Consider the following 53,473-nt stretch of genomic DNA (forward strand, 5'->3'; position numbering starts at 1 on the left):
TTCGTCGCGGCGCGCGCCGCCGAAAGCCGCGTCATATTTGCCGGCGTCGAGCGCTTGGCGCAGCGCTTCCGTCTTCATCACGTCGGTATGATAGGCCGAGCCATGGCTGAACGGGCCGATTCCTTCGGAGGCGCCGCGCGGATTGGTGTGGACGACCATGTCGAGATCGAATTTTTGCGCCGTGGCGTCGCGGAAGGCGATCATCTCGGGAAACTTCCAGCCGGTGTCGATGTGCAACAGCGGAAAGGGCACGCGACCGGGATAGAAGGCCTTGCGGGCGAGATGCAGCAGGACGGATGAATCCTTGCCGATCGAATAGAGCATGACCGGCTTTTCAAATTCGCCGGCCACTTCGCGGAAAATATGGATGGCTTCGTTTTCCAGCGCCTTCAGATGCGGATCGAGCGGCTGGCGCGCCGGCGCATCCTTGGCGTGGGCGTCGAATTCGGAAATGTGCATTTGTCTACCTTTTCCCGGTATCGGGGTTGTTGTCGGCGGGCTTGTGGAGAGGGCTGAGACCACCCCTCATCCGGCTGCCGCCACCTTCTCCCCGCTTGCGGGGAGAAGGGCGAGGGAGCGAAGGCCTTGCCTCAAGCCCCTTCTCCCCGCCTGCGGGGAGAAGGTCCCGGCAGGGGGATGAGGGGCATGCCGCAACGCCCGATGATCAGAGTTCGCTCGAATTGAGCGAGGGGAGCGCGGCTTCCGGCACATGCAGGCCGCATTCGCGCTTTTCGTCGTTCTCCCACCACCAGCGGCCGGCGCGTTCGGATTCGCCCGGCTTGATGGCGCGGGTGCAGGGTTCGCAGCCGATCGAGGGATAGCCGCGAGAATGGAGAGGATTGATCGGCACGGCCTCGTCGGCCACGAGACAGTTGATGCGGTCGAGATCCCAGTCGGCCAGCGGGTTGACCTTGAGCAGGTTGCGCTCGGCGTCATATTCGACGAAGGGCGTGTCGGCGCGGTTGCCGGACTGGCCGCGACGCAGGCCGGTGACCCAGACCGACGCGCCCGTCAGCGCGCGGGCGAGCGGCTTGACCTTGCGGACGCCGCAGCAGGCGTGGCGGGCCTCGACGCTGTCGTAGAAGCCGTTCATGCCGTATTGGGAGACGAAGGCGTCGACATCTTCCTTGAGCGGGAAATAGCGGTTGATGGTCATGCCGTAGCGCGCTTCCGTCTCGGCGATCAGCGCCACCGTTTCCGGGAAGAGACGACCGGTCTCGAGCGTGGCGACATCGATGTCGAAGCGGTTCTGGCCGATGACATGGGTGATGACCTGATCCTCGATGCCGAGCGACGTCGTGAAGACGACCCGTCCGCCGAGGCTGGCGGCGAGCGCCAGACGCTCCGCCAGATCGAGGCCGGCCATTTTGTCGTTGAGCGACTGCGCTTCCTGGGAGAGATTCATGATGGTCATGTCTTTGGTCCTGAATTCCGATGCCGGGATAATCGCAGTTTGGGCCGCCAATAGACAGAAATGCGTTTCCCTCAGGTCCCGAGGCGGGAGCAAATATCTCTGCGATTCCGTGCTTTCGGCGAAAAAGCTGGCGGACGCGCGAGGCCTGCCCTTCTTCGTCTCGCGCTGCGCGACCGCGAGTCCAAACCGGCGCTCCGAGAGCGATCGGGCGGCAGATGCGGAGAATATTATTCCTCGTGCGCCGGCTTTTCCCGGCTCTGCGTTTCAGCAAACGCCGTTCTCACACGTATCCTGAAACAAAATTCCGTGCAAACCGCGTGAGATTTTGCTTTCTCCATGAAAGTGAATTGACATAATATACCAATTTAATAGGGTTTATGCATTCTGTCGATCAGGAGGACGAACGCATGATCACCGCACTCACCCGCCGCCATTTCGCATCCCGGGCCGTGGCGCTCGCCATGGGCCTCGCGCTCACTGCCGGCGGCGTCGCGCCCGCCTTGGCCGATACGCAACTGCTCAATGTCAGCTATGATCCAACCCGCGAATTCTACAAGGAATTCGACGAGGTCTTCGCCGCGCACTGGAAGAAGGAAACCGGCGAGGATGTGTCGGTCAAGCAGTCGCATGGCGGCTCCGGCAAGCAGGCCCGCGCGGTCATCGACGGTCTCGAAGCCGATGTGGTGACACTGGCGCTCGAAGGCGACATCGACGCGATCGCATCCAAGACCGGCAAGATCCCGGCCGACTGGAAGACGCGGCTGCCCAACGACTCCGCTCCCTATACTTCGACCATCGTCTTCCTTGTCCGCGAGGGCAATCCCAAAGGCATCAAGGACTGGGGCGATCTGGTGAAGGGCGACGTGCAGATCGTGACCCCGAACCCGAAGACCTCGGGCGGCGCGCGCTGGAACTATCTCGCCGCCTGGGCCTGGGCCAACAAGGAATTCGGCGGCGACGAAGCCAAGGTGAAGGCCTATATCGCAGACCTCTACAAGCGGGCCCCGGTGCTCGACACCGGCGCGCGCGGCGCGCTCACCTCGTTTGCCCAGCGCGGCATCGGCGACGTGCTGATCGCCTGGGAAAACGAAGCCTATCTCTCGCTCGACGAATTCAAGGGTGAAGGCTTCGAAATCGTGACGCCGAGCCTATCGATCCTCGCCCAGCCGCCGGTGGCGGTGGTCGACGGCAATGTCGACGCCAAGGGCCCCCGCAAGGCGGCCGAAGCCTATCTCGCCTATCTCTACACCCAGGAAGGCCAGACGCTCGCCGCCAAGCATCACTATCGTCCGTTCAAGCCCGAACTTGCGCCCGCCGATCTCGTGGCGAAGTTTCCCAAGCTGGAACTGGTGAAGATCGATGATCCGCTGTTCGGCGGCTGGAAGAAGGCGCAGCCGACCCATTTCGGCGACGGCGGCGTGTTCGACCAGATCTACAAGCCGGCAAACTGAGGTCTTTGATTACAGAGGGTGTTGTTACCCCCTCTGCCCTGCCGGGCATCTCCCCTCGAGGGGGAGATTGGATGGGGGCGACGCCTTCCCCCAATCTCGACGTCGATTGCTGGGCTAACGTCTGGCCGCCTGCCGATCTCCCCCCTTGAGGGGAGATGTCCGGCAGGACAGAGGGGGTGGCCACGGGCTGCAACCCTCTCTCTCATAACAAAAAACAATCTTCGGAGACGGGCAAAGCCTGCTCCTGCCTCACACAACGGGGAAGTCCATGTCCAACCAACCACTGACCGAGAGGATCGGTTTCAGGCGGCACAGCGTCATACCGGGCTTCGGGCTCAGTTTCGGCGTCACTGTCGCCTGGCTCGCGCTGATCATTCTCATTCCGCTCGCCGGTCTCGTGCTGCGCTCCGCCGCGATCGGCGTCGACGGCTATCTGGCGCTTCTCGCCGACGGCCGCACGCTGGCGGCGCTCAAGACCTCCTTCGGCTCGGCTTTCATCGCCGCGCTGATCAACGTGATCTTCGGCATTCCGATCGCCTGGGCCCTGGCGCGCTATCGCTTTCCGGGCAAGCGCGTGGTCGACGCCATCGTCGACCTGCCTTTTGCATTGCCGACGGCGGTGGCCGGCATTTCGCTGGCCGCGCTCTACGCCAAGAACGGCTGGATCGGGCAGTTCTTCGAACCCTTCGGCATCAAGATCGCCTTCGGCCCCGCCGGCATCGTGGTGGCGTTGATCTTCATCGGCCTGCCTTTCGTGGTGCGCACGCTGCAGCCCGTCATCGAAGAGATCGACCGTGAGGTCGAGGAAGCCGCCGCCACGCTCGGCGCCAGCCGCTTCCAGGCGATCCGCCTGGTGATCCTGCCGTCGCTGACGCCGGCGATCCTCACCGGTTTCGCGCTCGCCTTCGCGCGGGCGGCGGGCGAATATGGTTCGGTGATCTTCATCGCCGGCAATATTCCTTTCGTCTCGGAAATCGCGCCCTTGCTCATCACCATCAAGCTCGAGGAATTCGACTATGCCGGCGCGACAGCGATCGCGACCGTGATGCTGGCGGTGTCCTTCCTGATGCTGTTCGCCATCAACCTCTTGCAGGCCTGGACGCGGAGATACGCCAATGTCTGACGCTCTCCCCTCTTCCAAGACCCGCGCATGGCGCTCGCCGGCCAGCGAAAGCCTGGGCGCGAAGATCGGCGTCATGAGCATGGCCGCCGTCTATCTCGGCCTGATCATCGTGCTGCCGCTGGTCGCCGTGCTGACCGAAGCCTTCCGCAACGGCTTCGAGACTTATACGGACGCGCTCAGCGACCCCGACGCGATGGCCGCCATAAGGCTGACGTTGCTGGTCGCGGCGATCGCCGTGCCGCTCAACCTCGTCTTCGGCGTGGCCGCCTCCTGGGCGATCGCCAAGTTCGAATTCAAGGGCAAGGCTTTTCTCATCACGCTGATCGACCTGCCGTTTTCGGTGTCGCCGGTCATTTCGGGTCTGGTCTATGTGCTGCTGTTCGGCTCGAGCAGCGTGCTCGGCCCCTGGCTGAAGGAGAACGGCGTGGAAGTGCTGTTCGCCGTGCCCGGCATCGTGCTCGCCACCATCTTCGTGACCTTCCCCTTCGTCGCCCGCGAACTGATCCCGCTGATGCAGGAACAGGGCACGTCGGAAGAGGAAGCCGCCATCACGCTCGGCGCAAACGGCTGGCAGACCTTCTTCCGGGTCACGCTGCCCAATATCAAATGGGGCCTGCTCTATGGCGTGCTGCTCTGCAACGCCCGCGCCATGGGCGAATTCGGGGCTGTGTCGGTCGTCTCGGGTCATATCCGCGGCGTCACCACCACCATGCCGCTGCATGTCGAGATTCTCTATAACGAGTATAATCTCGCCGGCGCCTTCGCCGTGGCCTCGCTTCTCGCCCTTCTCGCCCTCTTCACCCTCGTCGTCCGCACCGTGCTCGAAATCTGGTTTTCGCACGGCATCGCCGGCGGCAACGGCTCGCATTAAGGTTCACCCCCATGGAAATCCGCATCAAGAACATCCGCAAGGAATTCGACCGTTTCCCGGCGCTGCACGACGTGTCGCTCGACATCCGCTCGGGCGAGCTGATCGCGCTGCTCGGCCCCTCGGGCTCCGGCAAGACCACTCTGCTCCGCCTGGTCGCGGGTCTCGAACAGGCCACCACCGGCCGCATCTTCTTCGGCCAGGAAGACGCCTCCTGGAAGCCGGTGCAGGAACGCAATGTCGGCTTCGTCTTCCAGCATTACGCCCTGTTCCGCCACATGACGATTCTCGACAACATCGCCTTCGGCCTGACCGTCCGGCCAAAGGCCACGCGCCCGCCCAAGCAGGAGATCCGTCGGCGCGCGCTCGAACTGATCGACATGGTGCAGCTGACCGGGCTCGAGAAGCGCTATCCCAACCAGCTGTCGGGCGGACAACGTCAGCGCGTGGCGCTGGCCCGCGCCATGGCCATCGAGCCGCGCGTGCTGCTGCTCGACGAGCCCTTCGGCGCCCTCGACGCCAAGGTGCGCAAGGAGCTGCGCAAATGGCTGCGCGACTTCCACGACCGCACCGGCCACACCACCATCTTCGTGACCCACGACCAGGAAGAAGCGCTGGAACTGGCCGACCGCGTGGTGGTGATGAGCCAGGGCGCGATCGAGCAGATCGGCTCCTCCGACGACGTCTATGACCGGCCGAACTCGCCCTTCGTGTTCTCCTTCATCGGCGACAGCGTGGAACTGCCGGTGACCGGCGCCAACGGCCGGACGCTCTACAACGGCGCGCCCGTGGGAATCGCCTCGACGACGGACGGCCCCGGCCGGCTGTTCTTCCGTCCCGCCGACGCCGAACTCGTCTCCGAAGGCGCGGGCGTGACCGGAACCGTGACCGGTCTCCGCCGCCTGGCCGGCACGCGCATCATCGAACTCAATGTCGGGACCAAGGCCGAGCCGCGGCTGATCGAGATCGAAGTTCCCCTGGAAGCGCAGGTCGCCAAGGGACAGGCAGTGACGTTCAGGCCGTCGCGGTGGAAGGTGTTTGCGGGGTGACGCCGAGGATTTAGAGCGTATCTCAGCTTTTCAGGCCATTTTTGCGCAGCGTGCAGAACCGTGAGGATCTGCACGCTGTTTTCTGTTTGGCGCTAGGCGAGAATGTAAGGATAAGGCAGAACAATGAATTTCGCGCGCGCCGGCAATCCGTCCGGGCCTGCCCATTCGGGGATTAAGTGCGAGCATCGCAGCGCAGTCCCTGATTCTCGCTGTGACAGCGGTCGCGACGACGGGGTTGCTACGCCCGATGGCAGAATCAATATGTGTCAGCTTTTGTAATGCGCGCCGGGTCCGGGAAAGGCGCGCAGCGGCCATTTCAGGCCCCGGTTCTCGCTGCGCGGAGGAAGAACTCCTCCATTTCTGCATCCGTGGCGAAGTGGCCGGCCTCCGCCTCCGCTAGCCCTGCCTCGGTCTCAGCCCGATGGCTCTCATCGAGATCCACATAATGTACAACGGCGATTTCCACGAACCGGGAGGGACTCACGACCGCAGGCCGGGCGGCCCGCTCCAGCTTGGCCGCCGCCTCATCGGATACATCGAGAATTAGGCGGGTCACGTTTGTCGCCCTGATCGTCAGCAATATTCGCCGGGACACGGCTCGCGTCAACTCGCTCGACCGTCCTGCAACGCCTACGTTCGCAGCCTCCCCGGGGTTGATCTTGCCGCGCTTTCGGCTTATAAGCGCGCGATCGATACTTGCTTGCGACCTTTGGCCGAGACGACGCGCTCTTTCAGATTTCCTGTCAATTTCGATAGCCCATGCGACTCGCCGTATGGGAGAACCTGCGATTTGAAAGGAAAATCGTCATGAACACTGGTATCGTGAAGTTCTTCAACACCACCAAGGGCTTCGGCTTCATTGCTCCGGAAGAAGGCGGCGCCGACGTGTTCGTGCACATCTCCGCCGTCGAGCGTTCGGGCCTTTCGGGTCTGGTCGAGGGTCAGAAGGTGATGTTCGACATCGTCCGCGACCGTCGCTCCGGCAAGAACGCCGCCGACAACCTGCGCGCGGCCTGATTCTATCCCATGGCCGCCGGCCGGCTCACGCCGGCAACGATGCGACCGCGGTTTTTCGAGAGGTCGGGAACCACTCCCGGCCTTTTTACTTTTCCATGGATATGCGTCCGAGAGACCGATCCACAACCGGCGGCCCTCCAGGGCGCCCGCCAGACTTCAAGGAGTTCGAATGCAAGTTCTCGTCCGTGACAACAATGTCGACCAGGCGCTGCGCGTCCTGAAGAAGAAGATGCAGCGCGAAGGCCTGTTCCGCGAAGCAAAGAAGCATACGGCTTACGAAAAGCCGTCCGAAAAGCGCGCGCGCGAAAAGGCCGAAGGCATCCGCCGCCAGCGCAAGCTGCAGCGCAAGAAGCTGCAGCGCGAAGGCCTGCTGCCCGCGCCGAAGCGCGCCGTGCGCCCGTCGCGTTGATCTGAACGCGCTTTCTTTCTTCCGACCTTCGCCGCCGCGCGATCTCTCGCGCGGCAGCCCTGCTCCCCAAGAGGAGACCGCGTATGACCGCGACCAAAGACGCCTTCTTCAATCCGGCCAAGATGACCAGCCAGGAGAAGATCGCCCAGACCAACCAGACCGCCCGTCGCATCATCGACGAAGAAACCACCGCCCGCGAGAAGAAAACCGAGCGCCTGCGCCAAGCGCGCATGGAGCAGCGGGACGCGGAAGCGGTCGTGACTCCGGTGAAGAAGAAGGCGAAGAAGTAGGCATTGGGCTGCGATTTGCTTGCTTGGCGACAGCGCACAGTCGAGACCTGCGCGCTATATCAAAAGCTATTCATGCTTGGCCAGGATTGTCCCATGGGTCGAAGATCGCAGCGCCGGTAAATTCCACGTCTTTTTTGTTGCGCGTGACAAGGCGCAAATCGTTGTTGATCGCAGCGGCGGCGAGAAGAGTGTCTATGACGGGCGGGGGATGAGACGTCTTGCGCTTGATATCTCCTGAAAGCCGTCCCCACAGCAAAACATCAGCATCGCCAACAGAGAGAAGCCGCGTCGCAAATCGTTCGGCCAATGCGTTGCGGGCTGCGGAATATCGAGAGCGGTCCGGGGCGTCCTCCGCCAGATTGTATATGCCCTTGTCATATTCAGCCAACGTCAACACGCTGATATAGAGGTTTTTTCATCTTGCGCCCGCGCCCAGGCTTTGACGCTTGGCGCGCCGTTTGGGTTCATCAGAGATGAGACGACATTGGTGTCGAGTAGCCATCCCTTCACAAAACCAGATCCCGTTCCTTTTGCGCTTCTCGCTCCATCTCGAGACGATAGAGCGGCAAGGTTTCCATGAAGTTCAGGAAATCTTGTCCAGGCTGATCGGCCAGGAGGCGCTGGTATTCCTGAAGGCTGATCATGACGACAGTGCGGTCAGCATCGCCAGTGAGGAATTGCGGCCCCTCGGTTTGAACCCTCGCCAGGATCTCCCCTAGACGCTCTCCCGCGCTCTCGACGGTCCAAGCTGTCTTTTCTCGCTCTTTTTTCCTTTGCTGCTTCATTGGGCTCTCCCTACGAGACGCTGGATCATATCATAGCTCGACGCCCGTATATAGGGTTCGCGCGGCAGTCGTCCCAACAACCCGTATCAGAACGCGCGGGAGCCCCTCGCCCCGGCGCGTCACTCTCACTCTGCCCGCTCATTTCCCACCACAGCACCCGCTCTCCGGCTTCGGCGCGCAGCAGCTTTCGCTGGAATTGTCCCGGCTGTGGTCGTTCTTTTCAGCCGGCAGGTCCATGGCGATGTTGGAGGCGAAGAAGCCGTTGGGTTTCAGGGTGAAGCCGGCATATTCGACCGGCATGATCGGAAAATCCTCGGGCTTGCAGACATGGGTGTGGCCGAAGGAATGCCAGAGCACGATGTCGGCATTGTCGATGTCGCGATTCTGCTCGACATATTTCGGCAGGCCGTCGCCGCCGGCATGGACATTGGGGTAATCGCCGCTGGCGTATTTCTCCTTGGGATCATAGGCGGTGACCCAAATATGCTTCTTGGCGAAGCCGCCGCGCCGGGCGACGGTGGAGCCCGGCTGCGCCAGCATGACCGGCGACGGCATCACCACCAGCTTGTAGCCCGGCGCCTTGCCGACGGAATTCTTCACATTCGGGTTCTGGACCTTCCAGTAGCGGCCGGTCTCGCCATTGGCGTTCTGCGGGCTGTCGAGCTCGCGCTTCAGCGTGCGGCTCGTCGTGTCGAAGACATTGCCGTAAGGGTTATCCTCGCCCCAGGGACGCGGCAGGAATTCATGTTCGGTGACGGTGTTGCCGGAGCCGTCGATGTCCATATGCAGGCGGGCGTTGAAGAAATGCTGATGGGTCGGGCCGCCGAGATTGTCGTCGACCATGCCGCCCCAGCGATAGGTCTCGCCATCGGCGACCGCGGTGGTCTGGATGATGCCGGTGAGCTTGGCTTCCAGCTGGATCGTGCCGTCCTGATAGAGATACCAGTAGAAGCCGTAGTCGTAATTGCCGACGGTGGCGAAGAAGGAGATGACGAGGCGACGCGAGCGCCGGACTTCGAAAATGCCGTTGCGGAATTCGTAATGCTTCCAGAGGATGCCGAAATCCTCCTCATGCATGCAGATGGCGTTCTTCATCACGAAGGGCTGGCCGAGATCGTCGGCGGCGGGCACGTCGAAATAATGGATCTGGCCGAGACAGTCGCAGCCGAGCTCCAGGCAGTTGGCCAGACGCCCCAACCCGTATTCGCCGGCGTCGAAGGCGCTCTTCCAGAAATGGTTGGAGGAGGGATCGGCATAGGGCACGACCATTTCGGTGACGGAGGCGCGGAACATCACCTTGCGTTCCTTGCCGTTTTCAGACGCCGCCAGTTCATGCAGCACCAAGCCTTCGCGCGGGGTGAAGCCGACGCGGAACGTCCAGCCTTGCCAGCTGACCTTCCAGCCGTCGACGGTAAAGCTCGGCCCTTCCGGCTGGACGATGTGCAGCGGCTTGAGATCGGGACGCGTGACGGGAAAGGTCTCGCGGCCGTAATTGCGCTTCTTCCTGGGGACCGGCACGACCGTCTCGTCGTCGACCAGATCGAGCACCGTGTTGTTGATCAGATCGACCACCGCGACGACGCCGTCGATCGGATGGGCGTAGCCATTGTCGCGGATATCCTCGCGCCAATAGGACACGGCGCGGACGATGCGGGCGCCCTTTTCGAAATCAAGACCGAAATAGCCCGACGAGAAGGGATCGACCTGGACGAGCGGGATATCCTCATCGGTCAGGCCGCGTTTCTTGACGGCGGCGACCCAGCGCGGATCGGCCTTCACCGTGGCCTCGATGGTTTCGAATTCGCACAGCATCACCGGCGGCTGGCCGTAAGGCGCGCTGTCGAGCGGCAGGCGGATATGGGAGGCGACGGTTTTTGCGGTGAGATCGACGATGCTCTCATGCGTTTCGCCAGTGGTGATATCCATCGACAGGATGAAAGCCAGGCGCGGCAGGGGCTCGCCGGCGCGATAGGCGGCGAGACCGGCTTTATCGGGTTCTTCCAGCCGAACGATCGGGAAACGGATGGTCTCGGCCAGCGCCTTCTCGTCCTTGAGGATGGCGACGGCCTCGGCGATTTCGTCGAGACTGAGCAGATCGAGCGGATGGGTGGTTTGGGCGGCGACAGCGTCCATGGCGGTGTTCCTTGGTGATCCGAAAGAGTGGTCCCGCAGGCTATGGCCGCCCACGGGACAGGGAGAAGGCTGAGCGTCAGCCGGGGCAGATCTGGTCGATCATCGCCTCGCCATGGATGCAGAGGATCGAGCAGACGGCATGAGCTTCGGCGGCGACGGCCAGCAGGAGGGCGAGGATGAGCCCGACGAGCAGCCGGTCGGCGATGGGCAGTTTTGCGAGCGCGGTCATTCGAAAGCCTTTCCGAGCGTGGCGTAGAGGTCGGGACGGCTGGATTTGATCCTGAGGGCGAAACCGGCGCCGGCAAGACCGACAAGGACGATGACATAGGGAAACGCCTTGACGATCAGGCTTTCGCTGCCGGACAGCAGCGACAGATTGGCGATGACCAGGCCGAGCGCGCCGAGAAGACCGACCAGCGCTGCGATGGGCGCGACGGTGGTTGTCCAGACGCTGTGGCGCGAGGGCGTCTTGCGGAAGAACATCACGATCGCCACGCAGACCAGCGCCTGCACCGCGAGAATGCCGATGACCGCCAGCGCCGACATCCAGGAAAACACCACCGCATAGGGATCGGCGCCGCCGAGCACGAACAGCGCGAGGATCAGCGCCGCCGTGGCCGATTGCAGCCAGCCGGCCACATGCGGCGAGCCATGCTTGGCATGCGCCTTGCCGAGCGCCTTATGCGCCAGGCCTTCGCGGCCCAGCGCGTAGAAATAGCGGTTCAGCGTGTTGTGGAAGGACAGCATGCAGGCGAACAGGCTGGTGATGAGCAGCACATTCATGACCTGGCTCGACCAGGCTCCGAGAATGGCGTCGGAGGCGGCGAAATAGAAGGTCTCGAGGCCGGCGCCGGCGACCGCCTGCACCTTGGTCGGGCCGTAGAACTGCACGATGGCCCAGGTGGAGAAGGCGTAGAACAGCGTGATCAGCAGCACGGCGACGTAAGTGGCGCGCGGAATGGTCTTTTCCGGGTTTTCCGCCTCCTCGCCGAAAATGGCGGTGGCTTCGAAGCCGATGAAGGAGCCGACCACGAAGACCAGGGCGACGCCGAGGCCGGGGGCGAAGACGGTGGCCGGCGCAAAGGAGGTCATGGTGAAGCCTTCCGGCCCGCCGCCGGTGAAGAGAATGCCGAGATCGAGCAGCAGCAGGATGACGATTTCGGCGACCATGCAGACGCCCAGAATGGCGCCGGAAAAGGCGATGTTGCGCTGGCCGCAGACATGCACGACGACCAACGCGGCGAAGGACCAGGCCCACCAGGGCAGATCGGCGCCGAGACCGGCCATGGCGCCGGCCATGAACACGCCGAACAGGCCATAGACCGCCACTTGCACCGCCGTATAGGTGACCAGCGCCATCAGCGCGCCGCCGACGCCGGCGGGCTTGCCGACGCCCTGGCTGATATAGGTGTAGAAGGCCCCGGCCCCGCCCACATGGCGGCTCATGGCGGTGAAGCCGACCGAGAAGACGAGATAGAGCAGGCCGGCGAGCACGAAGGCGCCGGGCACGCCTGCGCCATTGCCGAAGGCGAAGGCGGCGGGCGAGGCGCCGACCACGGCCGTGAGCGGCGCAGCGGCCGCGACGACGAAGAACACGATATGAGCGAGACCGACGGAATTCTTCGCCAACCGGTCTGGGATCACGGGCATGCTGGCTTCCAAAGTCATGACAACCCCTCTTTTGCTTGATTTATATCAAGAGGGTAGGCGCGGCGTTTTGGCGCGGAAATTGCAAGTTCCGCCAATGAATCGATAATTCGCGCCAGCACCCGCTGCGGAGAGCGTCAAAATGGCAGCTGCACCCGATTTCATCACCCGCATGCCCGCGATTGCTTCAATTCGCGCCTCGGTGCTGATGCCGCTGGTGCAGGAAATCGACAAAAGATCGGGAAAGACCGATCTTCTGCTCGCCTCGCACGGAATTTTGCGGGGTCAGCTGAGCGATCCCTATGCGGTGGCGCCGATGGCGCGCTATATCGCGCTGTTCGAAGAGGCCGCCTCGATCCTCAGTGATCCCCATCTCGGCGCGCGGCTGGGCGCGGCCTCCAAGCCCGCCGATATCGGCCCGATGGGCGTGCTGTTTTCACTCTCGCCGAGCATCAAGACAGGCTTTCGGCGCATGGCGAAATTCGTCAACGCCGTGCAGGGCGCGACGCAATCCGGCCTGTTCGAGGATGGCGAAACCTATGTCTGGAGCTATCGGCTGACCGAGCCCGCGATGTGGCCGCGCCGGCAGGACAGCGAATATTCGATCGCGGCGACGGTGGAGCTCGCCCGCTCCTCCTTCCATCGCGGCTGGAGTCCGCTGGAGGTGCATTTCGAACATTCCGCGCCGCGCGACGTCGCCCCTCTCGAACGTATCTTCCGGGCGCCCTTGCGTTTCGGCCAGACCAGCAACCGCATCCTGATGACGCGCGAGGCGGCCGACAAGATCCACCGCGCCGAAGACGCCGGCCTGACCGCCATGCTGGAGCGGCACATCGCCGATATCGTCGGCGACACCGATCATGAGCCCACCTTGACCGAAAAAGTGTCGGCGCTGATCGGCATCTATCTCGGACACAGGCCGCTCTCGGCCTCGGCGCTGGCGACGGAGCTCGGAATGTCGTCGCGCACCCTGCAACGGCGTCTGGCCGAACAGGGTCTTTCGCTGCGCGGAATGGTGCGGGAGCATCGCCGGCGGCTGATGGAGCAGAAACTCACGGAGCATATGCCGAAAGCGCGCATCGCCGAGGCGCTGGGCTATGCCGACGGCACGGTGTTCTGGCGGGCGGCGAAGACCTGGAAAGCAGGCGACGCCTGATCAGGCGGCGAGCGGCTGGCCGATCGGCGTCCTGCGGCTGACGAGGATGAAGCTCAGGCAGGCGAGAAACATGGCCAGCGCCACGGCCGTCGGCATCAACCCGCTCTCGGGCGGCGCCACCCAGGGCGTGAGCGCCGCCTGCAGATCGACGACGGCGCGGGCGAAGGACGCGGAGCCGGTGACCATCATCACATAGGCCGGCAGGCTGGCGGAGGTGGCGATGGTGAAGGAGAAGGAATAGGAGGCGACGAAGCCGGCGACATAGGCGACGAGCCTCAGCCCCGGCTCGGCGGCGCGGCGAAAGAGCTCGACCGGAAAACACAGAAAGCCCACGAGCGCCGCCAGATACAATGTCTCGATGGGCAGCGCGGCCAGAACCTTTTCGAGCGGAATGCGCGCGAACCAGAGATTGCCGACCGAGGCCAGAAACTCCGCGCTCGCCCCGAACCAGACGAACAACGCCAGCCCCCAGAGCGGGCTCATGCGCAGGTAATGGATGCGCAACACGCTGGCCGCCAGCAGAACGGCTGCGGCGGCGAAGAGCCCATAGGGCCTGACCACGGCATTGAGCCGCGCCTCGACATCGCCGCAGCCGCCCACTGCCGCCGCGCAGCCCGAAAGCCGGAAGAACAGCCAGGAGGCGTAATAGAGATAGAAGGAGAAAAACACCCAGGCCCCGACGGCGAGCGCCGCCCATCTGAGAAAACGTCCGGCAAACATCCTTCCGCGCGGCCTCCCTGCTCTTTCGCAGCGGACGACAAGGCGAGCTTCAGGCGCCCGGCCCCGGGGACGAACGGTTCCCCGGAGCCGGAACGATAAGCCCGGGCCTCATGCCCGCAAGCGCAACCCCATATTAGCAAAGCGAAAGCGCTCCGCTCGAAAGTGTGAGAATGGGGTGAAGAGGATGTGGCGGAAGGGGTGGGAGGTGTGTCAGTGTGGGACGGGTGAACGCAAGCGTTGCGGATCGCCGGCGCCGTGAGACATACATCTGCAACGACGGATGGGCACACGAGGCGAGCGACATTGTAGACAAAGAAAAAGCCGCGACGTTTTGGCCTGTGGTTTTCATGGGTCTCGGTCGCGATCACCTGGCTGTTTTTTGCGACGTCGGGATGGCGGGTGGAGAGGAACGCCTGTCCGTCGGGTGGAAGGGTTTGCTATTCGATCGTCACAGAAACCTTTCTCGGCATAGATTCGCCGGTCTATCCGTATGTTCTGCCGGGTCGCCGCTATTTTCCGCCGATCGTAATGCTGGATTACGTCAAATACGAAGATAGCGAGGGAATCTGCGTCAAGCTTGAGCGTGATGGGCGATTGATGATCTATTCGCGATATCCGCCTTTGGAGAATACGATGGCGGACCAGGTGCATGTCGTGAGCGGCAAGCCTTGGTGGGATTATTGCCCGAGGAGTTTTTGGAATGACGGCGGATGATTGGCGGCAGTATAAAAAGACAGCACACTTTTCCGTACGACTCAGGGATGAAGAGTGCGATGTTAGCCTTTGACGATCCCCGATGGAAAGAGTTGCAGCACGCATATGGTGACGCCGGCGATATCCCGGATCTATTAAGAGCGCTTGCTGTTTCGACGGGGCAGAACGCAGACTTTCAGCGGGAGCCGTGGTTCGACCTCTGGTCACGGCTGTGCCATCAGGGTGACGTCTATGTCGCGTCCTATGCCGCCGTCCCGCACATCGTTCACATCGCGAAAGAGACCGAGGGACCGATCGACTTCTCGTTCTTTGCCTTTCCGGCCGCTGTGGAGATCGCGCGCCGCACTGGCCCGGGACCGGATATTCCAGCGGCGGATGTTGATGCTTATCATCGGGCCATCGCACAACTAATCGACAACGTATCACTGCATCGGCATCAGGCATGGAATCAGCCGATGCTGCTCGCTGTCGCCGCAGCGCTGGCGGTCGCAAAAGGACATATTGCGGCCGCCGAAGCGCTGCTGAACCTGGATGATGACTGGATCGGCAGGATCAAGAGCGACGAAGTCGTTTAAGCCTTAGTCTCCTGCGGCATGGCGCGTCGGCCCGCATTGCGGCGCGGCCGTTGCAATCGACCGGCGAACACCGTGTCCGAGCCCATGTGACGCAGGAACAGGCCGCGCAGAAGTTCCCGGCGCCTCATTGCAAGCGGCCCCTCGCAAATATCGCCCTCGGCCCAAAACACCCAGTCAAGGAATTCATCGACCCGGACATAGCCCCGCTTTGGGATGAAGTCCGTGACATGCACGAACCCGCCGTTTTGCAGGCTGCCGCAATAGCCTTGATCGACGCATCGGGCGTTCATCAGGCATTCGAAATCTGTTTCTTTTCGCATTGTTGACGCACGCGTTGCGGGAAAAAAGGATCTGCGTGCTGGGGATGATGAGAAGGCGGTGCGTTGAGAACGTCAACCCCGGTTGAGGAAGGATTCCGGAACTGCCAAACTCAGTCCCGACTATTCCAGGACAGCGGCGTCTCCGGCAGGGACGGAACAACTTCATGCTCGACGGTTGCGCGTCGAAACTGAATATCAGGATCTTTTAAATTCGTGACGAGGACCGGCTGTTGTCCATGGCGATCGACGGCGAGCACGCCGACGAGGTCTGCAGGAGCCTCACGCGCATAATGCTCGGCGGCGTCCAGCGCTGCAAGCAATTCATTCCGAATCCACTCGGAGGACCAGTCGATGGGCAAACCGCGAACGGCGGCATATTCTTCGTTCGGCACCGAAAGGCATTTTCGTCTGATGTCGTCCACAATGCGCAGCGGCGAAAATGGGGAGGCTTGCCCGAAGCCGCCATCATCAGGGGGCCTAAAGGGCACATTTCACGAGAGATTGTCAGAAGATCAGCATAGTCGCGGGCTTTGGTCCGTGTCGAGGCCGCGAGCACCTTGTTGACGGCGAGGTCGGCGCGATGGAGGCGGGCGCCCCATTCGTCATCGCGCACCAAGGGAAAGAAGCGGGTGCGGCTTTCACTCATCCATTGGATCAATGTCGCCTCCGGCGTGCGCATGACGCTCGCCTCGACGCATCCGTACACACGGACATCGATTGTGACGACAAAACCGGCAGCCCTCAGAGTGGCTATATCGATCTGGGCTGCGGTGTCGATCTCCTCATCCGCATCGTGGAATATGTCGATGTCATCGGACAGCCGCGGCCAATCCATGTTCAGAATGGCGCCCCCGCAAGATAGCTGCTTTCAGACCGGTTGGCGGCGATGGCCGCCATGACGTCACGCTGAATCCGCGTCAGCGCCATCAACTTCTCTCGCCCGCAGCCGCCAGCATCCGTCGCGCCAGCGCATAGGCGCGGGCGTCGCCGCGCTCCATAAGCGCCCCGGCGACGACGCGCGCTTTATCGGAGAGGTTGGTCAGTCTGCTCGGATCGACATTGTCGAACACTCTGAGGGTGTAGGTTTTCGCCGCGACGGCGAGAAGCTCGATGAGGTCGGCGTCGCGTTTTGAAGATTGCGAGACCGCGAGGTCTGAAGGCATCGGACGTGAAGATGCAGCCACGCCCGCATCGTCGCCGTCCGGCGCCAAGCCGCTTTGGCTCGAGATAGAATTTGCGCTCTTTGCAGACATGATCGACGGCTCCCTGAGCTCTGAAGATAAGCTCGAAAACCGTGCAGCGCAACATCAGGCCAACGTGTTGCAGACATCGCCTGCTCGACCATGCAGGCGAGCGTCATCCCCTCAAAACGCCGGATTATACCTGACCTTGCCCACCTCGACGCCGTTCCAGTTCTTCATCACATAGCTCGCCCGCGCCTTCAGCCTGGCGGCGACGTCCTGGTCGTGGTCGAAGAGTTTGGCCAGCACGCCGGCGATCATGGCCTCGGCGGCGCGGGTGGCGCCGTCCTCGCATTTCAGCGCGACCGCCAGGCCCTTTTCCGGGACCACGGCGCAGAAGACGCCTTCGGCGCCGGTCTTGGCGAAGATCCGGCCAGGGGCGAGCGCCATCAGGTCGGTGCAGGCGCGCTTCGCGCCGGCGACGTAGAAGGGTTCCGCCATGCAGGCGTCGATGATGCGGCGGGCGGATCGGGCGCGGATGGGCTCCAAGTCCTCGCCGGTCAGCATTTTGGCGAAGCCGTGGGCGAGGCCCTTCAGCGGCACGGCGTAAGTGGGGATCGAGCAGCCGTCGACGCCGCAAGTGTCATGCGCGAGCGCCGCGCCCGTGAGCCCTTCCATCACGCCGCGGATTTCGCCCTGCAGCGGATGCTCATAGGTCACGTAATCCTTCACCTCCATGCCGGTGTGGCAGGCGGCGCAGATGAAGCCGGCATGTTTGCCGGAGCAGTTGTTGTGCAGCTGATTGGGCCGCTCCATGGCGCGCGCCTGGGCGATGGCGACGGGCTGCTCGAACGACCAGTGCGAGCCGCATTCGAGATCGGCCTCCGAGCGGCCGGCGGCGGCGAGCATGGAGGCTGCGAGCGCGGCGTGTTCCGGCTCGCCGGAATGGGACGACGCCGACAGCGCCAGCTCCTTGTTTCCGAAGCCGTAGGCGTCGGCGGCGCCGCTTTCCACCAGCGGCAGCGCCTGCATGGCCTTGCAGGCCGAGCGCGGGAAGACGGGGCGGTCGATTTCGCCGAGCGAGAACACCACCTTGCCCTCGCCGTCCACGACGGCGACCATGCCGCGATGGCGGCTTTCGACGAGATCGCCGCGCGTGACGTCCACCAGCACCGGATTGGTCATGATTCCACCCTCAGAAAGCCGAAATTCGTCTGGAAAACTAAACTCGCGTGAGGGCATGGCAAAATTCCGAGGGGAAATCAACGCGCATGACAAGCATCAAGCATCTGTCGCTGACGATCGCGGCGCTTTATCTGCTGCCGAGCCTGGCGTCCGCCGGCTACTGGGCGGCGCAGGACCGGCCCGCCAACTGGCGCGCGGCGGATTGGAGCGCCTCGGGCGTTCTCCCCTCGCCCACCGAGGACGCCCGCGCCCGCGTGGCGGTGCTGGCGGCCCGCACCGGTGGGCTCAAGGGCGCCTTCGCCGTCCACAGCTGGATCGTCGTCAAGCGCCAGGGCGCCGATGATTACGATCGATACGACGTGGTCGGCTGGGGCAATCCTGTCAGGCGCAACGGCTATCCCGCCGACGGGCGTTGGTATTCGAATGTCCCCGAGATCGTCTGGCAGGCCGACGGCGACAGAGCCGAAGCGCTGATCCCGAAGATCGAAGCGGCGATCGCCGCCTATCCGCATGCGACCGCCGGCAGCTACCGGCTCTGGCCGGGGCCGAACTCCAACACTTTCGTGGCGGGAATCTTACGCTCTGTGCCCGAGATCGACGCCGTGCTGCCGCCCAATGCCGTGGGCCGGGATTACCTGCCGGGCGGCGATTTCATCGCCTACGACGCCGCCGGCGACTTGCATCTGACGCTTTATGGGCTCGCCGGATTGTCGGTGGGCGTCAAGAGCGGGCTGGAAGTCCATCTCCTCGGGCTGGTGGCCGGGATCGACGTGACGAGGCCGGGCGTGAAGATTCCGGCGCTGGGGCGAATAGGGGTTTGACGAGCTGCCTGAAATTGCGTTTGATCAGCAATCACACCAGACATGAAATAATGCACTTGGTGCACTAATTGTTGTCGGACGCGTCAAGTTCTGATAGGGCGTCCATGCCGACGCTGATAAAGCTTGGAGCGATTGCTATCCGCATGTTTGCGGATGATCACCATCCGCCCCATCTCCATATCGTGTCTCCGGATGGGCAGGCTCTGGTCGATCTCAAGACATTGTCCGTTCTCCGCGGCGACATCAGTCGGGGTGATCTCGAAACAGTTCTTCGCTGGGCCCGAGGAAACCGTGAGGCGTTGGAGAGAGAATGGAAGCGGCTCAATGAGCGATGACAGGATCCGGATAGGCGCGCCGTTGCCGCGCATCATCAAGGCAAATCCCGTCGAGGGGCGTGAGGTTGAAATCACCTTCGACGGCGGCCGGCCCAAGCGCGTGGACCTCAGGCCAGTCCTGGAGAGCCGGAAGTTCTTCATTCCGCTTCGCAAAGACGACGAAGCCTTTCGACGTTTCAAGGTTTCGGATTATGGCGACGCCCTGGAATGGCCCGATGGCGTCGAGCTCGGCGCGCTTTGGCTCGAACGCCTGCCGGACATCTCCTTCAACAACGCGGATTTTCGTGACGCCATGCAGCGGCTCGGCCTCAGCCTCGACGGCATGGCGGCGGCGCTCGGTCTTTCCCGGCGGCAGATCGCCCATTATCGCGACGACAAGCCCATTCCGCGACATGTCGCGTTGGCGACACGCTATCTTGTCGACCGGGCGGGAGCCGATGCGGCGGAATGAACCATGCGCCAGCCGCTACGCCGCCGCGGCGCCGCCGATCGGAATGGGCGCGGCGGCGGCGCGGGCGCGGCTGGTGAGCGTCTTCAAAGCCACGGCGCGCTCCAGGCCCTTGATTTCGAATTCGCCGCAGGGCGCCGCCTCGGCGTGATCGGGCAAGGCGGCGAGCGCCAGCGCGTCTTCGGTCACGAAGATGCCGGGACCGAGCGGCTTGATCTCGCCTTCGAGCTTGCCGACCATGTTGATCGTGTCGCCGAAATAGGAAATCTTGTGGTGGTCTACGCCGATTTCGGCGCGCACCACCGCGCCGGCATGGATGAGGATGCGCACTTCCGGGGCCTGGCCGAAGCGGCGGATTGTATCGGGCGTGTGCTTGTCGAGCTTGCGGATCACGTCGAAGGCGCATTGCAGGCAGCGCGCGCCGTTGAGCGGATCGCGCAGCGGCCAGGACACCAGCGCCGCATCGCCGATATAGTCGTCGATCGCGCCGCCCCAGTCCTGCACTGGCTCCGACATGATCTTGAAGATACGCCCGATATAGCTCGCCGCGGCGGTCGGGCCGTTGCGCTGGGCGTAGCCGGTCGAGCCGGTGACGTCGAGATAGAGAAAAATGCGGTTTTCCTCCACCGGCCGCCGGTAGCGGCCGAGCACGATGTCGGTGAAGATGCTGCGCCCCAGAAGTTCGCGCACCCGCAGCGCCGCCGACAGCAACAGCGCCACGATCATGCTGTAGGCCCAGGCGGTCCATGGCGGCGCGTGCTGGCGAATGGAGATGCGCGGATCGGCGCCCTCGATCCACCAGTGCAGGAGCGAGGCGACGCGGGAGCCGACGATGAACAAAGCGGTGAAGATCAGCACTTTGGCCAGGACATAAGCAGGCGTCGACAGCGACGCTGTCCATTGCCTGAGGCGATTGAGGAACATGCCGCGCTCGAACAGTATCGTGGGCATGATGCTGAGAGGCGCATAAAGCAGGCCCAACATGGCCGAATTGAACGCCACATAGCTGTAGAGCATGCCGGCGAGCGCCGTGCTGATGAGACCAATCAGCCAGATCAGCGCTTCCCTGCGAAGTCTCTTCGGAGGCGTTATGTCCATGTTCCATTGCGCCGGCCCCGCAGGCTGGCGCTCTCCTTTCCGTCGCGTCCCACTGTCTAGGCGGGCTTCGGCCGTCGTGATGCGCGTCCGTCGAAAGCTTGTACGGAAATCCGAAACCGCGTCAACTCGGCGACTTGATCAGATGCGGTCGGCCCCGCGTCACGGCATGAACTGGCCGCCATTGACATCGATGGTCTGTCCCGTGACATAGCCCGACATTGCGGCGGAGGCGAGGAAGAGATAGGCGCCGACGCAATCCTCCGCCGTTCCCGGACGGCCCAACGGCACGGCGGCGGCGACCTTCTCGCCCTGCCCCGGCAATGCGTATTTTTCCTGGAACGGCGTCTCGATGAAGCCGGGCGCCACCGCATTGACGCGCACGCCATATTTGCCGAACTCCAGCGCCAGCCCCTTGGTGACCGCGCCGACAAAGGCTTTCGACGAGCCGTAGACGCCCGAGCCCGCCGTGCCGCCGGTGCGCGCCGCCACCGAGGTGGTGTTGACGATGAAGCCGCCTTGCTTCTTGAGATGGACGATCGCCGCCTTTGAAGCGACGACCACCGAGCGGGCGTTGAGATCCATCACCGCATCGTAATAGTCGTCGGTCATATCCTCATAGAGCACGCGGGCGACCATCGCGCCGGCATTGTTGATGAGGCCGTCGAGGCGGCCGAAGGCGCTTGCTGCCTCTTCGACGACGCGGGCGATCTCCGTCGATATCGATGCGTCGCCCCGCACCAGCGCGGCCTCGCCGCCCGCCGCCCGGATATCGGCGGCCACGGCTTCGGCGGCGTCGGGGCTCGAATTGTAATGCACGATCACCTTGGCGGCCTGGGCGCCGAAGGCGCGGGCCAGCGCCGCGCCGATGCCGGTCGATGCGCCGGTGATCAACACCGCCTTGCCCGCGAGATCTGGTATCGTCAACATGGTTTTTCCTCCCTCGGCGGCGCAGGCCGCGTGCGTGTCGGCCCCATAGGTATGCGCGACGAAACCGCCTGTCCAGAGCCAATGAGGAACGTCCCTCAGCCTGATGTATCGAGGTATGGTCCGGACCATTATAGGGCGCACATCTATGATGGACCCGAAGTCCGGCGACAATCGTTCAGGGGCGGCGGCCTTTGCGCCCGTCCCGGCGCCCGTCGGCGCGGGCGCTTTGGCCAGGAGCGGCTCGTAACGCTTGTCGGTCAGCGTCTTCAGGAAGGCGACAAGCGCGTCGATGCGCTTGTCGTCGAGGCCGGGGCCGGTTTCCAATTCCTTGGTCGCCAGATTGTCGGCGATTTCCGGCGGGGCCCAGCGCTCCCCGGTCTCGGGGTTGATCTGCCGGCTCTTCTTCTTGGAATTATACTTGTTGTAGAACAAGATTACGGTTCGGAGATCCTTGAACACGCCATTGTGCATGTAAGGGCCGGTCACCGCGATGTTGCGCAGCGTCGGCACCTTGAACTTGCCCTTTTCGGCCGGGTCGCCGGCAACCTCGGGATTTGCGGCGAGGCCGATATCGACATAGCCTGTTTTCACGCCGTTCCTGGCGCGGGCGGCCTCATTGGCTGGAACACCGATGTTGAAATATTTGTGGCTCGAGAAGGTCGAACTCTCATAGCGGCCGTCCATGCCCTTGATGTCGTGGCAAAGGCTGCAATTGGCGAATTGGCTGGAGAAAAACAGGGTGCGGCCGAGCTCTTCCTGGTCGGTGAATTTTTCCTCGCCGCGCAGATAGCGGTCGTAGCGGGAATCGAAGGGCGAGACGTCCTTGCCGCGCTCGAAGGCGGCGATGGCGCTGGTGACCGAGGCGAATGCCTTGTCGTCCGTGGACAGGGCCTCCTTGCCGTACAGCCGCTGAAACGCATCGATATAATCGGGATTTTCCTGGATGCGGGCGGCCACCGTCTTCTTGTCGGGCATGCCCATTTCGATCGGATTGAGCGGCGGACCGCCGGCCTGATCCTCGAGCTTGGCGGCCCGGCCGTCCCAGAACTGCCCGCCCTGCCAGACGCCGGTCGCCTCGTCCTTGCGGAAGGCAGGACTGAAGGCGGTATAGGCGACGGAGGGGGCGTTGCGGTCGCCGAAGGACCTGCTGTCGTCGCCGCGCGAGACGGGCGGCGCCGCCGGGTTCGTTGTGATCGCTGAACCCCATGTCGGGCATATGGCAGGTCGAACAGGCCTGGGTGCGGTTGAAGGAGAGATTCTTGTCGTGAAACAGCGCCGCGCCGAGGCTCTCCGGCGTCGGATAGGCATTGGCGCCAGCGATATGGATCGCGGCGCCGGCCACGGGAACCGTCAACAGAATGGCGAGAGAACAGATCTTGATCGAACGCATGATGATCGTGCCGTAATGAGAAAACGTCCGTCGTTACCGCCGACGAACGGCCCTGTCCCTGACATCGGTCAAGGAAACAAGAAGATGAGTGTCTTTCTCACATTTTTGCGGCGACGCGAAGGCCTGACGCGCAAGCCGCGTCAAAATAGCCCTAACATCGGGTGGATTTGCGATTTTCGATGGCCGGTATCTAAGGTGCTATTGCGGTGCTGGTTGCGGGCCGGACTCAGGGTCCGAGGCAAGCCGCGTGGCGATCATCCGGAGATCGCCGGAAATGAGCTTCAGTTGCTCGGCGTTGCGATTGGACACGTCCAGCGCGGTCTGCGCCAGTTTCTCGGCATTGACGGCCTGGCCGACCGATGTGCTGGCGGCCATGATCCCGTTGCCGAACTGAGATGCGCCGAAGGCGGCAAGGCCGATCATGACCGCGACGATCGAAATCGCCGTGCCGACCAGGAAACCTTTGCTGGGAAGCGAGTGGCGCATCTGAGCAACTTCGGACTGCATCAAGACCATCTGGCCCTGAATCTGCTCGATGCGTTTGTCGACCGACCGAAGCTCGTCCTTCAAATCCGACTTGAAAGAGGTAAGGCCCGACTCGAACTTCGAGAACTCGCTCTTGAGATCAGCCACCGTCGCCTGGACGCGCGCTTCCGTGCGCTCCAGCTTGGCGTCGATCTCTTCACGGGTCACGGTCGTTTCCATCTTGCTCGCTGCCTTGGATGCCGACGATATATGGGGCGTCGCGCTCGGATGTTCCACTCCGAAGCCGATCAGACCGCTGCGCTCCACCAGTTGAGCGGACGCCGGGCCACGCGCCTGGAAAATCCTCATATGTCGTCATGACCGGTTAGCCTTGATGCGAGCAGATTATCGCGAAAAAATTACCCGGACATTACCATTAAAAAGCGCGCGGTCAAGGCGATGCAACCCGACAAAACTCCGCCTTTCTACAGCGGATGATAGCAATAAAACCGGTGCGACGCCTCGCCGCTTTCGACCGGGAACGCCTGGCGGCATTCGTCGGTGGCGCGCGGGCAGCGCGGATTGAACGGACAGCCGGGCGGCGGGTTGAGCGGCGACGGGAGTTCGCCGGTCAACTGGATCCGGGTTTTCTTGCGGGTGGGATCGGCGATCGGCGTGGCCGACAGCAGCGCCGCGGTATAGGGATGGCGCGGATGGGCGAAGACGTCCTCGACCTTGCCCGTCTCCACCGGCTTGCCGAGATACATGACCATGACGTCGTCGGCGATGTGGCGCACCACCGACAGGCCGTGCGAGATGAACAGATAGGCGAGCCCCATTTCCTTCTGCAGGTCCATCAACAGGTTGAGCACCTGCGCCTGGATCGACAGATCGAGCGCCGAAACGGGCTCGTCGAGCACCAGCACCTTGGGCCTGAGCATCAGGGCGCGGGCGATGGCGATGCGCTGGCGCTGGCCGCCGGAGAACATATGCGGATAGCGGTCGTAATGTTCCGGACGCAGACCGACGCGGGTCATCATGTCCACGGCCTTGGCCTTGCGGGTCGCCGCGTCGTCACTCGTGTTGATCTTGAGCGGCTCCTCGAGGATCGCGCCGATCTTCTGGCGCGGATTGAGGGAGGCGTAGGGGTTCTGGAAGACGATCTGCACCATGGCGCGGAGTTCGCGATCAGAAGCATTGGCCGGCCGGCCGGCGATGGTGAGTTCGCCTTCGGTCGGCGTCTCGATCATGGTGACGAGCCGGGCGAGCGTGGACTTGCCACAACCGGATTCGCCGACAACGGCGAGCGTCTTGCCTTCCTCGAGCGAGAAGCTCAGGCCGTTCAGCGCCTTGACGGTGGACGGCTTCCGGAACGCGCCGCCGCCGACGTCGTAATAGCGCTTGAGATCGGTTCCCTGGATGATGGTCATGCGAAGGCCTCCTCCTTGCTCGGATGGCCCTGGGGGACGCCGTGGACGAGCGGATAGTTGCACAGCGCCGAGCCGAGTTCCGGCCCCTGGCGCTTGGCGGTTTGGCGACAGAGATCTGTGGCGAATTTGCAGCGCGGCGAGAAGAGACAGCCCGTGGGCCTGTCATGCGCGCCGGGCACGACGCCCGCGATCGACGGCAGGCGGCCGCCGGCGACGGCGCGTTCCGGCAGCGCCGACAGCAGCGCCGCCGTATAAGGATGATGCGGGTCGGCGAAAAGTTCGATGACCGGCTGCTCCTCGACCTTCTGGCCGGCATATTGCACCTGGACCCGATGAGCGGTTTCGGCGACGACGCCCATGTCATGGGTGATCAGCACCAGCGCCATGCCCTCCTCCTCCTGCAGACGCACGAGAAGATCGAGGATCTGCGCCTGGATGGTCACGTCGAGCGCGGTGGTCGGCTCGTCGGCGATCAGCAGTTTCGGATTGCAGGCCAGCGCCATGGCGATCATCACGCGCTGGCTCATGCCGCCCGACATCTGATGCGGGAAATTGCCGAGCCGGCTTTCGGGCGCGGGAATGCCGACCTTCTTCAGGAGCTCGATCGAGCGGGCGCGGCGTTCGGATTTGGACAGGCCGAGATGCGTCTTCAGCGCCTCGTCCAGCTGGAATCCGACGGTGAAGCAGGGATTGAGCGAGGTCATCGGCTCCTGGAAGATCATCGCCACATCCTTGCCGATGATCTTGCGGCGGTCCGCCGGCGACAGGGAGCGGAGATCCTTGCCGTCGAACAGCATGGCGTCGGCGGTGATCTTCGCCGTCCAAGGCAGAAGCCCCATCACCGCGAGCATGGCCACCGACTTGCCCGACCCGGACTCGCCGACCACCGCGAGAATTTCGCCGCGATCACAGGCGAGCGACACGCCGTCGACGGCGCGAAACAGACCCGAGGTCGTCTCGAATTCGACGGTGAGATTTCGTATGTCTAGCAAGGGCATTGTATTCGCCTCTTTGTGATATTATTCTTCCAAGTCAAACAGGAGCCGGCGCCATGCGTTCATACACACCGAAGCCATCGAAGCCGATCCCGCCATACAACACGACGCCGCTCGAAGGCCCCACAGGGCCCCGCCCCGGCTACTGACCGACCGCGCCCACTTCGAGCGAGGCCTCCAGCGTGTCGCGCGCGTTGCGCGCAAATTTCAGTTCCGTCTTTTTCATGTCGATGTAGTCGGCATACATCAGCAACTGCGTTTCCTTTGATCTCGCAACGAAGCCATCGCCCCGCATATCCTGGACGAACACCTCGATTGTCTTTTTCTGCCTAAGGTAGAGAAAGACACCATCGATAACCCATGACGGAAGAATCTGGACCTCGGCCTTGATCATCTCTTCCATCAGGATCGGCGGCGGCTGCGAAGGCCTGGCCGAATAGCCTGGAATGGTCTCGTAGCTTTCCCGCACCATCGCCAAATTCTCATCCAGATCGAAGAACTTGAGATTGTGAATGTCGGCGCGGATTTCCGCCAACAGGGCAATCTGCACGTCCCTGACCTTTTCCAGCCGTCGGGTCCGGTCCAGTCTCAGCGTCAACCAGGCATTGAGGTAGAGGCTCAAGACGCCGATGACGCTCGATATCGCCGCTGCGACAATGGCCGGACCGACCCAGGCGTTCATGCCATCACGACCTCTTCAGCTTGGGATCGAGCGCGTCGCGCAGGCCGTCGCCCATCAGATTGATCGCGAGCACCGTGATCAGGATCGCAAGCCCCGGAAAGGTGACGACCCACCAGGCGCGCTGGATGAATTCACGCGCTTCGGCGAGCATCGTGCCCCATTCCGGCGTCGGCGGCTGCGCGCCCATGCCGAGGAAGCCGAGGGCCGCGGCGTCCAGGATCGCCGCCGAGAAGGCCAGCGTGGCCTGAACGATGAGCGGCGCGAGACAGTTCGGCAGGATGGTGAGAAACATCAGCCGCGTCGTGCCGGCGCCCGCCACCCGAGAACCCACCACATAATCCTTGCCGCGCTCGATCATCACCGCAGCGCGCGTCAGGCGCACGAAATGCGGCTGATTGACCAGCGAAATGGCGATCATGGCGTTGACCAGGCCCGGGCCCAGCACCGCCACGAGCACCAGCGCGAGCAGCAATGACGGGAAGGCCAGGATGATGTCCATCACGCGCATGATCACCGTGTCGACCTTGCCGCCGAAATAACCGGCGACCAGGCCGATCAGCACGCCCGAGATCACCGAGATCGAGACGACGACCACGCCGACGAACAGCGAGAAGCGCGCGCCGAAGATCAACCGCGAAAGAATGTCGCGGCCCACCGCGTCGGTGCCGAGGATGAACAGCGACGAGCCCTTCTCCATCCAGACCGGCGGCAGAAGCAGAACCGAGCGGTCCTGCGCATCCGGCGCATGCGGGGAGACGAACGGCGCGAAGATCGCCATGAACAGGATGATCGCGAAGATGACGAGGCCGATGACCGCGCCCTTGTTGCGGGAAAAGTAGAACCAGAATTCGCGGAGCGCCGAAGGCGGCGCGGCGACGGCGGTCTTTGTTTCTGTCAAAGCCATGTTCCCTCTCCTATCTCGCGATGCGCGGGTTGAGGAAGCCGTAGAGCAGGTCGACGATCAGGTTGACCAGCATGATGACGGCGGCGATGAGCAGCAGCCCGCCCTGAACGACGACATAATCACGCTTGAACACCGCATCGACCATCCATTTGCCGATGCCCGGCCAGGAAAAGATCGATTCCGTCAGGATCGCGCCGGCGAGCAGCACGCCCACCTGCAGGCCGATGGTGGTGACGACCGGGATCATGGCGTTGCGCAGCGCATGCACGCCCACCACCCGGAACGGCGTCAGCCCCTTGGCGCGGGCGGTGCGGACATAATCCTCGCCCAGCACTTCCAGCATGGCCGAGCGCGTCTGGCGCGCGATCACGGCCAGGGGATCGTGCCGAGCACGATGGTCGGCAGAATGAGATAGCTGACGGCGGACTGGAAGGCGCCTTTCTGGCCGGAGAGCAGGCTGTCGATCAGCATGAGCCAGTCACCTGCGGGAAGAAATACATCAGCGAGATGCGGCCCGACACCGGCGTCCATTGCAGATAGCCGGAGAAGAAGATGATCAGCAAAAGGCCCCACCAGAAGATCGGCATGGAATAGCCGACCAGGGCGACGCCCATCACCGTCTGGTCCACCCAGGAGCCTCGCTTGATGGCGGCGATCACGCCGGCGGGCACGCCGACGGCGACCGCGAGCAGGATGGCGCAGAGCGAGAGTTCGACGGTCGCCGGAAACAGCGCGAAGAATTCGTCGAGCACCGGACGCTTGGTGACGATGGACGTTCCGAGATCGCCCGTGACGATGCCGCCGAGATAATCGGCGAACTGGGCATAGAAGGGCCTGTCGAGGCCGAGATCATGCATGATCTGGGCGTGCCGTTCGGGATCCATGACGCGCTCGCCCGACATCAGCATCACCGGATCGCCGGGCAGAAGACGGATGAAGGAGAATGCGATCAGGGCGACGCCCACGAAAGTGGGGATCAGCACAGCCAGCCTGCCGATAAGAAACCGCAGCATGGGCTCTTTCCATTGTTCGAAAGCGGGGAAGCTCACGCTTCCCCGCTCATCACCCTCCCGCCATGGAAGGGCCGTTTCGATTGTGACGGATTATTCCGAGATGTCCACGCCGTCGAAGCGATGGATGCCGAGCGGATCCATCTGATAGCCGATGACCTTCTTGGACACGGGCGTGAAGCCGACGGAATGGTCGATCGTCGCCCAGGGAGCCTCGCGCTTGAACACGACCTGCGCCTCTTCATAGAGCTTGGTGCGCTCGGCGATGTCGGAGGTGACCTTGGCCTTCTTCACGAGATCGTCGAACTCCTTGTTGCACCACTGGGCGCGGTTGTTGCCGCCCACGGCGTTGCAGCCGAGCAGAGTGTCGAGGAAGTTGTCCGGATCGCCGTTGTCGCCGGTCCAGCCGAGCATGACGGCGCCGTCGCGGTCCTTGGCCTTGGACTTGTCGAGATATTCGGCCCATTCATAGGAGACGATCTCGACTTCCACGCCGATCTTGGCGAAGTCGGCCTGCATGATCTCGGCCGCGCGGCGGGCGTTGAGCATGTAGGGACGCGACACCGGCATGGCCCAGATCTTCATCTTCAGGCCCGAAACGCCGGCCTTTTCGAGAGCGGCCTTTGCAGCGTCGACGTCGTATTTGTCGTCTTCGACCTTGTCGTTATAGGACCACATGGTCGGCGGGATCGGGTTCTTGGCCGGCTGGGCGGCGCCCTGGAAGACGGCGTCGACGATCGCCTGCTTGTTGATCGCCATGTTCAGCGCCTTGCGCACTTCCGGCTTGTCGAACGGAGCCTGGGTGGTGTTGTAGGCGAGATAGGCGACGTTCAGGCCGGGCTGTTCGATGACGTTGAGGTTGGAATCAGCCTTGAGGTCGGCGACATCGGCGGCGTTCGGATAGGGCATCACATGGCATTCGCCGGCCTTGAGCTTCTGGGCGCGCACGGCGGCGTCGGTGGTGATCGCGAAGACGAGATCGTCGATCTTTTCCTTGCCCTTGAAGTAGGTGTCGTTGGCCTTGTAGCGGATCACGGCGTCGGGCTGATAGGCAACGAAGGTGAAGGGGCCGGTGCCGAGCGGCATCTGGTTGAGCTGGCCCATCTTGCCGTCGGCCTGCAGCTTGTCGGCATATTCCTTGGACATGATGGAGGCGAAGTCCATGCCGAGATTGGCGAGGAACGGCGCTTCCGGCTTGTTCAGCACGAATTTGACGGTGAGGTCGTCGACCTTTTCGACGGCCTTGACGTTTTCGGGCAGGCCCATGCCGGCGGCATATTCCCAAGCGGCGCCTTCGACATACTTATGCCAGGGATGATCGGCCTTGAGCTGGCGCTCGAAGGAGAAGATCACGTCGTCGGCGTTGAGGTCGCGGCTGGGGGTGAAGTATTCGGTCGTCTGGAACTTCACGCCGGCGCGCAGCTTGAAGGTGTATTCGAGGCCGTCCGGCGAAATGGTCCAGCTTTCGGCGAGGCCAGGCTCGAGCTCGGTGCCGCCATGCTTGAATTCGACGAGGCGATTATAAGCCGTGCGCGAAGAGGCGTCGAAGGTCTGGCCGCCGGTGTAGAGCGCCGGGTCGAAGCCTTCCGGAGACGCTTCCGAGCAATATACGAGCGTCTTGGCCTGAGCGGCGAGAGCGAAAGTGGACACGAGAGCGGTCGCTGCAAGCAGCGTGGCGAGCTTCTTCATCTTGGTTTTCCCCTATGGTTTGTCCCCGCCGACATCCGCCGGCGTGGTTGCGGCAAAAATGAGCGTATCCCTTTCTAAATTGCAAGCGGTTCTGAGAAAATAATTTTCCAAAAGGTCAAAAAGCATACAATTTCCGCGCTCTTTGTGAATTTTCGAAGGCGAAGCCCAAAATTCCCGTTCCGTTTTGCACAGGCTCGCGCTAGAGCGAAACCGCAGCAAAACAGCGCGCGCCGCGGGCTCCTCCCATGATTGTTCGCCCACGCCGCCCAGTTCTAAGGACATCGAGCTCAATGACCCTCCGCCTCGCGTTTGCCGCCGTCGTCACGGCGCTTCTCGCATCCTGCACCACGACCGGCGTCATCTCTTCCGATCCGCTCTCCCAGCGTTGGGTCGGGGCCGAAGCCGGCAAATTTTTCGCCGCCTACGGACCGCCGGCAGGCGACCAGGACAGCGGCTCGACTTCGACCTATGTGTGGAAGGGCGGCTACAAGACCGTGCGCGTGGCGGCTCAGGGCGAAGGCAAGGCGAAGAAGAAGGCCACCACCCGCTATCTGTCCTGCACCGTCAAACTCACGGTCAACGACAGCTACAAGATCACCTCGATCAAGGCGATGTCCGACCGCGCCGGCCTCGACGGCGCGCCGAGCTGGTGCGCGCAGTTCCTCGACGCCGCGCCGAAGAAGGCCTGATCGCGTCTCTTTCGCGATGATTTGAAGCGCCCGCCCGGTCGGCGGGCGCTTTTGCGTCGGAACGAAATCGCATTCCGGTGATTCTCCTCTGCGGAAACCGCGCCGGCGCGTAGTCTCGCCATATTCCCCGGTTAGTTTCCGCAAATCAGCATCAGGCTGTCACGGGCGGCGCCAAACAGGAGGGGCGGACATGCGATATCTACTCGACGGACAGGACATCGGCATGTTCGGGCCAGACGATCTCGACCGGCTCGCCTCGGCTTATGCGAGCCTGTGCGGCGAACACGCGATTTCCGACAATGAGGAAGCCTGCCGGCGTCTGGCCCGGGCCCTGATCCAGCTTTATCGCCATGGCGTGCGAGAGCCGCAGCAGCTCGTCACAGCCCTTCGCATGAGCCCGGCCGCGTAAGGCCGATCCCCTCGCCTCTCTCCTGCGTAGGAAAGAGAAAAGGAGACTGGCATGGCGCGATTTCTCATCATCGCCGCTTCGAGCGGCATCGGACAGGCGACGGTAAGGCTGCTGACCTCGGCCGGGCATTCGGTGGTGACCACCGCCCGCGACACCGCCAAGATAAACCCCGACATTCTCCTCGACGCCGGCGATTTCGACGCCGTCGACCGCGCCGTCCAGCAGGCGGGCGACATTCAGGGCGTGGTCAATTTTTCGGGGTCGCTGCTCTTGAAGCCCGCGCATCTGACCACCCGCGAACAGTATGACGGCGTCATCTCCGCCTCTCTGACCACCGCTTTCGCCACGGTGCGCGCCGCCGGCAAGCATATGAAACAGGGTGGATCCGTGGTTCTGGTCTCCTCCGCCGCAGCGATGGAGGGGCTCGCCAATCACGAAGCGATCGCCGCCGCCAAGGCCGGCGTGATAGGCCTGACGCTCGCAGCGGCGGCGAGTTACGCCGGGCAGAAATTGCGCGTCAACGCCGTGGCGCCGGGCCTCACCGAGACGTCGCTGACGGCGGGGGTGACCGGCAACGACCTGTCCCGCAAAGTCTCCGAGGCCATGCATGCGCTGGGCCGGATCGGAACGCCCGACGACGTGGCGCGGGCCGTGTGTTTCCTCCTCGACCCCGCCAACGACTGGATCACCGGCCAGACGCTCGCCGTCGACGGCGGCCTGTCGCGTGTCCGGCCGAAGATGAAAGCATGAGCGCGCTCCGCCTGGTGCTGGGCGACCAGCTCAGCCGTTCGATCTCCAGCCTCGTCGGCGCCGACAAGAGCGAAGACGTCGTTCTCATGGCCGAAGTCATGGACGAGGCGAGCTATGTGAAGCATCACAAGAAGAAGATCGCCTTTCTCTTCGCCGCCATGCGCCATTTCGCCGAAAGCCTCAAGGCGGAGGGTTTCAAGGTCCGCTACATCAAGCTCGATGCGGTCGGCAACAGCGGCAGCCTGGGCGGAGAGGTGGAGCGGGCGCTGAAGGAGACGGGGGCGGACCGGGTCGTCGTCACCGAGCCCGGCGAATTGCGGCTGGGCCGGGAAATGCGCAGCTGGAAGACGCGGCTCGACATCGACCTCGAAATCCGCGGCGACGACCGCTTCCTCTGCAGCCATCGGGAATTCCGCGACTGGGCGGAAGGCCGCAAACAATTGCGCATGGAGTTTTTCTACCGGGACATCCGACGCAAGACCGGCCTGCTGATGGAAGAGGATGGCGAGCCGACAGGCGGGCAGTGGAATTACGACAAGGACAATCGCAAGCCGCCGAAGGACGGCATGCGCTTTCCCGCCCGCGTCGCGCATCAGAAATCGCCCATCACCCGCGACGTGCTGGATCTCGTGTCGGAGCGCTTCGACGACCATTTCGGCGATCTCGAACCGTTTCACTACGCCGTGACCCACAACGAGGCGATGATCGAACTCGAACACTTCATCGAGACCTGCCTGCCGCGTTTCGGCGACTATCAGGACGCCATGGTGGCGGGCGAGCCCTATCTCTATCACTCGCTGATCTCGTCCTATCTCAATGCCGGCCTGCTGACGCCGATGGAGATCTGTGAAAAGGCCGAAGCCGCCTTTCGCGCCGGGCATGCGCCGCTGAACGCGGTCGAAGGCTTCATCCGCCAGATCATCGGCTGGCGCGAATATGTGCGCGGCATCTATTGGCTTCACATGCCCGATTATGCGACGCGCAACCATTTGGAGGCGAAAGAGCCGCTGCCGTGGTTCTACTGGTCGGGCGAAACGCGCATGCGCTGCATGGCCGAGGCGATCGGGCATACCCGCAAACACGCTTATTCGCACCATATCCAGCGGCTGATGATCACCGGCAATTTCGCGCTGCTGGCCGGCCTGCTGCCGAGCGAGGTCTGCGAATGGTATCTCGCCGTCTATTCCGACGCCTATGACTGGGTGGAACTGCCCAACACGCTGGGCATGGCGCTTTATGGCGACGGCGGGCTGATGGCGAGCAAGCCCTATGCGGCCAGCGGCGCCTATATCAACCGGATGAGCGACTATTGCGGCGGCTGCCCCTATGATCCCAAGGAGGCGCTGGGCGACAAAGCCTGTCCCTTCAACGCGCTCTACTGGGATTTCCTCGCCCGCAACCAGGACCGGCTGAAAGCCAACCGGCGCATGGCCATGCCCTACAGGAACTGGGAGCGCTTTTCCGACGACAAGCGCAAGGCGCTGCGCGGCAAGGCCGAGGACACGCTGACCGCCATGCGTAAGGGACGGTTGTGATGGTCAAGATGAAGAAGAAGCAGGACCTGCCGACCAAGACCTGCCCCCGCTGCCGGAAGCCTTTCGCCTGGCGAAAGAAATGGGAAAAGGTCTGGGACGAGGTGAAATATTGCTCGGAGCGGTGCCGGCGGGGGTGAACTCCTTGACTTCCGGTCGCCCCATGCAAATATAGGGAGTGTGGCATAAAGAGCATTTTGAGCCGGTTTCACCTGCATATCGACCCGCTCATGTGGATGGTAGGCTCTGCAGGGAGCTTATTCGCAGGACATTAAGTTGGTCTCCGAACCCTTGCGCTAAGGCGACGCTGCTACTGCGAGCACGATCAAAGCACGGTCCCGATGAGGGAACCGTGCTTTTTGTTTGCCGAATAGGCTGTGACGACAGACCAGAAGGGCATATCTCGCTGATCGCGCCATTCGAGAATTGCGGTTCCCGTCGCTGATCGCACAGCCATAAGCCGAGTCTTCCGAAAACTGTCGCCGCTGTAAAACAGCGGAGTGCCAGGACGGATAATCAGGGCCACGTAGTGACCGACCCCTTCCGATGTCGTGATCCCGGCGGCGGCCATCTCCTTTGCGTGTTCAGCCCAAATATGCCTCAGACCATATCCGTGATTGGGGCCAATATGACGCCCGATCAAGAGACGAATCTCCCCTCCAGGTAAGTGGACGCCGCGCGTGACGCAGGGAGGGACTTGTCCGAAAGTGAGGCCGCCAGTGATCGGATGGGGAACGAATTCGGTGGCCATCTCCGCCAGTCCATACAAAACTCAACCAGACGATTACCAGAGGTTGAGAGCATGAACAAACGGTACTTTCTTATGCAAAGAGCCGGTATGGCCGCCTTACTTCTTCCCCTTCTTCACCGGCTTCTCCTCTTCCTCCACATGCGCGTCATTCGCCTCGACCGGATCCAGCCGGTGCTTGATGGCCAGCGCATAAATGGCTTCGAGGATTGAGGCGTCCTTGAGGTCGGGGTCGGAGAGCGCCAGCAACGAGGCGCGGACGATTTTCTTGCTGGAGGCTTTGGCGCAATGATCGACGACATAGGCGTAGAGCGCCTGATCCTTGAGCCCGTCGCGCGCGCCCTCGAGCAGGGCCTCATAGATTTTCTTGCGTCCGCTCATGCGTCCAACTTCCTTGCTTTACCAATTTTACACCACCCAAGAAGCTGACGACGCTGGCGTTTTCGGCCGCGTTCACAAAGCCTCGGGTCTGCGCAAGGGGAAGCGGAGGCTGTTGTCACAATCAAGCGTCATATTATGACATTGAGAAACAGCGCTTTGTGACAGGTCAGACCGGCATGTCGAGTTTCAAAGTGACGCGATCCGCCGCAAAACAGGTCACGGCGTATTGGATCGGCGCGCCGTCGGGCGTGGCGTTGACGGCGCGGGCCTCCATGACCACGGCGCCGGGCTTCAACTCCAAGAGCAGCCGTTCGCGCTCGTCGGCGAGCCGGGCGGTCAGCTCGGTGGTCAGGCGGATATAGTCGGTGACGCCAAGCTCCGCATAGGCGCGGGTGATCGAGCCGGTGTCGCGCACGGCCGCCGCCATGCCGGCGAATCGGGCGGCGTCGAAATGATTGATCGAGGTGGAAACGGGCGTGCCGTCGGCGCGCGACACCAGCGTCAGCCGGAGGAGTTCGACGCCGAGTTCGACGCCGAGAGCCGATGCCAGCATGGAGTCGGCCTCGATGCGCTCTTCCGCCACCAGCCGGATGTCGCGAGAACTCGACTGGCCGGCGAGGCCTTCGGAAAAGCGCGTGCGGCGGGTGATCGGGAAGGTGAAGCGGGTCTGCCGGCGGATCAGCGTGCCGCGGCCCTGGACGCTGTCGAGCAGCCCCTCCTCCACCAGCGCGGCGATGGCCGCGCGCACCGTGTGGCGGTTGACGCCGAAGCGGGCGGCGAGCGCGATCTCGCCGGGCATCATTCCCTCGAATTCGCCATCGGCGATCGACTGGCGGATGGCGTCGGCGATCTGCCGCCAAAGAGCGACGCCCGAGCGGCGCTCGACCGCGCCCGACAACTTTTTCCCGCTCACCCGTTTCTCCCGTCACAAGCCTGTCATGCTGCAAGGATACACAGCGCTCATCGAACTTGTCTAGTTAAATAGACAAATGGAGAGCGATCGATGACCCAGTCCCCGGCCTCGTCGGATACAGATACCCAAGCTGCGCCGCAGCGCAAGCGCCGCATGGACGCGCTCGCCCGAGCCCGCCGCGGCGAACTCGAACACTTTCTCGCGGAGCATGCCGGCGATGTCGGCGTGTCTCCGGTGCGCGGTCCGGAGACCGGGCTGGTGATGGTGCGCGGCAAGATCGGCGGCGGCGGCTCGCCGTTCAACCTCGGCGAAGTCAGCGTCAGCAGGGCGAGCATGCGGCTCTCGACCGGCGAGATCGGCCATGGACAACTGCTCGGCGGCGACAAGGCCCATGCGCGGTTGGCGGCGATTATCGACGCGATCGCCCAGCGGGCGGAATTTTCGGCGGCGGTGGATGGGCTGGTCGCGTCGATCGAGGCGCGCGTGGCGGACGAGGATGCGGCGCTGGCGGCCGAGACGGCGGCGACCAAGGTGGATTTCTTCACGCTGGTGCGCGGGGAGGATTGAGATGGACCCGCGTTTCGATTTGCAGATTGCGGGCTGGGTTTACCCCCTCTGCCCTGCCGGGCATCTCCCCTCAAGGGGGAGATTGGCCAGATGCTCGACCATCGCCCAGCCATTTCCGTTGAGAGTGGGGAAGCCGGCGCCACATCCGATCTCCCCCTTGAGGGGGAGATGTCCGGCAGGACAGAGGGGGTGGCCGCGGGCTCCCCAGCTCACAGCAGACCACCGAAGGAGCATTCGCATGACCGCCACAGACACCTATACCGGCGCCTTCACCGACCCCGTGCCGATGCGCAATCGGCCTTCCGCGTGGTGATGGACGCGATGGCCCGGCCCGGGACGATCGGCTGGATCGAGGGCGAGGCCCGGGGCCGAAGCCGATGGGACGGGCGCAGAGCGCGATTGCGCTGACGCTCGCGGATCAGGACACGCCCGTTCATCTCTCGCCTGCGCTTGCAAAAGCCGGCGTCGCGTCCTGGCTGGGATTCCAGACCGGCGCAGCCGTGACCGACATCAAGAGCGAAGCGCGCTTTGCGTTTGTCGAGGCCGGCGCGCCCTTTCCGGCGCTCGCCTCTTTCGGTCGCGGCAGCCAGGATTATCCCGATCGCTCGACGACCGTGATCGTCGAGCTGGAGGCGCTGGAAGGCGGCGAGGAACTGACGCTCATTGGCCCCGGCATCCGCGACCGCATCACCATTTCGCCCAAGGGGCTGCCGGGGCTGTTTCCCGCGCTCTGGGCCGAGAACCATGCGCTTTATCCGCGCGGCGTCGACCTGATCCTGACGGCGGGCCGCGCCTGCCTCTGCCTGCCGCGCTCGGCGCGCATCCTCGCCGCCACGCCTGAACTGACCGGGGAGAAAGCCTGATGTATGTCGCCGTCAAGGGCGGGGAAGCCGCCATCGCCAATGCCCATCGCCTGCTCGCCGACCGCCGTCGCGGCGACCGCGGCCTGCCGGGTCTGACGCTCGAGCAGATCATCGCCCAGCTCGGCCTCGCCGTCGATCGGGTGATGGCCGAAGCCTCGCTGTATGACCGGACGCTCGCCGCGCTCGCCATCCGCCAGTCGCGCGGCGACATGATCGAGGCGATCTTCTTGCTGCGCGCCTATCGCACCACGCTGCCGCGCTTCGCCTCCTCCGTGCCGGTCGACACCGGCGCGATGAAGATCGAGCGACGGGTGTCGGCGACCTATAAGGACCTGCCGGGCGGACAGTTGCTGGGGCCGACTTTCGATTACACCCATCGCCTGCTCGACCCCTCGCTTGCGGGAGACGACGCGGTCGAGGCGCCGGCGCGGCGCGAGGCGTCGCCCGAACGGGTGATGCGCGTCTCCGACATTCTCGACGGCGAAGGCTTGATCGAGGGCGACGGCGATCTCGGCCCCGATCATGTGGCCGGCGACATCACCCGCGAGCCGCTGGAATTTCCGATGGCGCGCGATCTACGCCTCCAGGCTTTGGCGCGCGGCGACGAGGGCTTTCTGCTGGCGCTCGCCTACTCCACCCAACGCGGCTACGCCCGCACCCATCCCTTCGTCGGCGAAATCCGCATCGGGCTGGTCGACGTGGAGATCGAGCTGCCGGAACTCGGCTTTTCCGTCTCGCTCGGCCGCATCCGCGTCACCGAATGCCAGATGGTCAACCAGTTCAAGGGCTCGGCCAAGCAGCCGCCGCAATTCACCCGCGGCTACGGCCTCGTCTTCGGCCAGTCCGAGCGCAAGGCCATGGCGATGTCGCTGGTCGACCGGGCGCTTAGGGCCCAGGAATTCGGCGAGGACGTGGTCGCTCCTGCGCAGGACGAGGAGTTCGTGATTTCGCATTCCGACAATGTCCAGGCGACCGGCTTCGTCGAACACCTGAAACTGCCGCATTACGTGGACTTCCAGGCAGAACTAGGCCTCGTGCGCCAGATGCGCGCGGAATACGAGGCCCGCTCTCAGGACCAGAACGAGATGATGGAGGCCGCGCAATGATCGAGGGCCTGTCTCACATCACGCTTATCGTGCGCGAACCCGACGACATGGCCAAGATCCTCAAGACCGTGTTCGACGCCGAGGAAATCTACGACAGCGGGGCGCAGCAATTCTCGCTGTCGCGGGAAAAGTTCTTCCTCATCGGCGGCGTCTGGGTGGCGGTGATGCAGGGCGAGGCGCTCGGCGAGCGCAGCTACAATCACATCGCCTTCAAGATCCCCGACGCCGCGTTCGACGCCTATGTCGATCGCATCGCCTCGCTCGGTCTCGATATGCGCCCGCCGCGGCCGCGCATTCCGGGCGAAGGCCGGTCGATCTATTTTTACGACCGGGACAACCACCTGTTCGAACTTCATACCGGCACGCTCCAAGAGCGGCTCGCGCAGTACGCCCAGCAAGGAAAGGCCGCGCCATGACGCCCGATATCGCCACTTACAACTTCGCCTATCTCGACGAGCAGACCAAGCGGATGATCCGCCGGGCGATCCTCAAGGCCATCGCGATACCCGGCTATCAGGTGCCCTTCGCCTCCCGCGAAATGCCGATGCCTTACGGATGGGGAACCGGCGGCGTGCAGGTGACGGCGGCGATCATCGGGCCGGAGGATCGGCTCAAGGTCATCGACCAGGGCGCCGACGACACGACCAACGCCGTCTCCATCCGCGCCTTCTTCGAGAAGGTGGCGCGCGTGGCGGTGACCACCAGGACGCGCGAGGCGACGATCATCCAGACGCGGCATCGCATTCCCGAGGAGACGCTGCAACAGGGCCAGATCCTCGTCTATCAGGTGCCGATCCCCGAACCCCTGCGCTTCCTCGAGCCGCGCGAAACCGAGACGCGGATGATGCATGCGCTGGAGGAATACGGCCTCATGCATGTCAAGCTCTATGAGGACATCGCGCGCAACGGCCATATCGCCACGACCTACGCCTATCCGGTGAAAGTGGCGGGCCGCTATGTGATGGACCCCTCGCCCATTCCGAAATTCGACAATCCGAAGATCGACAATTCCGAGGCGCTGCAGTTGTTCGGCGCCGGCCGCGAAAAGCGCATCTATGCGGTGCCGCCCTACACCCAGGCGACCAGCCTCGATTTCGAGGATCATCCGTTCGAGATCCAGCGGTTTGAAAAGCCCTGCACGCTGTGCGGCTGCACCACGTCCTATCTCGACGAGGTGATCCTGGATGATCGCGGCGGCCGGATGTTCGTCTGCTCCGACACCGATTTCTGCGAGGACCGCCGCGCGGCGGGGCATGTGGGGGATCAGAGTGAGTTGGAGGCGGCGGAATGAGGGGTTTGCGCTTGTATTCCGTGGTACCCCCCCCCTCTGCCCTGCCGGGCATCTCCCCTCAAGGGGGAGATTGGCTGGGCGGGAACGCTCGGCCTCTCTCGACCATGGAGTTCTACGCGACTGAAACCATCAAGAGGGAGCGGGGCATCGCCACACATCGATCTCCCCCTTGAGGGGGAGATGTCCGGCAGGACAGAGGGGGCAGCCTCACGCTCCGGCCTAACCACCATATATTCAGGAGCCCAGCCATGACCGACCTTCCTCTCCTCAAAGTCCATGGCCTGTCGAAATTCTATGGCGGCCGCATCGGGTGTTTCGACGTCAATTTCGATCTCTGGCCGGGCGAAGTCCTCGCCATCGTCGGCGAATCCGGGTCGGGCAAGACGACGTTGCTCAACTGCGTCTCCACAAGGCTGTCGGCGCAGGCGGGATCTGTCGAATACCGGATGCGCGACGGGCAGTTTCGCAATCTCGCCGATATGGGCGAGGCCGAGCGCCGGTTCCTGATGCGGACCGATTGGGGCTTCGTGCATCAGAACCCGGCCGATGGCCTCAGGATGACGGTATCCGCCGGCGCCAATGTCGGCGAGCGGTTGATGGCGATCGGCGACAGGCATTACGGCCATATCCGCGACACCGCCTTCGACTGGCTGAGCCGCGTGGAAATCGGCGCCGATCGCATCGACGACCAGCCGCGCGCCTTTTCGGGCGGCATGCGGCAGCGGCTGCAGATCGCCCGCAATCTGGTGACCGCGCCGCGACTGGTGTTCATGGATGAGCCGACCGGCGGGCTGGATGTCTCGGTGCAGGCGCGGCTGCTGGATCTGATCCGAGGGCTCGTGTCCGATCTCGGCCTCGCCGTCATCATCGTCACCCATGATCTGGCGGTCGCGCGACTCTTGTCGCACCGGATGATGGTGATGAAGGACGGCCGCGTCATCGAACACGGGCTGACCGACCGGGTGCTGGATGATCCGCGCCAGCCCTATACCCAGCTTCTCGTCTCCTCGATCCTGCAGGTGTGACATGACCACTCCCCTCGTCGTCCACGAGGTTCGCAAGAGCTTCACCATGCATCTGCGCGGCGGCATCGAGCTGCCCGTCGTCAATGACGTGCATTTCTCGCTGAAATCGGGGCAATGCGCGGTGCTCGGCGGCCCCTCGGGCGTCGGCAAGTCGTCGATCCTGAAGATGCTCTATGGCAATTACGGCGTCGATTTCGGCCAGATCCTGATCGCCCATAAAGGCCGCACCGTCGATCTCGCCACCGCCAGCCCCCGCGAGATCCTCGACATCCGCCGCCATACGCTCGGCTATGTCAGCCAGTTCCTGCGCGCCGTGCCGCGCGTTTCGGCGATCGACGTGGTGGCCGAACCGCTCGTCTCGCTCGGCGAAAGCCATTCCGCGGCGCGCGACAAGGCCGCCGGATTGCTGGCGAAACTCAACCTGCCGGAAGCGCTGTGGAGCCTGCCGCCCGCCACCTTCTCCGGCGGCGAACAGCAGCGCGTCAACATCGCCCGCGGCTTCATCACCGATCATCCGATCCTGCTGCTCGACGAGCCGACGGCGTCGCTCGACGCTGTCAACCGCGCCGTGGTGGTGGGCATGATCCGCGCCAAGAAGGCCATGGACGTGGCGCTGCTCGGCATTTTCCACGACGAGGATGTGCGCGCCGAAGTGGCCGACGAGATCATCGACGTGTCGCATTTCTCCGCCCGAAAGGCCGCGTGATGACCAAGCTCTCTGTTGACCCTCTGATCCATCCCACCGCGCGCGTGAGCGACTCCAGGCTCGGCCGCTACACCGAGATCGCCGAGGACTGCCGCATCTCCGAACTCGAGATGGACGACTATTCCTATATCGAGCGCGGCGGCCAGGTGTGGTGCGCCACCATCGGCAAATTCGCCAATATCGCGGCCTCGGTGCGCATCAACGCCACCAATCATCCGACCTGGCGGCCGACGCTGCATCATTTCACCTATCGCGCCGGCGATTACTGGCCGGATGCCGAGGACGAGACCGAGTTTTCGAATGGCGGCGCGGCAACCGCGTCGTGATCGGTCATGACGTGTGGCTCGGCCATGGCGTGACTGTGCTGCCGGGCGTGACGATCGGCAACGGCGCCGTGGTCGGCGCGGGCGCGGTGGTCAGCCGCGATGTCGCGCCCTACACGATCGTCGGCGGCGTGCCGGCTAGGCTGATCCGCGAACGCTTCGACCGCATCGTGGCGGAAAAATACGAGCGTCTGGCCTGGTGGGACTGGGACCACGACCGGTTGCGCGCGGCCCTCGATGATTTCAGATCCATGACAGCAGAGGAGTTCCTGGCCCGCCACGCCGGCGTCTGATCGACCCCAAGCGCCTGAAACTCTCGGGCCCGCAGATGTCAGAAAACTGTCATCGCACTGACATTCAACAGTCAAGCAGCGGGCCTAGAGAAAGGGAAGATCTTAAAAAATCATAAAATGGGAAAGGCTGGCCGCATGTTCGAATTCAGGCATGTCACCAAGCAGTTTGGCGCAAAGACGGCGGTGCGTGACGTGACGCTCGACATACCGAGCGGGCAGATGGTGGGCATCATCGGCCGCTCCGGCGCCGGCAAATCCACCTTCCTCCGGATGATCAACCGGCTCGGGCCGGTGAGCTCGGGAGCCATCCGCTTCGGCGGCCAGGAAGTTTCCAGCCTCCGCGGCGAGGCGTTGCGCCGCTGGCAGCGCGATTGCGCGATGATCTTCCAGCAGTTCAACCTGGTGCCGCGGCTCGACGTGCTGACCAATGTTCTACTCGGCCGGCTGAACCATCGCTCGACGGTCATGTCGGTGCTCGGCCTGTTCTCCCGCGAGGAGCGGATCATGGCGATCGCCGCGCTCGAACGTCTCGGAATCGAACAGACGGCGCTGCAGCCCGCCGGCACGCTGTCGGGCGGCCAGCAGCAGCGCGTCGCCATTGCGCGGGCCCTGATGCAGGAGCCGAAAGTGCTGCTCGCCGACGAGCCGATCGCCTCGCTCGATCCCTTGAACGCCAAGATCGTCATGGACGCGCTGCGCGACATCAACGAGCAGGACGGCATCACCGTGATCACCAATCTGCACACGCTGGATACGGCGCGGCACTATTGCGAACGCATCATCGGCATGGCCGACGGCGCTGTCGTGTTCGACGGCCCGCCGGAGGCGCTGACGCCCGAAGCCGTCAAACAGATCTACAACACCGAGGACGGCATCGACGAAAGCATGACCTCGACCGCCATTTCCAGACCCGCCCGTCATGAGCGCCCGCTCGAGCCCATCGCGCTCGCCGGCGTCTGAGGCGACACCAGTTCGCCCGCCCGCGTCAAAGGCAAAAACCGCATCAACAGAGCCGGATGATCCGGCTGAGGGAGACCATCAATGTTCAAGAAAGTCCTGTTCGCGTCCGTCGCGCTCCTGACCGTGGCCACCGGCGCCATGGCCGAAGACCTCAAGGAATTCCGCATCGGCATCCTCGGCGGCGAAAACGAAGCCGACCGCCTGAAGAGCTATCAGTGCATGGTCGAAAAGCTCCCCTCCGTGCTCGGCGTCGAAAAAGTGTCGCTGTTCCCGGCCGCCGATTATGACGGCGTCGTGCAGGGCCTGCTCGGCGGCACGCTCGATTACGCCGAACTCGGCGCTTCCGGCTACGCCAAGATCTACCTCGCCAACGCCAAGGCCGTCGAGCCGATCCTGACCACCGTGCAGACCGATGGTTCGATGGGCTATCACTCGGTGCTCGTCGCCCGCAAGGACAAGGGCTACAAGACCATTGAGGACCTCAAGGGCAAGAAGCTCGGCTTCGCCGATCCGGACTCCACCTCTGGCTACCTCGTTCCGAACGTGACGCTGCCGGAAGCGCTCGGCATGCCGGTCAAGGAATTCTTCGCCTCCACCGGCTTTGGCGGCGGCCATGAAAACCTCGTTCTCGAAGTGCTCAAGGGCAATTTCGACGCCGGCACGACCTGGGCTTCGGGCGTGGGCGAATTCAAGGACGGCTACACCTCCGGCAATCTGCGCAAGATGGTCGACAAGGGCATCCTGAACATGGACGACCTGGTGCAGCTGTGGGAATCGCCGCTGATCCCGAACGGCCCGATCGTCGTCCGCACGTCGATGGACCAGGGCATGAAGGCCAAGTTCAAGGACTTCATGATGGGCCTGCCGAAGTCCGACCCGGCCTGCTTCTCCGCCATCCAGGGCGGCGACTTCAAGAGCTACACCGAAGTCAATGTCGACTTCTACAAGCCGATCATCGACGCCCGCAAGGCCGTCATCGGCGGCTGATTTGAGCCTGATCCGCGCCGGCGGACCCCAAGTCCACCGGCGCATTCTTTTCTGACGACGGCCGCAGATGAACAGCGGGCGTAAACGACATGCGGGAACAGGCGGACATGGCCCTCAGCAACACCCACCCGGTTCTGTCCGACAGCGGACGGCTCGTCGAACAGCATTGGCGCGATCTCGCCGCCCGCCGCCGGCTCTATACGTTCATCGGGCTTGCCGCTTTTCTGATCGCCATGGGCGGATCGCTGTGGTTCGCCAACGAGACCAATTCCGGGAAGTTCTTCGACCGCCTGCCCTATTTCTTCGATTTCCTGCACGAGCTTCAGCCGCGCGATCCCTTCGAGATCATCCGCGCGCTGTTCGACCTGCCCTCGCCCTATGACGACGGCAGCCTGAAATACAATTATCCCGAAGGCCGCTATTACCTGACTGAAAGCCTGTACCTGCCCGAATATATCTACAAGATGATCGAGACGATCAACATCGCGCTGATCTCGACCGTGATCGGCGTGGTGTTCGGCTTCATGCTGGCCTTTCTCGCCGCCAAGAACATGATGCCCAATCCGTGGATCCGGGCGCTGGCGCGTCGCTATATGGAAATCCTGCGCGCCTTTCCCGAAGTGGTGATCGCCGGCTTCTTCCTCGCGATCCTCTCGCTCGGCCCCGTGCCCGCCATCATCGCCGTCAGCCTGCACACGATCGGCGCGCTCGGCAAACTGTTCTACGAGGTGATCGAGAACGCCGACATGAAGCCCGACGAGGGCCTGCGCGCGGTGGGCGCCAACTGGTTCGAGCGGGTGCGCTTCGCCATGCTCCCGCAGGTGCTGCCGAACTTCATGAGCTATTTTCTGCTCAGGCTGGAGATCAATGTCCGCGCCTCGACCATCATCGGCGCCGTCGGCGGCGGCGGCATCGGCGAATTGCTGCGGCTGTCGATCAGCCAGAGCCATGCGGCGAAAACCATCGCCATTGTCGGCCTGCTGCTCGTCACCGTCATCGCCGTCGACCAGTTCTCCGCCTGGCTGCGCAAGCGGCTGGTGGGCGAACAGGCCTTTACCCCGATCGGCTGAGGAGAGTGACCATGACCCGCATCGCCCGCCCCGACATGGACGCCATCGTCGCCCGCCACCCGGAAATCTTCCAGCGCAGCGCCTGGCAGCGGTTCCGAGGCCCTGTTTTCACCGGCCTGTTCCTGTTCTATCTGGTGTTCTGCGCCTGGTTCTTCCATATCGGCGCGGTGTTGTCCGGCGCCAATTGGGGCATTGCCGGCGCCTATCTCGCCGACTGGGTATCCTATGAAAGCCGGCCCGACATCGAGATCGGCAAGGACGGCAAATTGCGCGTGGTGTTCAACCGCGCCGACCCCGCTGGCATGAACGATCCTCGCCCAGACTGGCTGGTCGCCGACTTCGCCAGTCAATCCAAGGCCGCCCCCGAAGCGCAAGCGGCGTCCGACGCCTCCATCGCGCCGCAGAAGAAATCGACGATCAGCTTCATGGCGCCGCCGAAGGCGGCGGAACCTGCGCCTGCGACCGATGTCGCGGCGGCCACGGGCGAAACCGAGCAAGTGGCGAGCAAGGTCACCGTCCTCTTCTCCGCCTCGACCTCGATCGAAACCACGCCCGACCGCGTGTTGGTGAAACGCGGCTCCGAAACGCTGACCGTGCTTCTGGATGGGTCCGGCGAGACGCGGCTGACCGAGCACCTGCCCGCCTGGGCCGAACAACGGTCGCCGGGCGGCAAGATCACCGTGTCGCTGGGCCTATCAGGCTGGGCGGATATCGAGGATGACCGGGTGCGCATCCGCAACCGCTTCTTCGGCTGGCCGAATTTCTTCTTCGACACCAATTCCGCCTTTTTCGGACACAGCTTCGCCGAGGTCGTCAGCCTGATCACGTCGGGTCCGGAACTGAAGCCGGGAACCAGCAATCTCGCGCTGGCGATGAATGATATTCTCTACAATCCATCCTGGCAGCATCTCGACGTCTGGGTTAAACTGATGCAAACCATCGTGATGGCTTTCGTCGGCACGGTTCTGGCGACGCTGATCGCCTTTCCCTTGTCCTTCCTCGCCGCCCGCAACATCACCGGCAACCGGCTGACCAACCAGTTGATCAAGCGCTTCTTCGACTTCCAGCGTTCTGTCGACATGCTGATCTGGGCGCTGTTCTTCACCCGCGCCTTCGGTCCCGGGCCGCTGGCCGGCATGTCGGCGATCTTCTTCACCGACACCGGCACGCTCGGCAAGCTCTATGCCGAGGCGCTGGAAAATGTCGACCAGAAGCAGCCGGAAGGCGTGCGCTCGGTGGGCGCCTCGCCGATGGCCGTCAACCGCTTCGGCGTGCTGCCGCAGGTGATGCCGGTGTTTCTCAGCCAGGCGCTGTATTTCTGGGAATCCAACACGCGCTCGGCCACCATTCTCGGCGCGGTCGGCGCCGGCGGCATCGGGCTGAAATTGTGGGAGGCCATGCGCACCAACAGCGACTGGGAAAATGTCGCCTATATGGTCATTCTCATCCTTATTGTCGTCTTTGTCTTCGACCACATATCCAACACGCTACGCTCGCGCTTGATCGGGTCGACCAGTTCGACCATCATCCTGCCGCGTCCCGGCGCGCCCGCCTCTCCAAAGAAAGCAGTCTCCGCATGACCGAAGAGCTCATCCTCCGCAACGCCCGCATCGTCCTCGAAGACGAGATCGTCACCGGTTCGCTCGTCGCACGCAACGGCGTGATCACCGACATCGACACCGGGCCGACGACGACAGGCGAGGATTTCGAGGGCGACTTCCTGATCCCCGGGCTGGTGGAGCTGCATACCGACCATCTCGAAAGCCATTATTCGCCGCGGCCCGGCGTGCGCTGGCAGATGGTCTCGGCCATCCAGGCGCATGACGCGCAGGTCGCCTCGTCCGGCATCACCACAGTGTTCGATTGCCTGCGCATGGGCTCGGACGAGGATGGCGGTTTTGCCCCCGGCGAGATGCGCGAAATGGCCGATGCCCTGAAGCGCGCCCAGGAAGAGGGCCGGCTGCGCGCCGACCACCTCATCCATCTGCGCTGCGAAGTCTCGGCCGCCGACGTGCTCGACCATTTCGACAATTTCACCGACGTCAATGAAGTCCGGCTGGCCTCGCTGATGGACCATGCGCCGGGGCAGCGGCAGTTCCAGACCATGGATCAGTACACGCTCTACTACAAGACCAAGCGCGGCCTTTCCGACGAAGCCTTCGCCCAGTTCGTGGCGCGCCGTCAGGAAGCCTCCGCGCTTTATGCCGACAAGCATCGCCGGGCGATCGTCGACCATTGCCATCAGCGCGGCGTCACGGTGGCCTCGCATGACGACGCGACGCTCGACCATGTCGAGGAAGCCAAGGGCTTCGGCGTCAAGCTGGCGGAATTTCCGACCAGCCTCGACGCCGCCAAGGCCTCGCATGAAGCCGGCATGAGCGTGCTGATGGGCGCGCCGAACATCGTGCGCGGCAAATCGCATTCCGGCAATATCGCCGCCCGCGATCTCGCAGGTCACGGCGTGCTCGACGTGCTCTCCTCCGACTATGTGCCGCTCAGCCTGATCCACGCGCCCTTCGTGCTGGCCGATGAGGAGAACGGCATCGATCTGCCGCAGGCGATCCGCATGGTGACGGCGACGCCTGCCAAGACCGTCGGCCTCGACGATCGCGGCCGCATCGCCTCGGGCCTGCGCGCCGATCTCGTGCGCATCCGCCGCGACCATGGCGTGCCGGTGGTGCGCTCGGTCTGGCGGCAGGGACGACGGGTGGCGTGATGGATCTGGCGATCAAGCCCGCGCTGTCGACGCGGGGCCGGCTGGTGGTGATCGTCGGTCCCTCGGGGGCCGGCAAGGACACGCTGATCGATTACGCCCGCCGGGCGCTCGCCGACCGGCCCGATTTCGGCGTGGTGCAGCGGGTGATCACCCGGCCAGAGGAGGCCGGCGGCGAAGCCCATTCCGCCTGCGGCCTCGACGATTTCGTCCGCTTGAAAGCCGAAGGCGCCTTCTGCGTCGATTGGGGAGCGCATGGCCTGTGCTATGGCGTGCCGGCGGAGCTGCGCCAGGACCTCGCCTCGGGCGCGGTGCGGCTGGTCAACGGTTCGCGCCGGGCGCTGCCGCTGTTCCGCGCAGCCTTTGGCCATGTCGAGACCGTGCTGGTGACGGCCGCGCCCGAGGTTCTGGCCCGCCGTCTGGCGGCGCGGGGTCGCGAAAGCCTCGAGGAGATCAAGGCCCGGCTGGCGCGGCAGGTGGAGGACCGGCCGGAGGATTACGACCTGGTGATTTCCAATGACGGCGCGGTGGAAGAGGCCGGGGAGCGGCTGGCGGCGTTTCTGAGGGGGTGAGCTGAGGAGCTGCTCTTCAGCTACAGCTCTCTGAAGACCCGATGATTGACAGCGATGGTCGGTAGGGCCATCTTTCCAATATAAACGTGGTCCGCAAGCGTCAGGATCCATCGCCCGCCGAGGCTTATCAAGAAGCAGGGCTTTGACACGGTCGCGAAGCGGTAAAGGCGCTCGGCGCTAGACGGCAGGGTTCGCTCCTGCCATCCGCGTTTGAACGTCTACGACTGATACTGCTTTTCCAACTGAAGGCGCGAACTCAGGGTGTTTGCATCCCTATTCACCTTGAGTTCCGCGTCGGCAGATCGGGTTGGCTACGGCGACCTCGTAAAGGAGATCAGGCCATGACCCTGCAGGCATTCACCAATATTTGGGACGCGATTGAGGACAGCCCGTCCGAAGCCGAAAATATGAAGCTGCGGGCAAAGCTGATGATGGCGCTTGAGACGCATATCCACGCCAAAGGCTGGACGCAATCCGAGGCGGCAGGACGGCTGGGCGTCACACAGCCCCGTGTCTCGGATCTGTTGCGCGGCAAGATCTCGCTGTTCGCGCTCGATACGCTCGTCAACATGGCCGTCGCAACCGGATTGAAGATCGACATCACCGTGACCGAAGCGGCGTGAGCCCTGTCACTCCACACGCTCCACCCGCGCCACCGTAAACTCGCCGCGATAACTGTAGATCTCCCCGAACCAGGGATGCAGCACACGCATCTTCATCCGAAACCGATCCTCGTCGATCGCCTCCTCCTCGGCCTCGACCCGACCGAACAGATGGTCGAACGGCAGGGGAAGCAAGCGGCCGAACAGCGGCAGGAGATAGCCGCGATGGGTTATGGCGATGCGGGCGCCGTCCCAGCGGTAGCTGGCGCGCCAGGCGAAGCCGGCCGGCATATATTCCACCATCTCGTCGCTGAAATAGGACGTGAGCCGCGAGCGGAAGCGGTGCGTGCGGCCATCGGGCCGCAGGAAGGAGCGATCGAAATCGCAGGCCTCGGCACCCGCCTCCCCGCTGAAGCGGATGACGACGGGAATGTTCTCCCCTGTGAACGGCGCGAGCGTGCGCGAGAGTTTGATGAGCGGCGAAAGCTTTTCCAGCCAGGGCGCCATGGTGATGGTCAGCGCGCCCTTGAGCAGCACGAGATCGCGGGAGCCGGCGCGCGGCGCATAGCGCCTGCGCAGGACGGGCGGCAGAGACGCCCAGTCCGGGCCGAACACCGTTTCAAACAGGGACCGGCTTTCCATCAGCGACCGCCGAGATTGTCGATCTTGCCCGCGCCGAGCATGCGGATCAGAAGATTGCGGACGCCGCGCATGGCGGGATAGGTGAAACGCGCCAGCGCCGGCGAGCGGAACAGCAAGGCGTTCATACGGTTGAACCAGCCGTGTTCGGAGCCGATCAGCCCCATCAGCGTCAGCGCCTCCGCGCCGTGATAGAGACGATCGCCATAGGCGAGCACCATGCCCTCGTCGAGATCGAGCCCCGCTTGATTGATCCTCGCCATCAGCGGGTGGTCGCGCTCCACGCGGGCGTCGACGAGATGCAGATGTCCGACCGACTGACGGATGCGCAACGCCTGCGCCGCCACCCGGCAGAGCGGACATTCGCCGTCATAGACGAACCAGACATCGCCTTGCATGACGCACTCCCCTATTCCCTCCGTCACCGGTAACAGACGGGCAGGACGGGCGCAAAAGGTCAAAGTGGCGCAGGTTCCAAGACGCGAAACGTGGACTGCGAAAAGTTCGTCAAAAGAGGACGTCGTCGCGGCCGATCTCCCGGATGGTGACGCCGAGCAGCGTCGCGTGCTCGCCATTGCCGACATCGATGATCACCGCGTCGCCCTTCTGGGTCATATGGTGGTCGACAAGGTCCCTGTAGTCGCGGATGGCGGCAATGCGCGAAACGTCGAGAAGATCGTGCCCTCCCTTTCCGTCGCTGAAATCCGTGACCGTGTCCGAACTGAACCGATCGAACACGAAGGTGTCGTCGCCCGCCCCGCCGGTCAGCCGGTCGTCGCCCTTGCCGCCGACGAGCACGTCGTCGCTGCCGGAGCCGTTGAGGACGTCGCGGCCAGCCCTGCCGTTCATGCGGTCGCCGAGCGCGGTGCCGGAGACGGTGTTGTCCCTGTCGTTCAGCACCCTGTCGAAGGTGGTGTTGAGCTGGATCTTGAAGGTGATGAAGATGTAGCTGTGGCGGCTGGTCGCGAGCCCGCCGAGATCGATGTAGAGCGCATCCTCGCCCGTCGTCTGCTTGCTCGCGCCATAGGCATGGGTGAGCCGGATGTCTTCTTCGTTCAATCCGTGGATATTGGTGTTGAGCGTGAAGCCGGCGATGCGCTCGAGCGCGCCATATTTGTCGGCGAACATCGGGCCGTTGAACACCTGTTCGGACCAGACGGCTTCGGCCTTGAAATCGATGAAGAATCCCTTCTCGTAGAGATCGATCTGGAAAAGCGTCGCGCTCTTGCCGATTTCGACGTCGTCTCCCACGGTGACGTCGCCGCTATACAGAGAATTCTTGTCGAGATCGCCTTCATAGCTCGTATATTTGTTGGGATGCAGATAGGCGTAATAGAGTTTGCGGCCGTTCCAGCTCATGTGATGCCTCGTGATTTCGGGCGACGCGCCGAATCATCAAAACCTCATAAGGCGCGGGAAAGCTTTCGCGGAGCGGGTGACGCGGGCACCGGGCCCGCGTCGGCTTTGATCAGCTGTTCTTGCCCATGGCGGTGGCGAGGAGGTCGACATTGTAGCGGAACATCGCCTCATAGGTCGGCGCGGCGCCGTCCTTGTCCGACAGCGATTCCACATAGAGTTCGCCGCCGGCGCTGGCGCCGGTCGCCTTGGCGATCTGCTTGACCAGGCGCGGATCGTTGGAATTTTCGAAGAAATAGGTCTTCACATGCTCGGCCTTAATCTGGTTGATCAGCCGGGCGACATCGCCGGCCGAGGCTTCGGTCTCGGTCGAGACGCCGATCGGGGCGAGGAAGCGCACCTTGTATTCGCGGCCGAAATAGCCGAAGGCGTCATGGCTGGTCAGCACTTTGCGCGCGCCTTCCGGGATCGGATCGATGCGGGAATGGGCGTAGGCGTCCATGGCGTCGAGCTTGTCGAGATAGGCGCGGGCATTGGCCTTGTAGGCCTCGGCGTCGGCAGGATCGACCTTGATCAGCGCCGCCTCGATATTCTTCACCCAGACTTTGACGTTGACCGGGCTGTTCCAGACATGCGGATCGGTGACGGTCTGGCCGTCTTCCTCCATCTTGCGCGTCTTGACGCCTTGGGAGACGGTAACCGGCTTGCCCTGATAGCCCGAGGCGGCGATCAGCCTGTCCATCCAGCCTTCGAGGCCCTCGCCCGAGACGAACACCACCTCGGCCGATTTCAGCGCCTTGGCGTCGGCGGGCGACGGTTCGAATTCATGCGGATCGCCATTGGGGCCGACGAGGCTTTTGACCGTGACATGGTCGCCGCCGACCTGTTTGGCGATATCGGCGAGCACGGTGAAGGAGGCGACGACAGGAATCTCATCGGCAAAGGCCGGGGCGGCGAAAGCGAGGATCACAGGCAGGGCCGAGGCGTAGAGCAGGGTTTTCTTCATGGCAGGCTTCCTTTCGGGATGATCGGGCGTGACGCCGGGCGTCAGCCCTCGAGATGCGGACGGGGAAAGAGTTTCGGCAGCCAGCCCGAGGGCGCGACGGCCAAGGAAATGACGAAGAACAGCGCCGCCGCCATGATGATGGTCGGGCCGGAGGCGAGTTCGAGATGATAGGAGGCGATGAGGCCGAGATAGCTGGCCGCCGCCGCCGACACCGCCGAGATCAGCAGCATCGCCGGCAGGCGGTCGGTCCAGAGCCGGGCGATGGCCGCCGGCAGCATCATCAGTCCCACCGCCATCAGCGTGCCCAAAGCCTGGAAACTGGCGACCAGATTGAGCGCGACGAGAAACAGGAACAGCGCGTGATGGATGGGGCCGCGCCCGCCGACAGCGCGCAGGAAGCCGGGATCGAAACATTCCGCCACCAGCGGCCGGTAGATGACGGCGAGCGCCAGAAGGGTGAAGGAGGCGATGGCCGCGATCTGCGTCAAGGCTTCGGCGTCGATGGCGAGGATCGTGCCGAACAGCACATGCAGGAGATCGATGTTGGAGCCCTTGAGCGAGACAATCAGCACGCCGAGCGCTAAGGACGCCAGATAGAAGCTCGCGAAACTCGCATCTTCGGGGAGCGTCTTGCCCCGGCTGACGAGACCCGCAAGCAGCGCCACCGAAAGACCCGCGACAAGGCCGCCGAGGCTCATGGCCGAGACCGACAGCGTTCCCGCCGCGAGATAACCGATCGCCGCGCCCGGCAGCACGGCATGGCTCATGGCGTCGCCCATCAGGCTCGTGCGCCGAAGGATCAGGAAGACGCCGATGGGGCCGGAGCCGACCGCGAGGCACAGCGAAGCGACCAGCGCCCGGCGCATGAAGCCGAAATCGGCGAACGGCGCAATGAGGAGATCGTAAGCCGTCATGCCGCCGCCTCCGGGCGGAGACAGACGCCCGCCGTCTCGTCCCAGCTTTCCGACATGGCCCGGGCTTTCAGGAGATTGTCCGGCGACAGCGCCGCAGCGGTGGGACCCCAGGCGACCTGTTCGCGAGCGATCAGCAACGTTTGGGGAAAATGCGTGCGGATCTGCTCGACGTCATGCAGCACCGCCACCACTGTGCGGCCCTCGCCATGCCAGCCGGCCACCAGCGTCAGGAGGTCGGCGGTGGTGCGGGCGTCGATGGCGGTGAAAGGCTCATCGAGCAGGATCACCGGCGCATCCTGAAGCAGCAGGCGGGCGAACAACGCCCGCTGGAACTGCCCCGCCGAGAGCTGGCCGATCGGGCGACGCTCGAAGCCCGTCAACCCGACGGCGGCGAGCGCTTCCTCGGCCTTGACGAGATCGGCGCGCGTCATGCGCCCGAAGGCCCCGGCCCGGCCCCAGGCGCCGAGCATCACCGTCTCGATCACCGAAATCGGAAAGCGCCGGTCGATCTCGGCGGCTTGCGGCAGATAGCCGAAATCATGCTTCGACAGTCGATGCTCGATGCGCCCCTCGACCGGCCTTATCTCGCCCATCAGCGCCTTGAGCAGCGTCGATTTCCCCGCGCCATTCGGACCGGCGATGGCGGTGAGACTGCCTGATGCGAACTCGCCCGAGACATGATGCACCGCCGGATGCCGGCGATAGGCCAGCGTGAGATTGGACATGCGGATGGCCGCGCTCATGGCAGCGCCGCCGCCCAGACCACGGCCGCCCAGAGCGCGGCGATGACCATCAGCGCGAAGGCGACGCGCGTGAGAGAAGACTGG

The 53,473-nt window shown here is 63.5% G+C and carries 62 protein-coding genes and 5 pseudogenes (2 of these 67 cut by a window edge); 34 read left to right on the forward strand and 33 right to left on the reverse strand.

The features are described from left to right. Positions 1–459 carry the beginning of a sulfate adenylyltransferase subunit CysD gene (gene cysD / locus H2O14_RS06685; RefSeq protein ID WP_182827023.1) on the reverse strand. It extends 492 nt beyond the left edge of the window, so the window shows 459 of its 951 coding nt (coding positions 1–459); the start codon lies at positions 457–459; its stop codon lies off the left edge, out of view. Positions 460–664: 205 nt separating this feature from the next. Beyond that, positions 665–1,414: a phosphoadenylyl-sulfate reductase gene (locus H2O14_RS06690; protein WP_182827024.1), complete on the reverse strand. Its 750-nt coding sequence runs from the start codon at positions 1,412–1,414 to the stop codon at positions 665–667. Positions 1,415–1,821: 407 nt separating this feature from the next. On the opposite strand from H2O14_RS06690, the gene H2O14_RS06695 reads away from it, so the two are divergent. From H2O14_RS06695 to H2O14_RS06710, 4 genes are all read left to right on the forward strand, one after another. Then, positions 1,822–2,865, forward strand: a complete 1,044-nt coding sequence (locus tag H2O14_RS06695) for a sulfate ABC transporter substrate-binding protein (protein WP_281409978.1) — start codon at positions 1,822–1,824, stop codon at positions 2,863–2,865. Positions 2,866–3,133: 268 nt separating this feature from the next. Beyond that, entirely contained in the window at positions 3,134–3,988 is an 855-nt protein-coding gene (cysT, locus tag H2O14_RS06700) for a sulfate ABC transporter permease subunit CysT (protein WP_182827025.1), read from the forward strand. Further along, positions 3,981–4,859: a sulfate ABC transporter permease subunit CysW gene (gene cysW, locus H2O14_RS06705; protein WP_182827026.1), complete on the forward strand. Its 879-nt coding sequence runs from the start codon at positions 3,981–3,983 to the stop codon at positions 4,857–4,859. The genes cysT and cysW overlap by 8 nt, the downstream gene beginning before the upstream one ends. Before the next feature lie 11 nt (positions 4,860–4,870). Next, complete coding sequence (locus H2O14_RS06710; RefSeq protein WP_182827027.1) at positions 4,871–5,905, forward strand: sulfate/molybdate ABC transporter ATP-binding protein; 1,035 nt, start codon at positions 4,871–4,873, stop codon at positions 5,903–5,905. A 30-nt stretch (positions 5,906–5,935) separates the two neighbouring features. Here the strand turns inward: H2O14_RS06710 and H2O14_RS29325 are convergent, their stop codons facing one another. Both H2O14_RS29325 and H2O14_RS06720 read right to left on the reverse strand, forming a co-directional pair. Beyond that, positions 5,936–6,271 carry a type II toxin-antitoxin system RelE/ParE family toxin gene (locus H2O14_RS29325; protein ID WP_409526905.1) on the reverse strand — a complete coding sequence of 112 codons (336 nt, stop codon included), beginning with the start codon at positions 6,269–6,271 and terminating at the stop codon, positions 5,936–5,938. After that, positions 6,222–6,461: a hypothetical protein gene (locus H2O14_RS06720; protein WP_182827029.1), complete on the reverse strand. Its 240-nt coding sequence runs from the start codon at positions 6,459–6,461 to the stop codon at positions 6,222–6,224. Before H2O14_RS06720 ends, H2O14_RS29325 begins: the two co-directional genes overlap by 50 nt. A gap of 251 nt (positions 6,462–6,712) precedes the next feature. Between H2O14_RS06720 and H2O14_RS06725 the strand changes: the two genes are divergently transcribed. From H2O14_RS06725 to H2O14_RS06735, 3 genes are all read left to right on the forward strand, one after another. Continuing rightward, complete coding sequence (locus tag H2O14_RS06725) at positions 6,713–6,922, forward strand: cold-shock protein (protein WP_182827030.1); 210 nt, start codon at positions 6,713–6,715, stop codon at positions 6,920–6,922. Positions 6,923–7,091: 169 nt separating this feature from the next. Continuing rightward, on the forward strand, positions 7,092–7,331 hold the full coding sequence (gene rpsU, locus H2O14_RS06730; RefSeq protein ID WP_137157718.1) for a 30S ribosomal protein S21: 240 nt from the start codon (positions 7,092–7,094) through the stop codon (positions 7,329–7,331). 83 nt (positions 7,332–7,414) lie between these two features. Continuing rightward, positions 7,415–7,621, forward strand: a complete 207-nt coding sequence (locus tag H2O14_RS06735; RefSeq protein ID WP_182827031.1) for a hypothetical protein — start codon at positions 7,415–7,417, stop codon at positions 7,619–7,621. 70 nt (positions 7,622–7,691) lie between these two features. Here H2O14_RS06735 and H2O14_RS06740 read toward each other — a convergent pair. The 5 genes and pseudogenes from H2O14_RS06740 to H2O14_RS06760 form a co-directional block, all read right to left on the reverse strand. Next, a pseudogene (locus H2O14_RS06740) lies at positions 7,692–8,131 on the reverse strand (type II toxin-antitoxin system VapC family toxin). Beyond that, positions 8,128–8,406: a prevent-host-death protein gene (locus H2O14_RS06745; protein WP_182827032.1), complete on the reverse strand. Its 279-nt coding sequence runs from the start codon at positions 8,404–8,406 to the stop codon at positions 8,128–8,130. The pseudogene H2O14_RS06740 and the gene H2O14_RS06745 overlap by 4 nt, the downstream one beginning before the upstream one ends. 138 nt (positions 8,407–8,544) lie before the next feature. Then, positions 8,545–10,539, reverse strand: a complete 1,995-nt coding sequence (locus H2O14_RS06750; protein WP_182827033.1) for a primary-amine oxidase — start codon at positions 10,537–10,539, stop codon at positions 8,545–8,547. 76 nt (positions 10,540–10,615) lie between these two features. After that, the gene (locus H2O14_RS06755) at positions 10,616–10,768 is read right to left on the reverse strand and encodes a hypothetical protein (protein ID WP_182827034.1); all 153 of its coding nucleotides are present in this window, start codon (positions 10,766–10,768) and stop codon (positions 10,616–10,618) included. Then, entirely contained in the window at positions 10,765–12,207 is a 1,443-nt protein-coding gene (locus tag H2O14_RS06760) for an APC family permease (protein ID WP_182827035.1), read from the reverse strand. Before H2O14_RS06760 ends, H2O14_RS06755 begins: the two co-directional genes overlap by 4 nt. 121 nt (positions 12,208–12,328) lie before the next feature. Here H2O14_RS06760 and H2O14_RS06765 point away from each other — a divergent pair, with 121 nt between their 5' ends. Further along, positions 12,329–13,342: an AraC family transcriptional regulator gene (locus H2O14_RS06765; protein WP_182827036.1), complete on the forward strand. Its 1,014-nt coding sequence runs from the start codon at positions 12,329–12,331 to the stop codon at positions 13,340–13,342. Here the strand turns inward: H2O14_RS06765 and H2O14_RS06770 are convergent, their stop codons facing one another. Next, positions 13,343–14,062 carry a hypothetical protein gene (locus tag H2O14_RS06770; protein ID WP_182827037.1) on the reverse strand — a complete coding sequence of 240 codons (720 nt, stop codon included), beginning with the start codon at positions 14,060–14,062 and terminating at the stop codon, positions 13,343–13,345. It abuts the gene before it with no gap. A gap of 399 nt (positions 14,063–14,461) precedes the next feature. On the opposite strand from H2O14_RS06770, the gene H2O14_RS06775 reads away from it, so the two are divergent. The 3 genes from H2O14_RS06775 to H2O14_RS06785 all read left to right on the forward strand — a co-directional run bounded on the left by H2O14_RS06775 (position 14,462) and on the right by H2O14_RS06785 (position 15,677). Beyond that, the gene (locus H2O14_RS06775; protein ID WP_182827038.1) at positions 14,462–14,776 is read left to right on the forward strand and encodes a hypothetical protein; all 315 of its coding nucleotides are present in this window, start codon (positions 14,462–14,464) and stop codon (positions 14,774–14,776) included. Positions 14,777–14,823: 47 nt separating this feature from the next. Further along, positions 14,824–15,351 (forward strand): hypothetical protein, encoded by a 528-nt coding sequence (locus H2O14_RS06780; RefSeq protein WP_246697313.1) that lies wholly within the window; start codon positions 14,824–14,826, stop codon positions 15,349–15,351. A gap of 86 nt (positions 15,352–15,437) precedes the next feature. Then, positions 15,438–15,677: a hypothetical protein gene (locus H2O14_RS06785; RefSeq protein ID WP_182827039.1), complete on the forward strand. Its 240-nt coding sequence runs from the start codon at positions 15,438–15,440 to the stop codon at positions 15,675–15,677. 199 nt (positions 15,678–15,876) lie between these two features. Here H2O14_RS06785 and H2O14_RS06790 read toward each other — a convergent pair whose 3' ends face one another. From H2O14_RS06790 to H2O14_RS06800, 3 genes are all read right to left on the reverse strand, one after another. Next, positions 15,877–16,506 carry a nucleotidyl transferase AbiEii/AbiGii toxin family protein gene (locus H2O14_RS06790; RefSeq protein WP_246697314.1) on the reverse strand — a complete coding sequence of 210 codons (630 nt, stop codon included), beginning with the start codon at positions 16,504–16,506 and terminating at the stop codon, positions 15,877–15,879. Between the two features lie 91 nt (positions 16,507–16,597). Continuing rightward, positions 16,598–16,924, reverse strand: a complete 327-nt coding sequence (locus H2O14_RS06795; RefSeq protein WP_182827040.1) for a hypothetical protein — start codon at positions 16,922–16,924, stop codon at positions 16,598–16,600. A gap of 111 nt (positions 16,925–17,035) precedes the next feature. Further along, a complete protein-coding gene (locus H2O14_RS06800; protein WP_182827041.1) occupies positions 17,036–18,037 on the reverse strand; it encodes an asparaginase in 1,002 nt (333 codons plus the stop codon). Between the two features lie 86 nt (positions 18,038–18,123). On the opposite strand from H2O14_RS06800, the gene H2O14_RS06805 reads away from it, so the two are divergent. The 3 genes from H2O14_RS06805 to H2O14_RS06815 all read left to right on the forward strand — a co-directional run bounded on the left by H2O14_RS06805 (position 18,124) and on the right by H2O14_RS06815 (position 19,644). Then, a complete protein-coding gene (locus tag H2O14_RS06805; RefSeq protein ID WP_182827042.1) occupies positions 18,124–18,858 on the forward strand; it encodes a DUF3750 domain-containing protein in 735 nt (244 codons plus the stop codon). Positions 18,859–19,001: 143 nt separating this feature from the next. Continuing rightward, positions 19,002–19,193, forward strand: coding sequence for a DUF4160 domain-containing protein (locus tag H2O14_RS06810; protein ID WP_182829290.1), 192 nt, complete (start codon positions 19,002–19,004; stop codon positions 19,191–19,193). Continuing rightward, complete coding sequence (locus H2O14_RS06815) at positions 19,183–19,644, forward strand: DUF2442 domain-containing protein (RefSeq protein ID WP_182827043.1); 462 nt, start codon at positions 19,183–19,185, stop codon at positions 19,642–19,644. The genes H2O14_RS06810 and H2O14_RS06815 overlap by 11 nt, the downstream gene beginning before the upstream one ends. 15 nt (positions 19,645–19,659) lie before the next feature. Here the strand turns inward: H2O14_RS06815 and H2O14_RS06820 are convergent, their stop codons facing one another. The 10 genes and pseudogenes from H2O14_RS06820 to H2O14_RS06865 all read right to left on the reverse strand — a co-directional run bounded on the left by H2O14_RS06820 (position 19,660) and on the right by H2O14_RS06865 (position 30,231). After that, a complete protein-coding gene (locus H2O14_RS06820) occupies positions 19,660–20,739 on the reverse strand; it encodes an adenylate/guanylate cyclase domain-containing protein (RefSeq protein ID WP_182827044.1) in 1,080 nt (359 codons plus the stop codon). Between the two features lie 159 nt (positions 20,740–20,898). Next, on the reverse strand, positions 20,899–21,666 hold the full coding sequence (locus H2O14_RS06825; RefSeq protein WP_182829291.1) for an SDR family NAD(P)-dependent oxidoreductase: 768 nt from the start codon (positions 21,664–21,666) through the stop codon (positions 20,899–20,901). A 225-nt stretch (positions 21,667–21,891) separates the two neighbouring features. Next, positions 21,892–23,056, reverse strand: a pseudogene (locus H2O14_RS29330) (cytochrome-c peroxidase); the annotation flags it as partial. Between the two features lie 198 nt (positions 23,057–23,254). Further along, a complete protein-coding gene (locus H2O14_RS06835) occupies positions 23,255–23,689 on the reverse strand; it encodes a hypothetical protein (RefSeq protein ID WP_182827045.1) in 435 nt (144 codons plus the stop codon). A 317-nt stretch (positions 23,690–24,006) separates the two neighbouring features. Beyond that, the gene (locus H2O14_RS06840) at positions 24,007–24,951 is read right to left on the reverse strand and encodes a dipeptide ABC transporter ATP-binding protein (protein ID WP_182827046.1); all 945 of its coding nucleotides are present in this window, start codon (positions 24,949–24,951) and stop codon (positions 24,007–24,009) included. After that, entirely contained in the window at positions 24,948–25,949 is a 1,002-nt protein-coding gene (locus H2O14_RS06845) for an ABC transporter ATP-binding protein (protein ID WP_182827047.1), read from the reverse strand. The genes H2O14_RS06840 and H2O14_RS06845 overlap by 4 nt, the downstream gene beginning before the upstream one ends. Positions 25,950–26,088: 139 nt before the next feature. Continuing rightward, complete coding sequence (locus tag H2O14_RS06850) at positions 26,089–26,628, reverse strand: hypothetical protein (protein WP_182827048.1); 540 nt, start codon at positions 26,626–26,628, stop codon at positions 26,089–26,091. Between the two features lie 4 nt (positions 26,629–26,632). Continuing rightward, positions 26,633–27,532 carry an ABC transporter permease subunit gene (locus H2O14_RS06855; protein WP_182827049.1) on the reverse strand — a complete coding sequence of 300 codons (900 nt, stop codon included), beginning with the start codon at positions 27,530–27,532 and terminating at the stop codon, positions 26,633–26,635. 10 nt (positions 27,533–27,542) lie between these two features. Continuing rightward, positions 27,543–28,545 (reverse strand): annotated as a pseudogene (locus H2O14_RS06860) (ABC transporter permease subunit). A gap of 90 nt (positions 28,546–28,635) precedes the next feature. Beyond that, entirely contained in the window at positions 28,636–30,231 is a 1,596-nt protein-coding gene (locus H2O14_RS06865) for an ABC transporter substrate-binding protein (protein WP_182827050.1), read from the reverse strand. 290 nt (positions 30,232–30,521) lie between these two features. Between H2O14_RS06865 and H2O14_RS06870 the strand changes: the two genes are divergently transcribed. The 5 genes from H2O14_RS06870 (at position 30,522) to H2O14_RS06890 (ending at position 33,751) form a co-directional block, all read left to right on the forward strand. Further along, positions 30,522–30,920, forward strand: coding sequence for a hypothetical protein (locus H2O14_RS06870; RefSeq protein WP_182827051.1), 399 nt, complete (start codon positions 30,522–30,524; stop codon positions 30,918–30,920). A gap of 190 nt (positions 30,921–31,110) precedes the next feature. Then, positions 31,111–31,329, forward strand: coding sequence for a hypothetical protein (locus tag H2O14_RS06875; protein ID WP_182827052.1), 219 nt, complete (start codon positions 31,111–31,113; stop codon positions 31,327–31,329). Between the two features lie 51 nt (positions 31,330–31,380). Continuing rightward, positions 31,381–32,079 carry an SDR family NAD(P)-dependent oxidoreductase gene (locus tag H2O14_RS06880; RefSeq protein ID WP_182827053.1) on the forward strand — a complete coding sequence of 233 codons (699 nt, stop codon included), beginning with the start codon at positions 31,381–31,383 and terminating at the stop codon, positions 32,077–32,079. Continuing rightward, on the forward strand, positions 32,076–33,614 hold the full coding sequence (locus H2O14_RS06885; RefSeq protein WP_182827054.1) for a cryptochrome/photolyase family protein: 1,539 nt from the start codon (positions 32,076–32,078) through the stop codon (positions 33,612–33,614). Before H2O14_RS06880 ends, H2O14_RS06885 begins: the two co-directional genes overlap by 4 nt. Continuing rightward, a complete protein-coding gene (locus H2O14_RS06890; protein ID WP_182827055.1) occupies positions 33,614–33,751 on the forward strand; it encodes a DUF2256 domain-containing protein in 138 nt (45 codons plus the stop codon). Before H2O14_RS06885 ends, H2O14_RS06890 begins: the two co-directional genes overlap by 1 nt. Positions 33,752–33,936: 185 nt before the next feature. On the opposite strand, the gene H2O14_RS06895 is transcribed toward H2O14_RS06890, so the two are convergent. From H2O14_RS06895 to phnF, 3 genes are all read right to left on the reverse strand, one after another. After that, on the reverse strand, positions 33,937–34,362 hold the full coding sequence (locus H2O14_RS06895; RefSeq protein ID WP_182827056.1) for a hypothetical protein: 426 nt from the start codon (positions 34,360–34,362) through the stop codon (positions 33,937–33,939). Between the two features lie 96 nt (positions 34,363–34,458). Next, entirely contained in the window at positions 34,459–34,740 is a 282-nt protein-coding gene (locus H2O14_RS06900) for a hypothetical protein (RefSeq protein WP_182827057.1), read from the reverse strand. 166 nt (positions 34,741–34,906) lie between these two features. Beyond that, complete coding sequence (phnF, locus tag H2O14_RS06905; RefSeq protein WP_312858560.1) at positions 34,907–35,653, reverse strand: phosphonate metabolism transcriptional regulator PhnF; 747 nt, start codon at positions 35,651–35,653, stop codon at positions 34,907–34,909. Between the two features lie 90 nt (positions 35,654–35,743). Here phnF and phnG point away from each other — a divergent pair, with 90 nt between their 5' ends. The 15 genes and pseudogenes from phnG to H2O14_RS06980 all read left to right on the forward strand — a co-directional run bounded on the left by phnG (position 35,744) and on the right by H2O14_RS06980 (position 48,752). Beyond that, a complete protein-coding gene (phnG, locus tag H2O14_RS06910) occupies positions 35,744–36,220 on the forward strand; it encodes a phosphonate C-P lyase system protein PhnG (protein ID WP_182827058.1) in 477 nt (158 codons plus the stop codon). 238 nt (positions 36,221–36,458) lie between these two features. Beyond that, a pseudogene (gene phnH, locus H2O14_RS06915) lies at positions 36,459–37,083 on the forward strand (phosphonate C-P lyase system protein PhnH). Next, a complete protein-coding gene (locus H2O14_RS06920) occupies positions 37,083–38,189 on the forward strand; it encodes a carbon-phosphorus lyase complex subunit PhnI (RefSeq protein ID WP_182827059.1) in 1,107 nt (368 codons plus the stop codon). Before phnH ends, H2O14_RS06920 begins: the two are co-directional and overlap by 1 nt. Then, the gene (gene fosX, locus H2O14_RS06925; protein ID WP_182827060.1) at positions 38,186–38,605 is read left to right on the forward strand and encodes a FosX/FosE/FosI family fosfomycin resistance hydrolase; all 420 of its coding nucleotides are present in this window, start codon (positions 38,186–38,188) and stop codon (positions 38,603–38,605) included. The genes H2O14_RS06920 and fosX overlap by 4 nt, the downstream gene beginning before the upstream one ends. Then, a complete protein-coding gene (locus H2O14_RS06930) occupies positions 38,602–39,480 on the forward strand; it encodes an alpha-D-ribose 1-methylphosphonate 5-phosphate C-P-lyase PhnJ (RefSeq protein WP_182827061.1) in 879 nt (292 codons plus the stop codon). The genes fosX and H2O14_RS06930 overlap by 4 nt, the downstream gene beginning before the upstream one ends. Before the next feature lie 248 nt (positions 39,481–39,728). Then, positions 39,729–40,505, forward strand: a complete 777-nt coding sequence (phnK, locus tag H2O14_RS06935) for a phosphonate C-P lyase system protein PhnK (RefSeq protein WP_182827062.1) — start codon at positions 39,729–39,731, stop codon at positions 40,503–40,505. A 1-nt stretch (position 40,506) separates the two neighbouring features. Continuing rightward, positions 40,507–41,211, forward strand: a complete 705-nt coding sequence (gene phnL / locus H2O14_RS06940; RefSeq protein ID WP_182827063.1) for a phosphonate C-P lyase system protein PhnL — start codon at positions 40,507–40,509, stop codon at positions 41,209–41,211. Continuing rightward, positions 41,211–41,827 (forward strand): annotated as a pseudogene (locus H2O14_RS06945) (DapH/DapD/GlmU-related protein). The gene phnL and the pseudogene H2O14_RS06945 overlap by 1 nt, the downstream one beginning before the upstream one ends. A 135-nt stretch (positions 41,828–41,962) precedes the next feature. After that, on the forward strand, positions 41,963–42,787 hold the full coding sequence (gene phnC, locus H2O14_RS06950; RefSeq protein ID WP_182827064.1) for a phosphonate ABC transporter ATP-binding protein: 825 nt from the start codon (positions 41,963–41,965) through the stop codon (positions 42,785–42,787). An 81-nt stretch (positions 42,788–42,868) separates the two neighbouring features. After that, positions 42,869–43,774 carry a phosphonate ABC transporter substrate-binding protein gene (gene phnD, locus H2O14_RS06955; RefSeq protein WP_182827065.1) on the forward strand — a complete coding sequence of 302 codons (906 nt, stop codon included), beginning with the start codon at positions 42,869–42,871 and terminating at the stop codon, positions 43,772–43,774. A 107-nt stretch (positions 43,775–43,881) separates the two neighbouring features. Then, positions 43,882–44,844 (forward strand): phosphonate ABC transporter, permease protein PhnE, encoded by a 963-nt coding sequence (gene phnE / locus H2O14_RS06960; RefSeq protein WP_182827066.1) that lies wholly within the window; start codon positions 43,882–43,884, stop codon positions 44,842–44,844. Between the two features lie 11 nt (positions 44,845–44,855). Then, entirely contained in the window at positions 44,856–46,424 is a 1,569-nt protein-coding gene (phnE, locus tag H2O14_RS06965; RefSeq protein ID WP_182827067.1) for a phosphonate ABC transporter, permease protein PhnE, read from the forward strand. Continuing rightward, on the forward strand, positions 46,421–47,560 hold the full coding sequence (locus tag H2O14_RS06970; RefSeq protein ID WP_182827068.1) for an alpha-D-ribose 1-methylphosphonate 5-triphosphate diphosphatase: 1,140 nt from the start codon (positions 46,421–46,423) through the stop codon (positions 47,558–47,560). The genes phnE (H2O14_RS06965) and H2O14_RS06970 overlap by 4 nt, the downstream gene beginning before the upstream one ends. Beyond that, a complete protein-coding gene (gene phnN / locus H2O14_RS06975; RefSeq protein WP_182827069.1) occupies positions 47,560–48,129 on the forward strand; it encodes a phosphonate metabolism protein/1,5-bisphosphokinase (PRPP-forming) PhnN in 570 nt (189 codons plus the stop codon). The genes H2O14_RS06970 and phnN overlap by 1 nt, the downstream gene beginning before the upstream one ends. 341 nt (positions 48,130–48,470) lie before the next feature. Next, positions 48,471–48,752, forward strand: a complete 282-nt coding sequence (locus H2O14_RS06980) for a helix-turn-helix domain-containing protein (protein WP_182827070.1) — start codon at positions 48,471–48,473, stop codon at positions 48,750–48,752. Positions 48,753–48,758: 6 nt separating this feature from the next. On the opposite strand, the gene H2O14_RS06985 is transcribed toward H2O14_RS06980, so the two are convergent. From H2O14_RS06985 to H2O14_RS28415, 7 genes are all read right to left on the reverse strand, one after another. Then, complete coding sequence (locus H2O14_RS06985) at positions 48,759–49,373, reverse strand: DUF4166 domain-containing protein (RefSeq protein WP_182827071.1); 615 nt, start codon at positions 49,371–49,373, stop codon at positions 48,759–48,761. Further along, positions 49,373–49,768: a DCC1-like thiol-disulfide oxidoreductase family protein gene (locus H2O14_RS06990; RefSeq protein ID WP_182827072.1), complete on the reverse strand. Its 396-nt coding sequence runs from the start codon at positions 49,766–49,768 to the stop codon at positions 49,373–49,375. The genes H2O14_RS06985 and H2O14_RS06990 overlap by 1 nt, the downstream gene beginning before the upstream one ends. Positions 49,769–49,877: 109 nt before the next feature. Next, on the reverse strand, positions 49,878–50,729 hold the full coding sequence (locus H2O14_RS06995; protein ID WP_182827073.1) for a hypothetical protein: 852 nt from the start codon (positions 50,727–50,729) through the stop codon (positions 49,878–49,880). 109 nt (positions 50,730–50,838) lie between these two features. Beyond that, a complete protein-coding gene (locus tag H2O14_RS07000; protein ID WP_182827074.1) occupies positions 50,839–51,732 on the reverse strand; it encodes a metal ABC transporter substrate-binding protein in 894 nt (297 codons plus the stop codon). A 41-nt stretch (positions 51,733–51,773) separates the two neighbouring features. Next, entirely contained in the window at positions 51,774–52,646 is an 873-nt protein-coding gene (locus tag H2O14_RS07005) for a metal ABC transporter permease (RefSeq protein WP_182827075.1), read from the reverse strand. After that, positions 52,643–53,389, reverse strand: coding sequence for a metal ABC transporter ATP-binding protein (locus H2O14_RS07010; protein WP_182827076.1), 747 nt, complete (start codon positions 53,387–53,389; stop codon positions 52,643–52,645). The genes H2O14_RS07005 and H2O14_RS07010 overlap by 4 nt, the downstream gene beginning before the upstream one ends. Further along, positions 53,386–53,473: the 3' portion of a hypothetical protein gene (locus H2O14_RS28415; protein ID WP_281409979.1), read on the reverse strand. It continues 38 nt past the right edge of the window; 88 of the gene's 126 nt are visible here — the last part of the coding sequence; its start codon lies off the right edge, out of view; it ends in the stop codon at positions 53,386–53,388. Before H2O14_RS28415 ends, H2O14_RS07010 begins: the two co-directional genes overlap by 4 nt.

It is taken from the genome of Rhizobium sp. G21 (genome assembly GCF_014158035.1).
Taxonomy (GTDB): domain Bacteria; phylum Pseudomonadota; class Alphaproteobacteria; order Rhizobiales; family Rhizobiaceae; genus Rhizobium_E.

What these genes read in the sequence shown, in the direction of transcription:
- phnN (WP_182827069.1), top strand. Translation starts at nt 47,560, where the DNA reads ATGGATCTGGCGATCAAGCCCGCGCTGTCGACGCGGGGCCGGCTGGTG.
- H2O14_RS06820 (WP_182827044.1), bottom strand. Translation starts at nt 20,739, where the DNA reads ATGGACATAACGCCTCCGAAGAGACTTCGCAGGGAAGCGCTGATCTGG.
- H2O14_RS06805 (WP_182827042.1), top strand. Translation starts at nt 18,124, where the DNA reads ATGACAAGCATCAAGCATCTGTCGCTGACGATCGCGGCGCTTTATCTG.
- cysW (WP_182827026.1), top strand. Translation starts at nt 3,981, where the DNA reads ATGTCTGACGCTCTCCCCTCTTCCAAGACCCGCGCATGGCGCTCGCCG.
- H2O14_RS06780 (WP_246697313.1), top strand. Translation starts at nt 14,824, where the DNA reads ATGAAGAGTGCGATGTTAGCCTTTGACGATCCCCGATGGAAAGAGTTG.
- H2O14_RS06880 (WP_182827053.1), top strand. Translation starts at nt 31,381, where the DNA reads ATGGCGCGATTTCTCATCATCGCCGCTTCGAGCGGCATCGGACAGGCG.
- phnE (WP_182827067.1), top strand. Translation starts at nt 44,856, where the DNA reads ATGACCCGCATCGCCCGCCCCGACATGGACGCCATCGTCGCCCGCCAC.
- H2O14_RS07005 (WP_182827075.1), bottom strand. Translation starts at nt 52,646, where the DNA reads ATGACGGCTTACGATCTCCTCATTGCGCCGTTCGCCGATTTCGGCTTC.
- H2O14_RS06690 (WP_182827024.1), bottom strand. Translation starts at nt 1,414, where the DNA reads ATGACCATCATGAATCTCTCCCAGGAAGCGCAGTCGCTCAACGACAAA.
- H2O14_RS06995 (WP_182827073.1), bottom strand. Translation starts at nt 50,729, where the DNA reads ATGAGCTGGAACGGCCGCAAACTCTATTACGCCTATCTGCATCCCAAC.
- cysT (WP_182827025.1), top strand. Translation starts at nt 3,134, where the DNA reads ATGTCCAACCAACCACTGACCGAGAGGATCGGTTTCAGGCGGCACAGC.
- H2O14_RS06845 (WP_182827047.1), bottom strand. Translation starts at nt 25,949, where the DNA reads ATGCCCTTGCTAGACATACGAAATCTCACCGTCGAATTCGAGACGACC.
- H2O14_RS06735 (WP_182827031.1), top strand. Translation starts at nt 7,415, where the DNA reads ATGACCGCGACCAAAGACGCCTTCTTCAATCCGGCCAAGATGACCAGC.
- phnE (WP_182827066.1), top strand. Translation starts at nt 43,882, where the DNA reads ATGGCCCTCAGCAACACCCACCCGGTTCTGTCCGACAGCGGACGGCTC.
- H2O14_RS06760 (WP_182827035.1), bottom strand. Translation starts at nt 12,207, where the DNA reads ATGACTTTGGAAGCCAGCATGCCCGTGATCCCAGACCGGTTGGCGAAG.
- H2O14_RS06850 (WP_182827048.1), bottom strand. Translation starts at nt 26,628, where the DNA reads ATGAACGCCTGGGTCGGTCCGGCCATTGTCGCAGCGGCGATATCGAGC.
- H2O14_RS06750 (WP_182827033.1), bottom strand. Translation starts at nt 10,539, where the DNA reads ATGGACGCTGTCGCCGCCCAAACCACCCATCCGCTCGATCTGCTCAGT.
- H2O14_RS07010 (WP_182827076.1), bottom strand. Translation starts at nt 53,389, where the DNA reads ATGAGCGCGGCCATCCGCATGTCCAATCTCACGCTGGCCTATCGCCGG.
- rpsU (WP_137157718.1), top strand. Translation starts at nt 7,092, where the DNA reads ATGCAAGTTCTCGTCCGTGACAACAATGTCGACCAGGCGCTGCGCGTC.
- H2O14_RS06695 (WP_281409978.1), top strand. Translation starts at nt 1,822, where the DNA reads ATGATCACCGCACTCACCCGCCGCCATTTCGCATCCCGGGCCGTGGCG.
- H2O14_RS06885 (WP_182827054.1), top strand. Translation starts at nt 32,076, where the DNA reads ATGAGCGCGCTCCGCCTGGTGCTGGGCGACCAGCTCAGCCGTTCGATC.
- H2O14_RS06985 (WP_182827071.1), bottom strand. Translation starts at nt 49,373, where the DNA reads ATGGAAAGCCGGTCCCTGTTTGAAACGGTGTTCGGCCCGGACTGGGCG.
- H2O14_RS06815 (WP_182827043.1), top strand. Translation starts at nt 19,183, where the DNA reads ATGAGCGATGACAGGATCCGGATAGGCGCGCCGTTGCCGCGCATCATC.
- H2O14_RS06890 (WP_182827055.1), top strand. Translation starts at nt 33,614, where the DNA reads ATGGTCAAGATGAAGAAGAAGCAGGACCTGCCGACCAAGACCTGCCCC.
- H2O14_RS06920 (WP_182827059.1), top strand. Translation starts at nt 37,083, where the DNA reads ATGTATGTCGCCGTCAAGGGCGGGGAAGCCGCCATCGCCAATGCCCAT.
- H2O14_RS07000 (WP_182827074.1), bottom strand. Translation starts at nt 51,732, where the DNA reads ATGAAGAAAACCCTGCTCTACGCCTCGGCCCTGCCTGTGATCCTCGCT.
- H2O14_RS06755 (WP_182827034.1), bottom strand. Translation starts at nt 10,768, where the DNA reads ATGACCGCGCTCGCAAAACTGCCCATCGCCGACCGGCTGCTCGTCGGG.
- H2O14_RS06765 (WP_182827036.1), top strand. Translation starts at nt 12,329, where the DNA reads ATGGCAGCTGCACCCGATTTCATCACCCGCATGCCCGCGATTGCTTCA.
- H2O14_RS06825 (WP_182829291.1), bottom strand. Translation starts at nt 21,666, where the DNA reads ATGTTGACGATACCAGATCTCGCGGGCAAGGCGGTGTTGATCACCGGC.
- H2O14_RS06855 (WP_182827049.1), bottom strand. Translation starts at nt 27,532, where the DNA reads ATGGCTTTGACAGAAACAAAGACCGCCGTCGCCGCGCCGCCTTCGGCG.
- phnL (WP_182827063.1), top strand. Translation starts at nt 40,507, where the DNA reads ATGACCACTCCCCTCGTCGTCCACGAGGTTCGCAAGAGCTTCACCATG.
- H2O14_RS06865 (WP_182827050.1), bottom strand. Translation starts at nt 30,231, where the DNA reads ATGAAGAAGCTCGCCACGCTGCTTGCAGCGACCGCTCTCGTGTCCACT.
- H2O14_RS29325 (WP_409526905.1), bottom strand. Translation starts at nt 6,271, where the DNA reads ATGCAGAAATGGAGGAGTTCTTCCTCCGCGCAGCGAGAACCGGGGCCT.
- H2O14_RS06770 (WP_182827037.1), bottom strand. Translation starts at nt 14,062, where the DNA reads ATGTTTGCCGGACGTTTTCTCAGATGGGCGGCGCTCGCCGTCGGGGCC.
- H2O14_RS06840 (WP_182827046.1), bottom strand. Translation starts at nt 24,951, where the DNA reads ATGACCATCATCCAGGGAACCGATCTCAAGCGCTATTACGACGTCGGC.
- H2O14_RS06800 (WP_182827041.1), bottom strand. Translation starts at nt 18,037, where the DNA reads ATGACCAATCCGGTGCTGGTGGACGTCACGCGCGGCGATCTCGTCGAA.
- H2O14_RS06870 (WP_182827051.1), top strand. Translation starts at nt 30,522, where the DNA reads ATGACCCTCCGCCTCGCGTTTGCCGCCGTCGTCACGGCGCTTCTCGCA.
- H2O14_RS06790 (WP_246697314.1), bottom strand. Translation starts at nt 16,506, where the DNA reads ATGGATTGGCCGCGGCTGTCCGATGACATCGACATATTCCACGATGCG.
- H2O14_RS06970 (WP_182827068.1), top strand. Translation starts at nt 46,421, where the DNA reads ATGACCGAAGAGCTCATCCTCCGCAACGCCCGCATCGTCCTCGAAGAC.
- H2O14_RS06725 (WP_182827030.1), top strand. Translation starts at nt 6,713, where the DNA reads ATGAACACTGGTATCGTGAAGTTCTTCAACACCACCAAGGGCTTCGGC.
- H2O14_RS06980 (WP_182827070.1), top strand. Translation starts at nt 48,471, where the DNA reads ATGACCCTGCAGGCATTCACCAATATTTGGGACGCGATTGAGGACAGC.
- phnC (WP_182827064.1), top strand. Translation starts at nt 41,963, where the DNA reads ATGTTCGAATTCAGGCATGTCACCAAGCAGTTTGGCGCAAAGACGGCG.
- H2O14_RS06930 (WP_182827061.1), top strand. Translation starts at nt 38,602, where the DNA reads ATGACGCCCGATATCGCCACTTACAACTTCGCCTATCTCGACGAGCAG.
- H2O14_RS06745 (WP_182827032.1), bottom strand. Translation starts at nt 8,406, where the DNA reads ATGAAGCAGCAAAGGAAAAAAGAGCGAGAAAAGACAGCTTGGACCGTC.
- H2O14_RS06795 (WP_182827040.1), bottom strand. Translation starts at nt 16,924, where the DNA reads ATGTCTGCAAAGAGCGCAAATTCTATCTCGAGCCAAAGCGGCTTGGCG.
- phnK (WP_182827062.1), top strand. Translation starts at nt 39,729, where the DNA reads ATGACCGACCTTCCTCTCCTCAAAGTCCATGGCCTGTCGAAATTCTAT.
- H2O14_RS06990 (WP_182827072.1), bottom strand. Translation starts at nt 49,768, where the DNA reads ATGCAAGGCGATGTCTGGTTCGTCTATGACGGCGAATGTCCGCTCTGC.
- H2O14_RS06900 (WP_182827057.1), bottom strand. Translation starts at nt 34,740, where the DNA reads ATGAGCGGACGCAAGAAAATCTATGAGGCCCTGCTCGAGGGCGCGCGC.
- H2O14_RS06895 (WP_182827056.1), bottom strand. Translation starts at nt 34,362, where the DNA reads ATGGCCACCGAATTCGTTCCCCATCCGATCACTGGCGGCCTCACTTTC.
- H2O14_RS06875 (WP_182827052.1), top strand. Translation starts at nt 31,111, where the DNA reads ATGCGATATCTACTCGACGGACAGGACATCGGCATGTTCGGGCCAGAC.
- phnG (WP_182827058.1), top strand. Translation starts at nt 35,744, where the DNA reads ATGACCCAGTCCCCGGCCTCGTCGGATACAGATACCCAAGCTGCGCCG.
- H2O14_RS06810 (WP_182829290.1), top strand. Translation starts at nt 19,002, where the DNA reads ATGTTTGCGGATGATCACCATCCGCCCCATCTCCATATCGTGTCTCCG.
- phnD (WP_182827065.1), top strand. Translation starts at nt 42,869, where the DNA reads ATGTTCAAGAAAGTCCTGTTCGCGTCCGTCGCGCTCCTGACCGTGGCC.
- fosX (WP_182827060.1), top strand. Translation starts at nt 38,186, where the DNA reads ATGATCGAGGGCCTGTCTCACATCACGCTTATCGTGCGCGAACCCGAC.
- H2O14_RS06710 (WP_182827027.1), top strand. Translation starts at nt 4,871, where the DNA reads ATGGAAATCCGCATCAAGAACATCCGCAAGGAATTCGACCGTTTCCCG.